The sequence below is a fragment of the Streptomyces sp. NPDC045287 genome, assembly GCF_056432325.1.
Map to the genome: position 1 here is coordinate 606,124 of NZ_JBWKJG010000001.1, position 57,127 is coordinate 663,250.

At 74.9% G+C, this 57,127-nt stretch carries 47 protein-coding genes and 2 pseudogenes (2 of these 49 running past the window's edge); 15 read left to right on the forward strand and 34 right to left on the reverse strand.

What is annotated here, in order from left to right:
• The 7 genes and pseudogenes from AC07D6_RS02660 to AC07D6_RS02690 all read right to left on the reverse strand — a co-directional run.
• Positions 1 to 1,875: pseudogene (locus tag AC07D6_RS02660) on the reverse strand (alpha-N-acetylglucosaminidase) (it extends 1,196 nt beyond the left edge of the window).
• A 176-nt stretch (positions 1,876 to 2,051) separates the two neighbouring features.
• Positions 2,052 to 2,702, reverse strand: coding sequence for a LuxR C-terminal-related transcriptional regulator (locus tag AC07D6_RS02665; protein WP_315878654.1), 651 nt, complete (start codon positions 2,700 to 2,702; stop codon positions 2,052 to 2,054).
• Complete coding sequence (locus tag AC07D6_RS02670; protein ID WP_479041579.1) at positions 2,687 to 3,937, reverse strand: sensor histidine kinase; 1,251 nt, start codon at positions 3,935 to 3,937, stop codon at positions 2,687 to 2,689. The genes AC07D6_RS02665 and AC07D6_RS02670 overlap by 16 nt, the downstream gene beginning before the upstream one ends.
• Positions 3,938 to 4,386: 449 nt before the next feature.
• Positions 4,387 to 5,382, reverse strand: coding sequence for an NAD-dependent epimerase/dehydratase family protein (locus AC07D6_RS02675; protein ID WP_315878653.1), 996 nt, complete (start codon positions 5,380 to 5,382; stop codon positions 4,387 to 4,389).
• 642 nt (positions 5,383 to 6,024) lie between these two features.
• Positions 6,025 to 7,056, reverse strand: a complete 1,032-nt coding sequence (glnII, locus tag AC07D6_RS02680) for a glutamine synthetase (protein WP_315878652.1) — start codon at positions 7,054 to 7,056, stop codon at positions 6,025 to 6,027.
• Positions 7,057 to 7,149: 93 nt separating this feature from the next.
• Positions 7,150 to 8,340 carry an ARPP-2 domain-containing protein gene (locus tag AC07D6_RS02685; protein WP_479041366.1) on the reverse strand — a complete coding sequence of 397 codons (1,191 nt, stop codon included), beginning with the start codon at positions 8,338 to 8,340 and terminating at the stop codon, positions 7,150 to 7,152.
• Positions 8,337 to 9,752 (reverse strand): hypothetical protein, encoded by a 1,416-nt coding sequence (locus AC07D6_RS02690; RefSeq protein ID WP_479041368.1) that lies wholly within the window; start codon positions 9,750 to 9,752, stop codon positions 8,337 to 8,339. Before AC07D6_RS02690 ends, AC07D6_RS02685 begins: the two co-directional genes overlap by 4 nt.
• A 199-nt stretch (positions 9,753 to 9,951) precedes the next feature.
• Here AC07D6_RS02690 and AC07D6_RS02695 point away from each other — a divergent pair, with 199 nt between their 5' ends.
• Complete coding sequence (locus tag AC07D6_RS02695; RefSeq protein WP_315878649.1) at positions 9,952 to 10,842, forward strand: Gfo/Idh/MocA family protein; 891 nt, start codon at positions 9,952 to 9,954, stop codon at positions 10,840 to 10,842.
• Between the two features lie 291 nt (positions 10,843 to 11,133).
• On the opposite strand, the gene AC07D6_RS02700 is transcribed toward AC07D6_RS02695, so the two are convergent.
• Positions 11,134 to 11,496, reverse strand: a complete 363-nt coding sequence (locus AC07D6_RS02700; protein ID WP_479041370.1) for an arsenate reductase family protein — start codon at positions 11,494 to 11,496, stop codon at positions 11,134 to 11,136.
• A 134-nt stretch (positions 11,497 to 11,630) separates the two neighbouring features.
• On the opposite strand from AC07D6_RS02700, the gene AC07D6_RS02705 reads away from it, so the two are divergent.
• Complete coding sequence (locus tag AC07D6_RS02705; protein ID WP_315878647.1) at positions 11,631 to 11,906, forward strand: hypothetical protein; 276 nt, start codon at positions 11,631 to 11,633, stop codon at positions 11,904 to 11,906.
• Positions 11,907 to 12,021: 115 nt separating this feature from the next.
• Here the strand turns inward: AC07D6_RS02705 and glnA are convergent, their stop codons facing one another.
• Complete coding sequence (glnA, locus tag AC07D6_RS02710; protein WP_315881714.1) at positions 12,022 to 13,431, reverse strand: type I glutamate--ammonia ligase; 1,410 nt, start codon at positions 13,429 to 13,431, stop codon at positions 12,022 to 12,024.
• Between the two features lie 230 nt (positions 13,432 to 13,661).
• Here glnA and AC07D6_RS02715 point away from each other — a divergent pair, with 230 nt between their 5' ends.
• Positions 13,662 to 14,132 carry an RDD family protein gene (locus AC07D6_RS02715; RefSeq protein WP_315881713.1) on the forward strand — a complete coding sequence of 157 codons (471 nt, stop codon included), beginning with the start codon at positions 13,662 to 13,664 and terminating at the stop codon, positions 14,130 to 14,132.
• Between the two features lie 109 nt (positions 14,133 to 14,241).
• Here AC07D6_RS02715 and AC07D6_RS02720 read toward each other — a convergent pair whose 3' ends face one another.
• From AC07D6_RS02720 to lipB, 4 genes are all read right to left on the reverse strand, one after another.
• Complete coding sequence (locus tag AC07D6_RS02720) at positions 14,242 to 14,949, reverse strand: DUF4191 domain-containing protein (RefSeq protein WP_315879566.1); 708 nt, start codon at positions 14,947 to 14,949, stop codon at positions 14,242 to 14,244.
• A gap of 10 nt (positions 14,950 to 14,959) precedes the next feature.
• Complete coding sequence (locus AC07D6_RS02725; RefSeq protein WP_315879567.1) at positions 14,960 to 15,175, reverse strand: SCO2195 family GlnR-regulated protein; 216 nt, start codon at positions 15,173 to 15,175, stop codon at positions 14,960 to 14,962.
• 262 nt (positions 15,176 to 15,437) lie between these two features.
• Positions 15,438 to 16,406, reverse strand: coding sequence for a lipoyl synthase (gene lipA, locus AC07D6_RS02730; protein WP_479041373.1), 969 nt, complete (start codon positions 16,404 to 16,406; stop codon positions 15,438 to 15,440).
• Positions 16,407 to 16,524: 118 nt separating this feature from the next.
• On the reverse strand, positions 16,525 to 17,355 hold the full coding sequence (gene lipB, locus AC07D6_RS02735; protein WP_315879569.1) for a lipoyl(octanoyl) transferase LipB: 831 nt from the start codon (positions 17,353 to 17,355) through the stop codon (positions 16,525 to 16,527).
• A gap of 353 nt (positions 17,356 to 17,708) precedes the next feature.
• Here lipB and AC07D6_RS02740 point away from each other — a divergent pair, with 353 nt between their 5' ends.
• The gene (locus AC07D6_RS02740; RefSeq protein WP_479041375.1) at positions 17,709 to 19,382 is read left to right on the forward strand and encodes a regulator; all 1,674 of its coding nucleotides are present in this window, start codon (positions 17,709 to 17,711) and stop codon (positions 19,380 to 19,382) included.
• A 97-nt stretch (positions 19,383 to 19,479) separates the two neighbouring features.
• Here AC07D6_RS02740 and AC07D6_RS02745 read toward each other — a convergent pair whose 3' ends face one another.
• The gene (locus AC07D6_RS02745; RefSeq protein ID WP_479041377.1) at positions 19,480 to 20,772 is read right to left on the reverse strand and encodes an NAD(P)/FAD-dependent oxidoreductase; all 1,293 of its coding nucleotides are present in this window, start codon (positions 20,770 to 20,772) and stop codon (positions 19,480 to 19,482) included.
• 704 nt (positions 20,773 to 21,476) lie between these two features.
• Entirely contained in the window at positions 21,477 to 22,424 is a 948-nt protein-coding gene (locus AC07D6_RS02750; RefSeq protein ID WP_479041379.1) for a TIGR01777 family oxidoreductase, read from the reverse strand.
• Positions 22,425 to 22,458: 34 nt separating this feature from the next.
• Between AC07D6_RS02750 and AC07D6_RS02755 the strand changes: the two genes are divergently transcribed.
• Positions 22,459 to 22,953 carry an N-acetyltransferase family protein gene (locus AC07D6_RS02755; RefSeq protein WP_479041381.1) on the forward strand — a complete coding sequence of 165 codons (495 nt, stop codon included), beginning with the start codon at positions 22,459 to 22,461 and terminating at the stop codon, positions 22,951 to 22,953.
• A gap of 21 nt (positions 22,954 to 22,974) precedes the next feature.
• Here AC07D6_RS02755 and AC07D6_RS02760 read toward each other — a convergent pair whose 3' ends face one another.
• Positions 22,975 to 23,493, reverse strand: a complete 519-nt coding sequence (locus AC07D6_RS02760) for a DUF4240 domain-containing protein (protein WP_315879644.1) — start codon at positions 23,491 to 23,493, stop codon at positions 22,975 to 22,977.
• A gap of 135 nt (positions 23,494 to 23,628) precedes the next feature.
• On the opposite strand from AC07D6_RS02760, the gene AC07D6_RS02765 reads away from it, so the two are divergent.
• Entirely contained in the window at positions 23,629 to 24,570 is a 942-nt protein-coding gene (locus AC07D6_RS02765; RefSeq protein ID WP_479041383.1) for an SDR family oxidoreductase, read from the forward strand.
• Here the strand turns inward: AC07D6_RS02765 and AC07D6_RS02770 are convergent.
• The 7 genes from AC07D6_RS02770 to AC07D6_RS02800 form a co-directional block, all read right to left on the reverse strand.
• Entirely contained in the window at positions 24,561 to 25,538 is a 978-nt protein-coding gene (locus AC07D6_RS02770) for a helix-turn-helix transcriptional regulator (RefSeq protein WP_479041385.1), read from the reverse strand. The genes AC07D6_RS02765 and AC07D6_RS02770 overlap by 10 nt on opposite strands.
• Positions 25,539 to 25,629: 91 nt before the next feature.
• Positions 25,630 to 28,323: a pyruvate dehydrogenase (acetyl-transferring), homodimeric type gene (aceE, locus tag AC07D6_RS02775; RefSeq protein ID WP_479041386.1), complete on the reverse strand. Its 2,694-nt coding sequence runs from the start codon at positions 28,321 to 28,323 to the stop codon at positions 25,630 to 25,632.
• Positions 28,324 to 28,864: 541 nt separating this feature from the next.
• Positions 28,865 to 29,494: a GntR family transcriptional regulator gene (locus tag AC07D6_RS02780; protein WP_315879577.1), complete on the reverse strand. Its 630-nt coding sequence runs from the start codon at positions 29,492 to 29,494 to the stop codon at positions 28,865 to 28,867.
• A gap of 144 nt (positions 29,495 to 29,638) precedes the next feature.
• Entirely contained in the window at positions 29,639 to 31,549 is a 1,911-nt protein-coding gene (gene sucB, locus AC07D6_RS02785; protein WP_479041387.1) for a 2-oxoglutarate dehydrogenase, E2 component, dihydrolipoamide succinyltransferase, read from the reverse strand.
• Positions 31,550 to 31,608: 59 nt separating this feature from the next.
• Complete coding sequence (lpdA, locus tag AC07D6_RS02790; RefSeq protein ID WP_315879579.1) at positions 31,609 to 32,997, reverse strand: dihydrolipoyl dehydrogenase; 1,389 nt, start codon at positions 32,995 to 32,997, stop codon at positions 31,609 to 31,611.
• 304 nt (positions 32,998 to 33,301) lie between these two features.
• The gene (locus AC07D6_RS02795) at positions 33,302 to 34,822 is read right to left on the reverse strand and encodes a leucyl aminopeptidase (protein ID WP_479041389.1); all 1,521 of its coding nucleotides are present in this window, start codon (positions 34,820 to 34,822) and stop codon (positions 33,302 to 33,304) included.
• A gap of 657 nt (positions 34,823 to 35,479) precedes the next feature.
• Positions 35,480 to 36,292, reverse strand: a complete 813-nt coding sequence (locus tag AC07D6_RS02800) for an adenosylcobinamide-GDP ribazoletransferase (RefSeq protein WP_479041391.1) — start codon at positions 36,290 to 36,292, stop codon at positions 35,480 to 35,482.
• Between the two features lie 68 nt (positions 36,293 to 36,360).
• Here AC07D6_RS02800 and AC07D6_RS02805 point away from each other — a divergent pair, with 68 nt between their 5' ends.
• Positions 36,361 to 37,146, forward strand: coding sequence for a hypothetical protein (locus tag AC07D6_RS02805; protein ID WP_479041393.1), 786 nt, complete (start codon positions 36,361 to 36,363; stop codon positions 37,144 to 37,146).
• Here the strand turns inward: AC07D6_RS02805 and AC07D6_RS02810 are convergent.
• The 3 genes and pseudogenes from AC07D6_RS02810 to AC07D6_RS02820 all read right to left on the reverse strand — a co-directional run.
• A pseudogene (locus AC07D6_RS02810) lies at positions 37,065 to 37,757 on the reverse strand (hypothetical protein); the annotation flags it as partial. The gene AC07D6_RS02805 and the pseudogene AC07D6_RS02810 sit on opposite strands and share 82 nt — an antisense overlap.
• A 217-nt stretch (positions 37,758 to 37,974) precedes the next feature.
• Positions 37,975 to 39,066, reverse strand: coding sequence for a nicotinate-nucleotide--dimethylbenzimidazole phosphoribosyltransferase (cobT, locus tag AC07D6_RS02815; RefSeq protein WP_479041395.1), 1,092 nt, complete (start codon positions 39,064 to 39,066; stop codon positions 37,975 to 37,977).
• Positions 39,067 to 39,096: 30 nt separating this feature from the next.
• Positions 39,097 to 40,296: a bifunctional adenosylcobinamide kinase/adenosylcobinamide-phosphate guanylyltransferase gene (locus AC07D6_RS02820; RefSeq protein WP_479041397.1), complete on the reverse strand. Its 1,200-nt coding sequence runs from the start codon at positions 40,294 to 40,296 to the stop codon at positions 39,097 to 39,099.
• Between the two features lie 91 nt (positions 40,297 to 40,387).
• Here AC07D6_RS02820 and AC07D6_RS02825 point away from each other — a divergent pair, with 91 nt between their 5' ends.
• Complete coding sequence (locus tag AC07D6_RS02825) at positions 40,388 to 40,594, forward strand: hypothetical protein (RefSeq protein WP_315879584.1); 207 nt, start codon at positions 40,388 to 40,390, stop codon at positions 40,592 to 40,594.
• Positions 40,595 to 40,637: 43 nt separating this feature from the next.
• On the opposite strand, the gene AC07D6_RS02830 is transcribed toward AC07D6_RS02825, so the two are convergent.
• The 4 genes from AC07D6_RS02830 to AC07D6_RS02845 form a co-directional block, all read right to left on the reverse strand.
• Positions 40,638 to 41,747 (reverse strand): S1C family serine protease, encoded by a 1,110-nt coding sequence (locus AC07D6_RS02830; RefSeq protein WP_479041399.1) that lies wholly within the window; start codon positions 41,745 to 41,747, stop codon positions 40,638 to 40,640.
• Positions 41,748 to 41,849: 102 nt separating this feature from the next.
• Complete coding sequence (locus tag AC07D6_RS02835) at positions 41,850 to 43,637, reverse strand: ABC transporter ATP-binding protein (protein ID WP_479041401.1); 1,788 nt, start codon at positions 43,635 to 43,637, stop codon at positions 41,850 to 41,852.
• Between the two features lie 96 nt (positions 43,638 to 43,733).
• Positions 43,734 to 44,468, reverse strand: coding sequence for a class I SAM-dependent methyltransferase (locus AC07D6_RS02840; RefSeq protein ID WP_315879646.1), 735 nt, complete (start codon positions 44,466 to 44,468; stop codon positions 43,734 to 43,736).
• 59 nt (positions 44,469 to 44,527) lie between these two features.
• Entirely contained in the window at positions 44,528 to 45,124 is a 597-nt protein-coding gene (locus tag AC07D6_RS02845) for a DUF3043 domain-containing protein (protein ID WP_315879587.1), read from the reverse strand.
• 264 nt (positions 45,125 to 45,388) lie between these two features.
• Between AC07D6_RS02845 and AC07D6_RS02850 the strand changes: the two genes are divergently transcribed.
• The 5 genes from AC07D6_RS02850 (at position 45,389) to AC07D6_RS02870 (ending at position 51,898) form a co-directional block, all read left to right on the forward strand.
• Entirely contained in the window at positions 45,389 to 46,189 is an 801-nt protein-coding gene (locus AC07D6_RS02850) for a PspA/IM30 family protein (protein WP_315879588.1), read from the forward strand.
• A 12-nt stretch (positions 46,190 to 46,201) separates the two neighbouring features.
• Positions 46,202 to 46,489, forward strand: coding sequence for a PspA-associated protein PspAA (gene pspAA / locus AC07D6_RS02855; protein WP_315879589.1), 288 nt, complete (start codon positions 46,202 to 46,204; stop codon positions 46,487 to 46,489).
• A gap of 191 nt (positions 46,490 to 46,680) precedes the next feature.
• The gene (locus tag AC07D6_RS02860) at positions 46,681 to 47,916 is read left to right on the forward strand and encodes a sensor histidine kinase (protein ID WP_479041404.1); all 1,236 of its coding nucleotides are present in this window, start codon (positions 46,681 to 46,683) and stop codon (positions 47,914 to 47,916) included.
• The gene (locus AC07D6_RS02865) at positions 47,913 to 48,620 is read left to right on the forward strand and encodes a response regulator (protein WP_315879591.1); all 708 of its coding nucleotides are present in this window, start codon (positions 47,913 to 47,915) and stop codon (positions 48,618 to 48,620) included. The genes AC07D6_RS02860 and AC07D6_RS02865 overlap by 4 nt, the downstream gene beginning before the upstream one ends.
• A 146-nt stretch (positions 48,621 to 48,766) precedes the next feature.
• Complete coding sequence (locus AC07D6_RS02870; protein WP_479041407.1) at positions 48,767 to 51,898, forward strand: efflux RND transporter permease subunit; 3,132 nt, start codon at positions 48,767 to 48,769, stop codon at positions 51,896 to 51,898.
• Between the two features lie 80 nt (positions 51,899 to 51,978).
• Here the strand turns inward: AC07D6_RS02870 and nadA are convergent, their stop codons facing one another.
• On the reverse strand, positions 51,979 to 53,157 hold the full coding sequence (gene nadA, locus AC07D6_RS02875) for a quinolinate synthase NadA (RefSeq protein WP_315879593.1): 1,179 nt from the start codon (positions 53,155 to 53,157) through the stop codon (positions 51,979 to 51,981).
• A gap of 244 nt (positions 53,158 to 53,401) precedes the next feature.
• Between nadA and AC07D6_RS02880 the strand changes: the two genes are divergently transcribed.
• A complete protein-coding gene (locus tag AC07D6_RS02880) occupies positions 53,402 to 53,758 on the forward strand; it encodes an iron-sulfur cluster assembly accessory protein (RefSeq protein ID WP_315879594.1) in 357 nt (118 codons plus the stop codon).
• A 126-nt stretch (positions 53,759 to 53,884) separates the two neighbouring features.
• Here the strand turns inward: AC07D6_RS02880 and AC07D6_RS02885 are convergent, their stop codons facing one another.
• Together AC07D6_RS02885 and AC07D6_RS02890 are read right to left on the reverse strand one after the other, a co-directional pair.
• On the reverse strand, positions 53,885 to 55,300 hold the full coding sequence (locus tag AC07D6_RS02885) for a hypothetical protein (RefSeq protein ID WP_479041410.1): 1,416 nt from the start codon (positions 55,298 to 55,300) through the stop codon (positions 53,885 to 53,887).
• Between the two features lie 106 nt (positions 55,301 to 55,406).
• A complete protein-coding gene (locus tag AC07D6_RS02890; RefSeq protein ID WP_315879596.1) occupies positions 55,407 to 55,613 on the reverse strand; it encodes a hypothetical protein in 207 nt (68 codons plus the stop codon).
• Between the two features lie 128 nt (positions 55,614 to 55,741).
• Here AC07D6_RS02890 and AC07D6_RS02895 point away from each other — a divergent pair, with 128 nt between their 5' ends.
• Positions 55,742 to 56,716 (forward strand): carbohydrate kinase family protein, encoded by a 975-nt coding sequence (locus AC07D6_RS02895; protein ID WP_315879597.1) that lies wholly within the window; start codon positions 55,742 to 55,744, stop codon positions 56,714 to 56,716.
• 9 nt (positions 56,717 to 56,725) lie between these two features.
• Here AC07D6_RS02895 and AC07D6_RS02900 read toward each other — a convergent pair whose 3' ends face one another.
• Positions 56,726 to 57,127, reverse strand: the 3' end of a protein-coding gene (locus tag AC07D6_RS02900; RefSeq protein WP_479041413.1) for an aminotransferase class V-fold PLP-dependent enzyme. The gene runs 984 nt beyond the window's last position; only the last 402 of its 1,386 coding nucleotides appear in the window; its start codon lies beyond the right edge, outside the window; its stop codon occupies positions 56,726 to 56,728.

The following is a 57,127-nucleotide window of genomic DNA, read 5'->3' on the forward strand; positions in this document are numbered from 1 at the left end:
GGCCCGCGCCGTGTGCTCCAGGCGCTCGCGCCGGGCGTCCGCCAGCCAGGGGCCCAGCAGGAACGCCCGATGGGCGCCCGCCACCTCGTCGGCCAGCCGCATCAGCCGCAGCCACAGTCCGGCCAGCGTCCGCAGCGCCGCCCGGTCCTCCGCCGCGTACGCCGCGTCCAGCTCCCCGATCAACTGCCGGGACCGGTTGGCGAGCGCCTGCCGGGTCACGTCCGTCAGGTCGTGGCGGTACGCGTCGGAGCGGCGCAGTTCCTCCCGCACGCCGAGCAGCGCGGTGAGCGCCCCGTCGAAGGCCGCCGGGTCGTAGGCGGGGGAGCGGGTCGCGTGGTGCGCCCCGGAGCGCGCCGACAGGGACGGCCGGGCGGCGAACACCGAGTCGTGCGGCCGTCCGTCGTCGCTGGTGAGCCGGTACGCCGTGGTGCTCAGGCGGGCGAACGCGGCGCGGGCCGCGGCGTCCGGGCCGCCGTAGCGCAGGTCGGCGTAGTTCGCGAACCACCGCGCGCGGTCCACGGGCCGCTCCCGCCAGGCCAGTTCGGAGAACAGCTCGAAGGCGGCCGGGTCCCGCCCGGCGGCCTCCGGCATGTACGCGGTGCCGACGAGCGCCGAGCCGGGCCGGTCGCGCCACGCGGTGAACCGCTCGGCCCACCGGTGCGTCGCGGCGCCGAGCGTGGTGCGACCGCCGAAGTTGGGGATCGTGCCGAACGCGTAGGGCGCGCCGCCCCAGTCGCGCTCCCGGTCGGTGACCGCCTCCAGGTCGGACAGCCCGTCGACGACGAGGAGCCGTGACCGGTCGAGCGCGTCGAGCAGTTCGCGGCGGGGGTTCGCCTGCCAGCCGAGGAGCACCCAGGTCGCCCGGGGGAGGGCCGTGCGCAGGGCCGCCTCGACGGCGCGGGCGGCGTCCGGGACGGGCACGTCGCCGGGGTCGCCGCCCTCGTGGAGCAGGTCCATCTTGACGTGCCGGACCTCCCCGAACAGCTCCCGCTGGTGGCGGTAGTAGGCGGCGGCGACCCGGCGGAACGCGCCGGTGCGCGGGTCCAGCCAGCCGGGGCGGGGCAGCCCGGCCCAGGTGCCCTGCGGGATCGTGCGGGCGCCCGGGACGCGGTCGGCGAAGCCGTCCGGGACGGTGCCGAAGTAGCCGGGCAGGACCGGGGACATGCCCAGCTCCCGCAGCCGGTCCGCGACGCGGCGGCCGAGCGCCGCCCGGCGGGCGAGGAGGTCCGGGGCGGGCGGCCCGCCGTACCCGCTCATGTTCTGCAACAGCCACCACGGCTGGTGCGAGGGCGCCGGGAGCCAGGCGCGCGCCTCGGCGTCGGTGTGCCCGAACTCCAGGAGCAGCCGGTGGTACACGGCCTCCGTGCCGGCGGTGACCAGCACCTCGTTGCAGCCGTGCAGGGCCAGCACGTCGATCAGCCGCTCCCAGTGCGACCAGTCCGCGTACGGGGCGGTGTAGCCGTCGTGGGTGTCGTTGAGGACGAACCGGTGCGGGACGGTGGCGCGGTGGGCGAGCGGCGCGGGCGGCGCGGGCAGGGTGCGGGGCAGGTCGGGCCGGCTGCCGCACCAGGAGACGTGCGCCCGGCACACGTACTTCAGGTACCAGTGGACGCCGGTGAGCAGCGCGACGGGGCCGGTCCCCGCGACCCGGACGCGCCCCCGCGCGCCGGTGACGCGGAACCGCTCGGGGCCCGGGGGCAGCCGCACGAGGTCGAACCGGTCGGCGTGTGCGGGCAGGAGGCGGTGCAGGGCGGCGCGCGCGGCGGCGACGGGGTCGGGGTGCGGCGGCGCGGGGGCCGCGGCCACGGCCGCGGGGGCGCGCCCGGTGAGCGCGGCGGTCGCTCCGGCCGCCCCGATCAGGGCACGGCGGGACATTCTGGAAGGTTCGGGCACCGTCGCAGGCTAGCCGGGTCCCGCCCCCGGAGCGGGGACGCGGAACGGCACCGCGGCGGACGCGTACGGGGCGAACCCGTGCGGCCGGGCCCCGCCCGCGGGGAGCGGGCCGTTCCGTGCGGATCCGTACGGATCAGTGCGGAGGGGGCGCGCGGGGCTCAGGTCCGGTCGAGGTACGCCAGCACGGCGAGGACCCGGCGGTTGTCGTCGTCGGACACCTTCAGGTCCAGCTTGGCGAAGATGTTCGAGGTGTGCTTCGCGACGGCCCGCTCGGTGACGCGGAGCTGCGCGGCGATGGCCGTGTTGGACCTGCCCTGAGCCATCAGCTCCAGCACCTCCAGCTCGCGCGGCGTGAGCCGGCCCAGCGGCTCGTCCCGCGCCCGGCCCCGGTCCAGGAGCTGCGAGATGACCTGCGGGTCCATCGCCGTACCACCGGCCGCCACCCGCCGCACCGCGTCGACGAACCCGTCCGCGTCGAACACCCGGTCCTTCAGCAGGTACCCGACGCCCCCGTCGCCGTCCGCCAGCAGCTCCCGCGCGTACAACTGCTCGACGTGCTGCGACAGCACCAGCACCGGCAGCCCCGGCCGGGTCCGGCGGGCGGCGAGGGCGCACTGCAGGCCCTCGTCGGTGTGCGACGGCGGGAGCCGGACGTCGACGACCGCGACGTCCGGCTCCAGCTCCGCGAGGGCCCGGGACAGTTCGGGGCCGGTCCCGACGGCGGCGAGCATCTCGCAGCCGTACGCCTCCAGCAGCCGTACCAGCCCGTCCCGCAGCAGGAACAGGTCTTCCGCTAGGACAACACGCACGGGATCTCCATCGTCACCACGGTCGGGCCGCCGGCGGGGCTGCTGACGGCCAGGATGCCGTCGAAGGTACCGAGCCGCCGCTCGATCCCGCTCAGCCCGGAGCCGCCCCCGGCCGCCCCCGCCCCGGCGCCGCCGATCCCGTCGTCGGTGACGGTGACGCTCAGCATGACGCCGGTGTACCGGACGTCGATCCACACGCGGTCCGCCCGCGCGTGCTTGATCACGTTGGTGAGGATCTCGCTCACCGCGAAGTACGCGGCGGACTCCACCGGCGGTTCCGCCCGGCCCGGCAGGTCCACCTCCACCTCGGCGGGGAGCGGCAGCCGCAGCGCGAGGGCCCGGACGGCGTCGCCCAGGCCCCGCTCGGCGAGGACGGGCGGGTGGATGCCCCGCACCAGGTCGCGCAGTTCGGCCAGGGCGGCGGCCGAGTCCTGCCGGGCCTTCGCCAGCAGTGCCTTCGCCCGCACCGGGTCCTTCTCGACGAGCGCCTCGATCGTGCCGAGGTCCATGCCCATGGCGACCAGCCGCGCCTGCGCCCCGTCGTGCAGGTCCCGCTCGATGCGGCGCAGCTCGGCGGCCGAGGCGTCGACGGCGTCGTGCCGGGTCTCGGTGAGCCGGTCGATCCGCTCGTGCAGCTCCGCCTCCGGCGGCCGACCCAGCAGCGCCCCCGTCAGCGCGAAGTGGCCCCGCAGCAGCGCCGGTCCGAAGCGCAGCCCCGCGGCGAGGACGACCAGCCCGAGCCCGCCCGCCGCCACCGCCGTGCCCGGACCGCCCACGGGCACGAAGGCGTACCAGTACGGGTCGGCGCCCGCGTCGAACGCCCGCCACAGGCCCGCCGCCAGCACCAGGCCCTCCACGCCGTAGGCGAGGACGAGCGCGGGGGCGAGCGCGGTGACGAACCCGGCGGACAGGTCCGTGACCAGCCACAGCACGTCCCGCCAGGTCGCCGGGTCCTTCAGCAGGTGCGCGCAGCGCTCCGCCCATCCGACGAGCCCGTCCCGCGCGTCGGCCGGCGGCGGACGGTACGCCTCCGGGATCCGCACCCCCGCCCAACGGGCCGCCAGCGCCCGCCGGGCCCGGGCGTGGGAGCGCACCAGCGCCAGTACCAGCGGGGTCGTCAGCACACCGACGCCCAGCGGGATCAGGGCCACCGACACCAGGGTGCACACGAGGAGGGCGACCGACGCGGGCAGCGCGACCAGCGCCACCGCGAACCCCCGTACCGCGGCGAGCAGGGCCGCCCGCGCCCGGCCGGCCGGGGCGCCGCCCCCGCCGCCGTACGCCGCACCCGCGTTCCCCGCCCCGGCCGTCCCCGTCCCCGCCACCGTCGTTCCCGCCACCGTCGTCCCCGCCACCGTCGTCCTCGCCACCGTCGCCTCCCGCGCCCGTGCCCGCGGCGCGCCCCGTGTCGCGCCGCAGCCCCAGTCTCCCGGTCGGGGCGGGGGCGGGTCACGGGGCCGGGCACCCGACCCGGGGTGTACCTGGCACCACCCCGGTCCGGAACCCCCGACCAGGAACCCCGGTCCGGGGCGTGCCCGGCGCCAGCCCGGCCCGGCTCAGGACCCGGCGCCCGGCCCGGCTCAGGACCCGGCGCCCGGCCCGGACCAGGAACCGGCGCCCGGCCCGGGACCCGGCGCCCGGCCCGGCTCAGGACCCGGCCCGTGATCAGGCCCCCGGCCCGCCCCTACAGCCCGAGGACCTTCGCCTCCAGCTCGGGATCGATCCCCACCGGGTCCCGGTCCGGCCGCCGCGGCGCCTCGCCGCCGAGGCCGCGCAGCCACGCCCACGTGTCGGCGACGGTCTCCTCGACGGGGCGGCACCGCAGGCCGGAGGCGAGCGCCTTGCTCACGTCGGCGCCGTGCATCGCGTCGTGCGCCTCGCCCGGCGGGACCCACACGGGCAGCCCCGTCCAGGGCTCGACGCCCGCGGCGAGGATCCGGTCGGGCGGCGTCCAGCGCAGTTCGGCGTCCGACCCGGTCGCCCGGACGCAGGCCTCCAGCAGTCCGCCCATCGTCGTGTGCCCCGGCCGGCTCACCAGGTCGTACGGGCCGGCCAGCCCGCCCTCGGCGGCGTCCAGCAGCCACCCGGCGAGGTCCCGCGCGTCGATGTACTGCAGCGGCAGGTCGCGCGGCCCCGGCGCGAGGACCGGGCCGCCGCGCGCGATCCGGTTCAGCCACCACGGCAGCCGGCCCACGTTCTCCCACGGGCCCAGGATCAGCCCCGCCCGCGCCAGCAGCGTTCGCTCGGGGCCGAACGCCCCGACGGCCGCCAGCTCCCCGCCCCGCTTGGCGCGCGCGTACGGCACGTCGTCCCCGTCGTCCGGCGACGCCTCCACGACCGGCTTGTCCTCGCGCAACTCGGCCACCATCGGCCACTCGTACACGGAGCAGCTCGACACGTACAGGTACCGCCCCGCCCGCCCCGCCAGCAGCCGGGCCGCGTCCCGCACCGCGAAGGGCGCGCCCGACCACGTGTCGACGACCGCGTCCCACGTGCCCCCGCGCAGCGCGGACAGACCCGCCCCGTCCGGCACCGACCGGTCGCCGCGCAGCACCGCCGCGCCGGGAGGCGGCTCGTGCCGCCCCCGGTGGAACACCGTCACCTCCCAGCCACGGGCGAGCGCGGCCTCGGCCACGGCCCGCCCCACGAACTCCGTACCACCCAGGATCAAAAGCCTCATGTCCCCGACTCTGCCCCGGTGCCCCCGCCCCGCCCACCGCTTCCGCTACCGGAGGAACAGCCGGAAGCGGAACCTCCCCCGGGTGGAGGCAGATTCCGGCCACGACCGCGTCCCGCTCGCCGGTGCGCGCCCTGCACGCCGCGCTGTTCGCCGCGGTGCTGTCCGCGACCGGGCACGCCCTCCAGGCCGCCCACCCCGTGCCGGTGCGCTCGCTGCCGGGTGCTTTCGCCCTGACCTGGGCACTCGCCCGGGCGGCGGTGGGCCGCCGACGGGGCGCCCCGGTGATCGGAACCGGACCGGTCGCCGTGCGGGCGGCCCCGCACCCGATGGTCCCGGCGGCTCGGGGACACCGCGGCCACGCGGCCCGTCCGGGCCGTTTCGGCCACGACGAGGCGCCCGCCCCACCGCCCCCGGACGGCACGCTCCTGGCGCGCCTCGGGGCCGCGGCCGTCCGCGGCGCCCGGCCCGCGCGGCGGGAGGGCCTTCCCCCGCCTCGCCCGCACGGCGTTCGCCCCGCCCCGGCGGCCGTCTCCCGCCGCCGCGCCGCTCACCCCCGTACGGCGTGCCCCCGTACCAGCACGGAGGGTGCCCCCGGCCGGACGGCTCCGGCCGGGGGCACCCCCTCGTCGCGTACGGGCGGGATCAGACCTGGCCGGCCTTCTCCAGCGCCTCGCAGCAGGTGTCCACCAGCAGGCGGGTCACCACGTACGGGTCGACGTTGGCGTTCGGGCGGCGGTCCTCGATGTAGCCCTTGCCGTCCTTCTCGACCTGCCAGGGGATGCGGACCGACGCGCCGCGGTCGGAGACGCCGTAGCTGTACTGGTCCCACGGGGCGGTCTCGTGCAGGCCGGTCAGGCGCTCGTCGACGCCCGCGCCGTAGTTCTTGACGTGGTCGAGCGGCTTGGAGCCCTCACCGAGCGCCTCGCACGCGGTGATGATCGCGTCGTAGCCCTCGCGCATCGCCTTCGTGGAGAAGTTGGTGTGCGCGCCCGCGCCGTTCCAGTCGCCCTTCACCGGCTTCGGGTGCAGCGTCGCGGAGACCTCGAAGTCCTCGGCCGTGCGGTAGAGCAGCCAGCGGGCGATCCACAGCTGGTCGGCGACGGTGACCGGGTCGAGCGGGCCGACCTGGAACTCCCACTGCCCCGGCATGACCTCGGCGTTGATGCCGGAGATGCCCAGGCCCGCGGCGAGGCAGTGGTCGAGGTGCGCCTCGACGATGTCGCGGCCGTGGATCTCGTCCGCGCCGACACCGCAGTAGTAGCCGCCCTGCGGGGCGGGGAAGCCGCCCTCGGGGAAGCCGAGCGGGCGGTGACCCTTGAAGAAGGTGTACTCCTGCTCGATGCCGAAGATCGGCTCCTGGGCGGCGTACTTCTCCGCGACCTCGGCCAGCTGCGCCCGGGTGTTCGTGGAGTGCGGCGTCATGTCCGTGTTCAGGACCTCGCACAGCACCAGGACGTGCTCGCCGCCCCGGATCGGGTCCGGGCAGGAGTAGACCGGCTTCAGCACGCAGTCGGAGGAGTGGCCCTCGGCCTGGTTGGTGCTGGACCCGTCGAAGCCCCAGATCGGCAGCTCGGCGACGTCCGCGACGGCGGCCGTCAGTATCCTCGTCTTCGAGCGCAGCTTGGCGGTCGGCTCGGTGCCGTCGATCCAGATGTACTCAGCCTTGATGGTCACGGGGCCTCATCCTTTTGCGGGTGCAGCGGTATGCCGCGCAGCTTGGCAACGGGGGATTTCCCGGCCATTGCCCGTGTGTGAACCCCGTGTTACTCAGCCTTCCCGCAGGGCACGCGCGCGCTGTGCGACCCCGTGCGCGTCGAGCAGCGCCCCGAAACCCGCGCGCCGGACCCGGGCGACCAGCTCCTCGTACCCCGTCCCGAGCGCCTCCGCCGTACGGGCCGGGTCCCAGTCGCAGTCCGCCAGCCGCCGCAGCACGTAACCGCGCCGGACCTGGTTCTCCGACAGCCGGAACGTCTTCAGGTACGCCGTCCGCCCCTTCCGGTCCGTGATCACCTCACCGATGTGCTGACCGCCCCGGCCGGCCTGGAACGGCGGCAGGAAGCGGTACAGCGTGAACGGCCCCGCCCCGCGCACCCGCTCCCACGCGTACGACGTCTCCAGCAGGTCGCGCGCCATCAGCCCGTCGTGCGCCGCCCGCCACGCGCGCTCCTCGGCGCGCGCCGCGGCCCGCAGGTCCGCGAGGGTCCGGACCCGGCCCGCGGCGTCGTCGATCCGTGCGGCGAACTCGGGCACCGGCCGCCCGTACAGCGCGTACTGGTGCACCAGCTCGCCGTACAGGTCCCGCACCAGCGACGGGTGCAGGGCCCGGTAGTCGTCCGGGTGCGGCACGACGAACGCCGCGGCGAGCGCGTCCGCCGCGTACACCATCACGCCGCACTGCCCCGGGTGGATCTCGAAGACCCGCAGCGCCTCGGCGAGCCCCCGCACCGACCGCCCCGCGTACGCGTCCTCCTCCCGTGGCGACAGCCCCCGGCGCACCGCCTGCCGGGACCACTCGTCCCACACGACGGACGGCCCGCCGAAGTGCAGCGCCAGGTACCCCTCCAGCGCCAGGTGCAGCGGCAGGAACCGCAGCCGCCCCCCGCCGCCGTCCCGGACCCGCTTGGCCAGCCGGTGGTGCGTCCGCACGGGCACGCACACCGGCGCGGCGACGCCCAGCCCCGTCCCGTACGCCGCGCCCCGCCGCCGGTCGCCCCCGCCCCCGCCGCCGTTCCCGTTCCCGTTCCCGCCGGCGGACCAGTCGGCGACGAAGCCGTGCGGGATGTACGACGTGTACGTGTGCCGCGGGCCGAGCGCGACCCGCCCGTACGCGTCGCCGTACAGCTCCTCGTGCAGCCGCAGCCCCTCGACCGGCCGCTCCCGCAGCAGCGGCACCAGCCGGACGCCGCCCCACACCTGCGCGGGCCCGGCCACCAGCCCGGCCAGGTCGATCCGGGTCACGCGTCCCCCAGGAAGAGCGCGACACGGCGGTCCAGGTACGCCCGCAGCTCGGCGAGCCCCGTGCGCCCCTCCGCGAACCGGGCGATCTCCACCAGCGACGGCAGGTCCTCCGCGTCCCGCACCCCGGCGGTCGGCACGCAGGGCGCCAGCCGCCGCACGTCGAAGCCGTCCGCGTCGTACACCGGATTCAGGTGCACCACGCTCGTCCGCCGCTCCGGGTCCAGCCGGGTCCGCCACACGCGCAGCACCTCGCCGGCGAGGCCGGGCGGCGCGTTGTCCCAGCCGTCCGACACGATCAGCAGCCGCTCCGGGTCGGTCTCCAGCGCGTCCAGGATCCGGGCGCCGAGCGGCGTCGGCCCCCAGGGCCGCGCCATCAGCGGGTCCGTGGAGCCCGACGTCCACAGCGGCGCGTACCCGCCCGGCCGGGCCAGCGCCTCCAGCAGGAAGTGGCAGCCCAGCGCCACCGCCAGGGGCCGGCGCCGCTTCACGTCCGACCCGTACGACGAGTAGCTGTCGTCCAGCACCGCCGCGACCCGCCCCCACGTCCCCGCGTACGGGCCCGCCGCCCGGTGCGCCGCCGCCCGCAGCGCGCCCGTCAGCTCCGCCCGCCGCGCCGCCCGCTCCCCGAACCCGAGCGACAGCGCGTACAGCGCGAGCCGGGTCAGCGGCATCGCCGCCAGGTCGGCCCCGGGCGCCCCCGCCCGGCCCTGTGCGCGCAGCCGCTCCAGGCGGGTCATGCGGGGCGCCATCCGCTCCAGGAACACCGCGCGCGGTACGCCGTGCCGGGCGGCGAACCCCTCGGCGACCGTGAACGGCAGCGCGTACAGCGCGGCCTGCTCGTGGCGGGCCCGGCGGTACGCGTCGAGGCGCGGGTCCTCGTAGCGGGCGCGGCGGCGCGGCGCGAACAGGAAGTCGCCCAGCTCCGCGCCGCCGGGGAGCAGGTGCGCGTGCCGGGCGGCGCGCTTCAGCCCGGCCCGGTACTTCACCGCGTCGTGCGCGGGGTCGGGGCGGGCCGCCAGCCAGTCGCGCATCAGCGCCCGCGTACGCCGGTTGTTGACCCGGGCGGCGCGCAGGGCGCCGAACAGCCGGTACACGCGCTGCGGGGGCAGCGTGGCGAGCCGGGCCGCGATGAGCCGCCCCTCCAGCCGCTTCTCCTGCGGACCGGCCTCGTCCGCGTGGCGCAGCAGCCGCTCGACGACGAGGGCGGCGTTGTGGTCGTTGATGTCGAGGGCGAGCGACGCGGCGTACAGGGGGCGGTAGTTGACGCGCACGTACGCGTGGAGGAAGTCGAGCGACAGCCGCTGCTCGTCCGCCGACGACCGGAACTCGCGCTGCCCGGTCGCGGTGACGGCGGCGTTGACGAAGAGGAGCACGTCCTCGGCGGCGACGAGGTCGGAGAAGGTCTCGGCCATGGTCCCCCCGGTCGGCCGGTCGGTCTCGGTGCGGCGTGGTGGTGCGCCGGCCGGGGAATGGGGGCGTGAACAGCGAAAGCGTTGCTTTACAGAGCAGGTCCCGGAAGTCACGCCGGAGTCCCGCGGCCGGCCCGAGAAACGTAGCACCGGACGCGGCCCGGCCCGGCATGGTTTTCGAGCAGCGGGCAGACTTGCGGACATGACGAAGGCGACACGCATCGGACTCCTCGGCACGGGCCCCTGGGCCACCCGCACGCACGCCCCCGCGCTGGCGGCGCACCCGGGCGTCGACTTCAGCGGCGTGTGGGGGAGACGCCCGGACGCCGCCGCCGGGCTCGCCGCGGAGTTCGGCACGCGCGCGTACGAGGACGTCGACGCCCTGTTCGCGGCGAGCGACGCCGTGGCGGTCGCGCTGCCGCCCGACGTGCAGGCGCCGTTCGCCGTGCGGGCCGCGGCGGCCGGGTGCCACCTGCTGCTGGACAAGCCGGTCGCGACGAGCGTGGCGGGCGCGCGGGAGGTGGCGCTGGCGGCGGAGAAGTCCGGGGTGGCGTCCGTGGTGTTCTGCACGCTGCGGTTCGCGGCGGGCACCGCGCCGTGGATCGAGGAGCAGGCGGCGGCGGGCGGCTGGTACCTGGCGCGGGCCCACTGGCTGGGCGCGCTGTTCTCGCCCGGTTCGACCAGCGCGTACGCCGCGTCGCCGTGGCGACGGGAGAAGGGCGCCCTGTGGGACGTGGGCCCGCACGTCCTGTCGGTGCTGCTGCCGGTGCTGGGCGACGTGACGCAGGTGGTGGCCGCGGCGGGCCCGGACGACACCCGGCAACTGGCGCTGCGGCACGCGGGCGGCGCGGCCAGCTCGGCGGCCCTCTCGCTCAGCGTCCCGGTCGCGGCGGCGGACGCGGGCATCACGCTGTACGGCGACCGGGGGCAGGTGGCCATGCCGCGCTGGGACGACGCGGTCGGGTCGTTCGCGGCGGCGGTGGACGCACTGCTGGCCGCGGCGCGGACGGGCGTGCCGCACGGGTGCGACGCACGGTTCGGCCTGCGGATGACGGAGATCCTGGCAGAGGCGGAGGGCCAGACGGGAGCCTGAGCGGCTTGGGGGGCCTGCGAGGCTTCAAGGGCCTGGGGGCCCGGTGGGGCCTGGGCGGTCTGGGGGGCTCGACTGACCCGGTCAGGGTTTGAGCGGCCTGGCGGAGCCCGGGGCCCGCCGCGGGAAGCGGTCGCACGGGGCCGGAAGGGCCCCCGCGCAGAAGAAGACGCCCCGGGCGCTTCCTGTCCACCACGCCCCAACCCCGCCGCGCCCCACCCACCGAGCCCTCCCCGCCCCGCCCCCGCCCTGCCGGCCCCGGCGCCATGGCGGACATGGCGGGCATGGCGTGGTTCAGGACCGGGAGAGCGCGTCCCGGACGGCCTCCTCCGACCGGCCGACGACCGCCGTGCCGTCGTCGGCGGTGATGATGGGCCGCTGGATGAGCTTCGGGTGCGCGGCCAGCGCCTCGATCCACCGCCCGCGGGACGCCTCGTCGCGGGGCCAGTCCGCCATCCCCAGCTCCTTCGCGGCGGCCTCCTGGAGGCGGGTGATGTCCCACGGCTCCAGACCGAGCCGGCCCAGGACGTCGCGGATCTCGTCGGCGGACGGCACGTCCTCCAGGTACCGGCGGACCGTGTACTCGGCGCCCTCCTCGTCGAGGAGGCTCAGCGCGCCACGGCACTTGGAACAGGCGGGGTTGATCCAGATCTCCATGCCGCCACCGTACCCGCCGGGAACCCCTCCGCACCCCGTCTGGCCAGGGCCGTTTGTCAGTGCCCCCCGGTAGAATCGAAGCAGTCAGTGAGGGTCCGGGGAGGGCCCCCGCACCCCGCACCAGGAGGTCGCCGATGGCCGTCGCCACCGTCACGCCGCTGCCGCTCGAACCCTGGAAGCCCCTGCGGAAGAAGCCGCTCCCGGCCGGCCGGCCGCGCGAGTGGTACGTGTCCCACAACCGCCACCTCAAGGCCATGCGCCTCGCGATAGCCCTGCTCGACTCGGGCGTGTACGCCGCCTCCAAGGCCGACGACGACACGATCCGCGCCACCGCCGAGAACCTCGGCATCCACCCGCCCTCCGACACCACGTGCCGCCTGGTCCGCACCCTGATCCGCGCCACCCACTGACCGACCGCCCGGCGGGCATCACCGCCGCCCGCCGGGGCCCTCCGAAGCGGCGAGGGCCGCCACCCCGGGGGTGGCGGCCCTCATCGGCTGTCCGGCGCGGGGCCGGGTCCGCGGCCTACAGGTCGAAGTACAGCTCGAACTCGTGCGGGTGCGGGCGGAGCTGGATCGGGGCGATCTCGTTGGTGCGCTTGTAGTCGATCCACGTCTCGATCAGGTCGGACGTGAAGACGCCGCCCGCCTGGAGGTACTCGTTGTCCGCCTCCAGGGCGTCGAGGACCGCGGGGAGGGAGGTCGGGACCTGGGCGACGCCCGCGTGCTCCTCGGGGGCCAGCTCGTACAGGTCCTTGTCGATCGGCTCCGCCGGCTCGATCTTGTTCTTGATGCCGTCCAGACCCGCGAGGAGGAGGGCCGAGAAGGCCAGGTACGGGTTGGAGGACGGGTCCGGGGCGCGGAACTCGACGCGCTTGGCCTTCGGGTTCGAGCCCGTGATCGGGATGCGCATCGCAGCCGAGCGGTTGCGCTGCGAGTACACCAGGTTCACCGGCGCCTCGAAGCCCGGCACCAGGCGGTGGTACGAGTTGACCGTCGGGTTGGTGAAGGCCAGCAGCGACGGGGCGTGCTTCAGGATGCCGCCGATGTAGTAGCGGGCGGTGTCCGACAGGCCGGCGTAGCCCTGCTCGTCGTAGAACAGCGGCTCGCCGCCGGACCACAGGGACTGGTGGACGTGCATGCCCGAGCCGTTGTCACCGAAGATCGGCTTCGGCATGAAGGTCGCGGTCTTGCCGTTGCGCCACGCGACGTTCTTCACGATGTACTTGAAGAGCATCAGGTCGTCGGCGGCGGCGAGCAGCGTGTTGAACTTGTAGTTGATCTCCGCCTGGCCGGCGGTGCCCACCTCGTGGTGCTGGCGCTCGACCTGGAGGCCGACCTTCTCCAGCTCCAGGGAGATCTCCGCGCGCAGGTCGGCGAAGTGGTCGACCGGCGGGGCGGGGAAGTAGCCGCCCTTGTAGCGGACCTTGTAGCCGCGGTTGTCCTCGACCGCACCGGTGTTCCAGGCGCCCGCCTCGGAGTCGATGTGGTAGAAGCCCTCGTTCGCGGAGGTGTTGAAGCGGACGGAGTCAAAGACGTAGAACTCCGCCTCCGGGCCGAAGAACGCCGTGTCGGCGATGCCGGTGGAGGCGAGGTACGCCTCCGCCTTCTTCGCGATGTTGCGCGGGTCGCGGCTGTACTGCTCACCCGTGATCGGGTCGTGGATGAAGAAGTTGATGTTCAGCGTCTTGTCCCGGCGGAACGGGTCGAGACGCGCCGTCGACAGGTCCGCGCGCAGGGCCATGTCCGACTCGTGGATGGCCTGGAAACCGCGGATCGACGAGCCGTCGAAGGCCAGCTCCTCGGACGGGTCGAACGCCGTCGCCGGGATCGTGAAGTGCTGCATCACTCCCGGAAGGTCGCAGAACCGGACGTCGACCATCTTGACGTCGTTGTCCTTGATGAACTTCTGGGCTTCGTCGGCGTTCTGGAACATCCAACTCCTCCTCCTCCCACCCGGGGGAGGGCGGGGTTGCGATTCGGTCGCGGGACCAGTGCGGTGGCCCACGCTGGACCCGACCATAGGTACGGGGGATTTCTCAAGCATGACCCATTTGTTTCGCCCAAGTTAACCGGTGCGGCTGCCGGGGCCCGGCGGACGGGTGTGCCGCGCGCCCCGGCGGCCCGGCTCGCGGTGATCAAAAGTGGGCGCAGTACCGTGTACGGGTGGACAACAGGCGAGTAATCGGATCGTGGCTCTCCGGGCCGCGTGCGGCGGCCGAGGAGATGGGCGCCGACTTCGGCTACCGGGGCGAACGGCTCGGTCTGCCGGAGACGGGACCCGGCTCCGTCGCCCCGCTCGGGCGGCGCTTCGGCGCACTCTTCATCGACTGGTCCCTCTGCATGGTCATCGCATACGGATTGATCACTCGAGGTGACTGGAACGCGGCGGGCAACTGGGCCCTCGGTGTGCTGTTCCTCCTCGGCGTCCTCACCGTCGGCACCATCGGCTGCACCCCCGGCAAGCGGTTCCTGGGCCTGCGCGTCATCGCCGAGGACGGCGAGCGGCTCCGCTTCGGCCGCGCCGTCGTCCGCACCGCGTTGCTCTGCCTCGCCGTCCCCGCCCTGATCTGGGACCGCGACGGCCGCGGCCTCCACGACCGGCTCGCCCGCGCCGTACAGGTGCGGATGCCGTAGCGGCGGCGAGGACGGGAAGGACGGGGAGACGGAAAGGGCAGAGAAGGCGGAGAAGACGGAGGAGGGCGGTCGCGTCGCGACCGCCCTCCTCCGTTTCCGTCCGTCCGTGTCAGCGGAGCCTTCCGCCGCGCGGCATGCGCATGCCCTTGGGCATGGGGCCCTTGGGCAGCGGCATGTTGCTCATCAGGTCGCCCATGGCCCGCAGCCGGTCGTTCGCCGCCGTGACCTGCGCCGCGGTCAGCACGCGCGGCAGCTTCAGCATCGTCGTGCGGACCTTCTTCAGCGGCACCTGGCCCTCGCCGTCGCCGACGATGATGTCGTGCACCGGCACGTCCACCACGATGCGGGCCATCCGCTTCTTCTCGGCCGCGAGCAGGCTCTTGAGGCGGTTCGGGTTGCCCTCGGCGACCAGGACGATGCCGGGACGGCCGACCGCGCGGTGGATCACGTCCTGGCTGCGGTTCATCGCCACCGCCGGTGTGGTCGTCCAGCCGCGGCCCACGTTCTGCAGGACGGCCGCTGCCGCGCCCGGCTGGCCCTCCATCTGCCCGAAGGCCGCCCGCTCGGCCCGTCGCCCGAAGACGATCGCCATCGCGAGGAAGGCCAGCAGGAAGCCCAGGATGCCCAGGTAGACCGGGTGCCCGATCAGGAAGCCGATCGCGAGGAGGGCGCCGAAGACGACGATCCCCACGCCCGCGATGACAAGCCCGACCTTCGGGTCGGTCCGCCGGGTCATCTTGTACGTCAGAGCGATCTGCTTCAGTCGCCCGGGGTTCGCAGCGGCGTCACCGCTGTCTGCATTCGACTTCCTCGCCATGCTCTGAAGTTTACGTGTCCGACGGCGCTCGGCTCGCCGCGGCCTCCAGTACGTGCTGCGCCTCCGCCCGGGCGAGGGCCCTGCGGCGGTCCTCCAGCACGGACGACCAGGCGTTGCGGCGGGCGGTCCGCTGGCCGCCGCGCAGCAACAGCGCTTCGACGGCGCGCAGGGCGCCGGTGACGGACGGGAGGGCGTGGACGCGTACCTGCTGACTCGGGGCCTGCATGTCGGTGTCCCCCTGGAGCGGGTGAGCGGATGTGGGTGACGCGGGGAGCCGGCGCGCCGGCGGGGGCACCGCGGGCGGCCCGGCCCGCGTGCCCGCCGGGCGGGCGCCCGCACGGTGCGTACGACCAGTGTTACCCAACGGTGTTACCAGCGCGTGTCCGACCGGTCAAACCACGGCGACGGCCCGGCGCCGTCCGTACACCGCCGCGCAGGCGTCCACCTGCGCGGGAGCGTACGGGCCGTGCGCCGGGCCGTGCCGGACGTCACACCGCGGGCGCGGTCTCCACCGTCGCGCCGCGGGCCTCCATCGCCTGCTGGAACAGCCGTCCCGCGCGGTACGAGGAGCGGACCAGCGGGCCCGACATGACACCGGAGAAGCCGATCTCGTCGGCCTCCTCCTTCAGCTCCACGAACTCCTGCGGCTTCACCCAGCGCTCCACCGGGTGGTGGCGCACGGAGGGCCGCAGGTACTGCGTGATGGTGATCAGCTCGCAGCCGGCCTCGTGCAGGTCGTGCAGCGCCTCGCTGACCTCCTCGCGGGTCTCGCCCATGCCGAGGATCAGGTTCGACTTGGTCACCAGGCCGGCCTCGCGGGCCCGCGTGATGACCTCCAGCGACCGCTCGTACCGGAAGGCGGGGCGGATCCGCTTGAAGATCCGGGGCACCGTCTCGACGTTGTGCGCCAGCACCTCGGGGCGGGACGAGAAGACCTCGGCCAGCTGCTCGGGGACCGCGTTGAAGTCGGGGATCAGCAGCTCGACCTTGGTGTGGCCGCCCTCGCGGCCGGCGGTCATCGCGTGGATCTGCCGGACCGTTTCCGCGTACAGCCAGGCGCCGCCGTCCTCCAGGTCGTCGCGGGCGACGCCGGTGATCGTGGCGTAGTTCAGGTCCATCGCCACGACGGACTCGCCGACGCGGCGCGGCTCGTCGAGGTCGAGGGCCTGCGGCTTGCCCGTGTCGATCTGGCAGAAGTCGCAGCGCCGCGTGCACTGGTCGCCGCCGATGAGGAACGTCGCCTCGCGGTCCTCCCAGCACTCGAAGATGTTCGGACAGCCCGCCTCCTGGCAGACCGTGTGCAGCCCTTCGCTCTTGACGAGCTTCTGCAGCTGGTTGTACTCGGGGCCCATCTTCGCCCGGGTCTTGATCCACTCGGGCTTGCGCTCGATGGGGGTCTGGCTGTTCCGGACCTCCAGGCGCAGCATCTTGCGTCCGTCGGGTGCGACTGCGGACACGGCTGGCTCCTACGGCTTCGATTCTTCGGCGAACACCAGGGTACGCCCGTCAAAAGTGCGGCCTTACGTCTGGCCAACCTCGAGCCAGAGGGTCGCATTCCCCCAGGTCTGAGGAGGGTCAGGCGGTCGCCGCCCCCTCCGGGGCCCCCACGGGCTCCGGCGTCCTGTCGATCACGCGCGGCCGGGGCTCGGCGCTCTCCAGCACGTCCCGCAGGTGGCGCTCCACCACCGGCAGGACCTCGGCGATCGTCACCTCGCGGCCCAGCTCGTTCGCCAGCGACGTCACCCCCGCGTCGCGGATGCCGCACGGGACGATGCGGTCGAACCAGGTGTTGTCCGGGTTCACGTTCAGCGAGAAGCCGTGCATCGTGACGCCCTTGGCGACGCGGATGCCGATCGCCGCGAGCTTGCGGTCCTCGCGGCGCTGGCCCGCGTTGGACGGGGCGTACTCGGGGCCGCTCAGGCGCGGGTCGAACTCCTCGTCGTTCAGCCGCGGGTCGAAGTCCAGCGACAGCCCGCCGAACGCGGGCCGCTCCTCGACCGGGTCGCCCAGCACCCACACGCCGCTGCGGCCCTCGACGCGGGTCGTCTCCAGCCCGAGCTCCGCCGTCGCGCGGATCAGCGCCTCCTCCAGGCGCCGCACGTGCGCCACGACGTCCACCGGGCGGGGCAGCTTCAGGATCGGGTAGCCGACCAGCTGGCCGGGGCCGTGCCAGGTGATCTTGCCGCCGCGGTCCACGTCCACGACCGGGGTGCCGTCCAACGGGCGCTCGCTGTCCTCGGTGCGCCGCCCCGCCGTGTACACGGGCGGGTGCTCCAACAGCAGACAGGTGTCCGGCACCTCGTCCGCGAAGCGGGCGGCATGGACCTCGCGCTGCTTCTCCCATGCCTCCAGGTAGTCCACGGCGTCCTCACCGAACCCCAGATGGACGAATCGCAGCTCGCTCACGGCACCGTCTCCCTAGAAATGCGCGTCACGCCCCTGCCACTGTACGGCGGCCGTCGCGGAGCGGACCGCGCGGGTTTCGATGCGGGCCGGCGGACGCGGTCCGGAGGGGCGCGGGGCGGGGCGGGAACGGGGCGCCGGGCCCCGCCTGACGCGCCGGGGGAACGGGGGGCCGGAGGGACGCCGGGGCGGCGTGGGGCACCGGAGGCGGCCCGCGGGCGTCAGTACCGAATCTGACCCTCACACGATCGGATGAATATGGGGCGAAGGTGGCGGTATCGGTGCCGGCGACAGTTAAATTCGCGCCGTTCCAAGGGGGCTGACCCCGGCCCGGAAGGCAGGAGACCGCACAGCTGATGACGGATCGACCCCCGCAGCGCAACCCCAACCGCCAGCTCGCCGCACTGATCGCGGAAGCCGGATTCTCCAACGCAGGCCTTGCCAGACGGGTGGATCAGCTCGGCCTCGAGCACGGACTCGACCTCCGCTACGACAAGACCTCCGTCACCCGCTGGCTGCGCGGCCAACAGCCGCGCGGCACCACCCCCGCGCTGATCGCCGAGGTGTTCACCCGGCGCCTCGGCCGGCGGCTGTCCGCCCAGGACCTCGGCCTCGACGCCTGCGCGCCCGTGTACGCGGGCCTGGAGTTCGCCGCCACGCCCGAGGAGGCCGTCGACATCGTCAGCGGGCTGTGGCGCAAGGACTCCGGCAGCCACACCGAGCTGCGGAAGATCGCCTTCACCCCGGCGGGCCTGGTCGTCCCCAGCCGCGACTGGCTGATCGGCCGCGCCGACGAGCACGTCGGCCGCGGCGAGCCCCCGCGCGGCGCGGGCGGCCCGGCCGCGGCGCCCCCGGCGAACGGGCGCGTCCCGGCGCAGGGGCGCCCGCCCGGCCGCGGCGTCCCCGGTACGGCGCCGGGGCCGGACGCCAGCGGCACGGCATCGTTCGGCGCGGCCGGGAGCCGGACCGGGCCGGGCGGCCCGCTCCGCGGCACCCCGGCCCGCCCGGCCGGCAGGCCGGTCCTCACCGGCCGGACCGGCCCGGCGAACGCCGCCGGGGCGCCCGCCCCGGCCGACGCCGCCCTTCCCCTGCCCCGCCAGCGGGGCACCGAGAGCGGGGCGGGGCAGCGCGTGACCGCCGGGGACATCGCGGCGCTCCGTTCGATCGGCGAGCTGTTCCGCACGCTGGACCACGCCTACGGCGGCGGCCACGCCCGGCAGGCCCTCGTCCGGTACCTGGAGCACGAGGCCGAACCGATGCTGCGCGGCAGCTACGGCGAGGCCACCGGGCGGCGGCTGTTCGGCGCGGCCGCCGACCTGACCCGGCTGGCCGGCTGGACGTCGTACGACATCGCCGCGCACGGGCTGGCGCAGCGGTACTTCGTGCAGGCCCTGCGGCTGTCCCAGGCGGCGGGGGACCGGGCGTACGGCTCGTACGTCCTGATCACGATGAGCCGCCAGGCCGTGTACCTGGGCCACGGGCGGGAGGCCGTGCAGCTCGCGCGCGTCGCCCAGCAGGGCGTCGGCTCGTCGGCGCCGCCCGTCGTCCAGTCGATGCTGCACGCGGTGGAGGCGCGGGGGCACGCCGTGCTGGGGGAGGTGCGGGCCTGCACGTCGTCGCTGGTCCGCGCCGAGCGGGCGCTGGAGGGCGCCCGCCCCGGCGAGGAGGTGCCGCACTGGGCGCGCTCCTTCGACGAGGCGCAGCTGGCGGACGAGTCCGCCCACTGCCACCTGGACCTCCGGCACTACCGGGCCGCCGCGCAGCACGCGGAGCGCGCGCTCCAGCTGTACGCGCCCGGGTACGCGCGCAGCCGCACGTTCTGCCGTGTGGTCCTGGCCGCGGCCCGGCTCGCCCTCGGTGAACTGGAGCAGGCGTGCGCCCTGGGCGCGGAGGCGGCGCGGCAGGCCGCCGACATGCGTTCGGCCCGCGCGGTGGAGTACGTCCGCGACTTCGAGCGCCGTCTGGACCCCCACCGTGACGCCCTGCCGGTCCGCGCCTACCGGGAGCGGGCGGCGGCGGCGCTGGACTGAACGCGGCGGCGGTGCGGCCCGGGCCCTGCCCCGGGCCCCGCCGCCCCTGGCGCCCGGGGCGGCCCCGGGGAGCGCCTCCGGGCGGGGCGGCCCCGGTCTACGCCGCCGCCTCCGTGCGCGCGGACGGGTTCGCCGGAGGGAGGCCCAGGTCCCGGAGGATCGCCTGGGCCGCGCGGCGGCCGGAGCGGAGCGCGCCCTGCGGGGAGCTCACGTCCCGGTGGTCGCCGCACACGTACAGGCCCGCCAGGAGCCGTACCGGGCGCCGCAGGTCGTGCGGGGCCGGCATCGCCGGTACGGCCTCCGGGTCGTGCCGTACTCCCAGGAGCTCCCAGTCCGCCGTTCCCGTGCCGTACAGCGCCGCCAGGTGCTGCCGCACCCGGGCGTCCAGGTCGTCCGGGGGCGTGCCGAGGACCGTGGAGGTGATCAGCGCCCGGCCGCGCGGCGCCCGCGTCGGGTCCACCTCGCTCATCACCGCCGTGTGCGACACCGGACCCGTCCGGTCCGCGTCCAGCACCAGCGCGGGGGCCGCCAGCGGCGCCTCGGGCGCGGTGTGGTGGAGGACGGTCACCGGGTGGAACCCCGGCACCCGCAGCCCCGGCAGCAGCTCCGCGGCGGCTCGCGCCCCCGTCGCCACGACCAGCGACCGGCACGTGAACTCCCCGTGCTCCGCCGTGACCACCCGGCTGATCGACGCGTCCTTGACCCGTACCCCGGTGCGGACCGTCCCGGCGGGCAGCGCCGCCGCCATCCGCTCCGGCAGCCGCGCCGCGCCGCCCTCCGGGACGCACAGCCGCCCCCGCGCGAACCCGCGCAGCGCCAGGTCGGCGCACCGGCTGGAGGTGGTCAGGTCCGGGTCGCTGAGCAGGGCGCTCAGCAGCGGCCGCAGGAACGTGGTGACCGTCCGCGGCGGCAGGCCGCGGGACGCCAGGGCCTCCGTCGCGGCGCGCTCCCGGCGGGCCAGCAGCCGCTCGGTGGGGGTGCCGGCGAGCCGGGCCAGCGACGCGCCGAGACGGGCCTGGTCCAGTGGGCGCGGGCCGCTCGCCAGCGCCCTCGCCCTGGTCAGCGCGGACCGCGGGCCGCCGCGCACCTCGCCGGTGCGGTGCAGCCGGCCCCCGCTGTGCACCAACACTCCCGGCTGGAACCGCCGCAGGGTCCCGACGTCCACGCCGGCGACGCGGTGCAGCTCCGGGTACGACGTGTTGAGCAGTTGCCCGGTCCGGTCGAGGCGGAACCCGTCGACGTGGTCGGTGGCCATCCGCCCGCCGACCCGCGGGGCGGCCTCCAGGACCCGTACGGCCAGCCCGGCACTGGACAGGTGGTGGGCCGCGGCCAGCCCCGCGAGCCCGGCTCCGACGACGACGACGTCCGCGTGATCTGCGGTACTGAGCACGTGATCCTCCCCGGGTGACGGTTCGGTGCGTGGGTGGCTCATGCCCTGGACGGGCCCCCGGAATGCCCGAATTCGGGGCTGGGACGCCCCGAGCGGGACCAGAGCGTAGGCCGACCCGCCGGTACGGGGGAGTCGCGCGCGTGGGGGGTCACCGAAGCACGGAGGTAGCACGCGCGTGCTGCCACGGCCCTCGGCACCGCATGTTCCGGTACGGCGCGCGGCGCCCGTGCTTCCTCCCCCCGGCCCCGGCTCCGCCCGGCGGGGAGACCCCGCACCGGGCGCCCCCGGCGGACACCGGGAGGGGGGAGCGCCTCCGACGGGCACCAGGGGGCTGGGGGCGCTCCCCGGGCCGGCCCGCGGGGTGGAGGCGGGTGCCGGGAAGGGGGAGGGCGCGTCCGTGGGCCGCGCAGGGGCGAGGGAGGAGGGCGTCCCCGTGGGCTGTGCGGGGAGTGGGAGGGGCGTACGGCTTGTGGGCCGGGCGAGGGAGGAGGGCATCCGCGTGGGCTGTGCGTGGAGTGGGAGGGGTGTGCGACTCGTAGGACCGAGGGGCCCTGTGGGCCGGGAGGGGGCGGGTGCGCCCGTGGGCCGCTCGTGGAGCCGAAGGGGCGCGCGGGTGTCGAGGCGGTGATCGCGCGGAGGCGCGAAGCGCTGAGCACGTTCGCCGTCTCGACACCCGCTGAAAGCGCCCCGGAGGCGGAGCGAGCCTAAAAAGGGGCAGCCCGGATCGCCGATTCCACCGTCGGGAACGCGAAGCGGAACCCCGAGTCGAGGAGGCGGCGCGGCAGGACCCGCTGGCTGCCCAGGACGTCGTGGGCGAAGTCGCCCAGGGCCAGGCGGAGGGCCGGGGCCGGGACGTGGAGGACCGCCGGGCGGTGCAGGACGCGGCTCATCGCGGCCGTCACCTCCCGGTTGGTGACCGGTTCCGGGGCCGTCAGGTTCACCGGCCCCGACAGGTCCGGGGTGTCGATCAGGTGTCGTAGCGCCGCCACTTCGTCGTGCAGGGCGATGAAGCTCCAGTACTGCCGCCCGTCGCCCAGCCGCCCGCCCAGTCCCGCGCGGAACAGGGGGAACAGCCGTCCCCACGCTCCGCCCCGCGCGGCCACGACCAGGCCCGTGCGGGCGTACGCGACGCGGATGCCGGCCTCCTCGGCCGCAGCGGCCGCCTCCTCCCACGCCACGCACACCGACGGCAGGAACCCGTCGCCCGCCGGGGCCGACTCGTCCACCGCGCGCGTGCCGGTGTCGCCGTAGTACCCGAGGGCCGTTCCGCACACCAGGACCCGCGGCGGCACGTCCAGGGCCGCCACTGCCTCCGCGATCGCGGCCGTGCCCAGCACGCGGCTGTCGCGGATCTCCCTCTTGTACGCCTCCGTCCAGCGCCGGTCGCCGACTCCGGCGCCCGCCAGGTGCACCACCGCGTCGCAGCCGGCGAGCCCCGCCACGTCCACGTACTGCCGTTTCGGGTCCCACTCCACCTCGTCCGCGCCGCGCGCCGGCCGCCGCACCAGCCGTACCACGTCGTGCCCGTCCGCCCGCAGCGAGCGCACCAGGGCGGAGCCGATCAGCCCGCCGGCACCGGTCACGGCGACCCGTCCGCGAGGGGACGGGGAGGGGGACGCGGGGGGCGAGGAGGAGCCCGGGGAAAGAGACATGACCCCATCCTGCCCCCGTGGCACAGTGACGGTCATGACCCCCTCTCCCATACGCGCCGCGCGCTCCGGCGACGCCGAGGCCCTCAGCCTGCTCGACCACGCCACCTGGTCGACGCTCCACGCCGTGATGCCGCGCCCGCAGCCGCCGTTCGTCCCGTTCTTCGACGTCGACCACCGTCCGGAGGACTACCTCGTCGCGGACCTCGGCGACGGCCCCGTGGGCTACGTCCGCCTCGGTCTCGCCACCCGCCTCGCCTGCAACCGCCACGTGCGCCAGATCCAGGGCCTCGTCGTCGCCGAGTCCGCCCGCGGCCGGGGCCTCGCCCGGGCCCTGTTGCGCGCCGCCTGCGAGGAGGCCCGCGGCCGGGGCGCCACGCGGATCACCCTCCGCGTCCTCGGCCACAACGTGCCCGCGCGCGCCCTGTACGCGTCGGAGGGCTTCGCCGTCGAGGGCGTCCTGCCGGGGGAGTTCCTGCTGGACGGGGTGTACGTCGACGACGTGTTCATGGGCCGGTCCCTCACCGGCTGACCGGCCCCGGGTGCGGGCCCGCTAGCCGCCGAAGCGGTCCCACAGCCGCGGCAGCCGCTCCGCCAGCGCCGTGTCGTCGTCCACGTCGAGCGGGGTGCCCGCCGGCTCGGGCGGCTGCGGGGCGATCCCCGGGTCGGGCGCCTCCACGCCGGTGAGCTGCTCGTACGCCTCGTCCGCCGCGTACCCCAGCTCCTCGCCGTCCCCGTCGACCGCCGGGTCGAAGTCCTCCAGCAGTTCCGCGAGCGTCTCCGGGTCGTGCACCGCGCCCTCGAACACCTCCCGCCCCTGGCCGATCAGCCAGCACCGGAAGGAGTCGAACGCGTCGTCCCCGGCCCCGCCCAGCAGCACCGCGGCGGCGGCCCGCAGGTCCCACGTGTACGCGCGGGCGTACCGCGCCTCGAAGTGGCGGGCGAAGTCGAGGACGGAGTCGGGGTCCAGCCGCACCAGCCGCTCCACGAGCAGGTCGGCGTGGTCCTCGGGGTCGCCCTCGGCGGCCTCGCGGGTCGAGTCGACGATCTCCCAGAACTCCGTCTCGTCCATCACGGGACCAGCATCCGGCGCGGGGGGCGGCACCGCACGGGGAACGGCGCACGCGGGGTGTCACGCCGGGTGTCCGGAGCGGTTCTGCCGGAAAACCCGACAGGAGGTGTCGTCTTTGCGTGGGACGGTCGTCCCATGACGATCCACAGCACCGAGCACCAGCAGCCCCTCGCCGGCAGGGTCGCCCTCGTCGCCGGCGCCACCCGGGGCGCGGGCCGCGCCGTCGCCGTCCAGCTCGGCGCCGCCGGCGCCACCGTCTACGCCACCGGGCGCACCACCCGCGACGAGGTCAGCGAGGTGGGCCGGGCCACCGAGACGATCGAGGAGACCGCCGAGCTCGTCACCGCGGCCGGCGGCCGGGGCGTCGCCGTCCCCACCGACCACCTCGTGCCCGACCAGGTCCGCGCCCTCGTCACCCGGATCGACGCGGAGCAGGGCCGCCTCGACGTCCTCGTCAACAGTTGCTGGGGCGGCGACCACCTGCTCCTGCCGACCTGGGACGCCAAGATGTGGGACATCGACCTCGACCAGGGCCTGCGCATGCTCGACCTCGGTGTCCGCACCCACGCCATCACCAGCAGCGTCGCCCTGCCGCTGCTGGTGCGCCGCCCCGGCGGCCTGGTCGTCGAGATGACCGACGGCAACGCCGAGTACAACAAGCGCTTCCGCGAGCAGTTCTACTTCGACCTCGCCAAGACCGCCCCGCTCCGCATGGCCTTCGCCCTCGCCCACGACCTGAAGGACGCGGGCGGCACCGCCGTCGCCCTCACTCCGGGGTTCCTGCGCTCCGAGGCGATGCTCGACCACTTCGGCGTGCGGGAGGAGAACTGGCGCGACGCCTGCGCCCGCGAACCGCACTTCGCGATCGCCGAGTCGCCCGTGTACGTCGGCCGGGCCGTCGCCGCCCTCGCCGCCGACCCGGACCGCGGCCGCTGGAACGGCCGGTCCCTCGACAGCGGGCAGCTCGCCAAGGAGTACGGCTTCACCGACGCCGACGGGTCACAGCCGGACGCCTGGGGGTACTTCCGGGACGTCGTCGACGGCGGCAAGGACGCGTCCGCGGACGACTACCGCTGATCCCGCCCGTACACTTCCGCCATCCGCGCCGCCGCCTCCGCCAGCCGTTCCCGGAGCGCGGGCGGCTCCAGCACCTCGGCCTCCGGGCCCAGCGCCAGCAACTGCCCGAACGCCACCTCCTCGGACTCCGCCGGCAGGGTGACCGTCACCCGGCCGGCGGGGTCCGGGGGCCCGGCCGCCTCCAGTGCCTCCCGCGCCGCGGCCCGGTCCGTCACGTACGGCAGGCCGCGCGCCCCGGCCTCCGACAGGCGCACCACGACCGCCGTGCGCAGCAGGGACCGCGCGAACTGGGCGGCCCGCTCCTCCCAGAACCCCGGCAGGTCGAACGACTCGTCCCGGTCGAACCGCTCCTCGCGCGGGGCGACCCGGCTGAACCGGTCCACGCGGTACACCCGCACCGCGTCGCCGGCCCGCGCGCACAGGTACCAGACCCCCGCCTTCAGCACGAGCCCGTACGGCGCGAGCTCCCGCTCCACCTCGCCGTCGCCCCGCCGGTAGCGGGCGTCGACGAGCCGGTCGTCCCACACCGCCTCCGCGATCACCGGCAGCAGCTCGGGCGTCTCCGGCTCCTGGTACCAGCCCGGCGCGTCCAGGTGGAACCGCTGCGCCGCCGTCCGGGAGGCGTCCCGCAGCGACGGCAGCAGCGCCGCCGACACCTTCAGCCGGGCCGCCGACGCCGCGTCGTCCAGCCCCATCTCGCGCAGCGCGCCCGGCACGCCCGACAGGAACAGCGCCTCCGCCTCGCTGCGGGCGAGGCCGGTCAGCCGGGTCCGGTAGCCGCCCACGAGCCGGTAGCCGCCGCCGCGCCCCCGGTCCGCGTAGACCGGGACGCCCGCCTCGGAGAGGGACAGGGCGTCACGGGCCACCGTCCGTTCGGACACCTCCAGTTCCCGGGCCAGCTCGGCGGCGGTCATGGACGGCCGGGACTGGAGCAACAACACCATCTTGATCAGGCGGGCGGCACGCATCCGGCCATCCTGCCCCGGCGGGGCCCCGGCACGCCCGTGCCCCCGGCCGCCGTCACGGCGGCCGGGGGCACGGGCGGGGGAGGGCCGGGCCTTACAGGCCGTACCGCTCCCGGGCGTCCTTCACCGCGGCGGCCGGGACCTCGCCGCGGCGGGCGAGCTGGGCCAGCGCGGCGACGACGATCGACGGGGCGTCCACGCCGAAGTGGCGGCGGGCCGCCTCGCGGGTGTCCGACAGGCCGAAGCCGTCGGCGCCCAGCGACGTGTAGTCCTGCTCGACCCACTGCGCGATCTGGTCCGGGACCTGGCGCATGTAGTCGCTGACGGCCAGGACGGGGCCCGGCGCGTCGGCCAGCGCCTGGCGCACGTACGGTACGCGCTCCTCGCCGCGCAGCAGCGCCGCGTCGGCCTCCAGCGCGTCGCGCCGCAGCTCGGTCCAGGAGGTCGCGGACCACACGTCGGCGGTCACGCCCCACTCCTCGGCCAGCGTCCGCTGGGCCTCCAGCGCCCAGTGGATCGCCGTGCCCGAGGCGAGCAGCTGGATGCGCGGCGCGCCCGCGGCGCCCGAGCCCTCCTTGAACCGGTACAGGCCCTTGACGATGCCCTCGTCGATGTTGTCGACGGCCGGCTTGGCGGGCTGCGGCATCGGCTCGTTGTAGACGGTCAGGTAGTAGAAGACGTTCGGGTCCTCGCCCGGGGCGCCCTCGCCGTACATCCGGCGCAGACCGTCCTTGACGATCACCGCGACCTCGTACGCGAACGCCGGGTCGTACGTCAGCGCCGCCGGGTTGGTCGCCGCGATGACGGGGGAGTGGCCGTCGGCGTGCTGGAGGCCCTCACCGGTCAGCGTCGTGCGGCCGGCGGTGGCGCCGACGAGGAAGCCGCGGCCGAGCTGGTCGCCGAGCTGCCACATCTGGTCGGCGGTCCGCTGCCAGCCGAACATCGAGTAGAAGATGTAGAACGGGATCATCGGCTCGCCGTGCGTGGCGTACGCGGTGGACGCGGCGATGAAGTCGGCCATCGAGCCGGCCTCGGTGATGCCCTCGTTCAGGATCTGGCCGTCGACGGCCTCCTTGTAGTACATGAGCTGGTCGCGGTCGACCGGCTCGTACGTCTGGCCCTTCGGCGAGTAGATGCCGAGCGACGGGAACAGCGACTCCATGCCGAACGTACGGGCCTCGTCCGGGACGATCGGCACCCAGCGCTTGCCGGTCTCCTTGTCGCGGACCAGGTCCTTGATGAGGCGGACGAACGCCATGGTCGTCGCGACGGCCTGCGAGCCGGAGCCCTTGTCGAACGCGGCGAACGCCTTCTCCGCCGGGGCCGGCAGGGGCGCGACCGGGTGGACGCGGCGGGCCGGGGCGGGGCCGCCGAGCGCCGCGCGGCGCTCCTGGAGGTAGCGGACCTCGGGGGAGTCGGCGCCCGGGTGGCCGTACGGCACCAGGCCGTCGGCGAAGGCGCTGTCCGGGATGGGCAGGCCGAGGCGGTCGCGCATGTCCTTGAACTCGTCCACCGACAGCTTCTTCATCTGGTGGTTGGCGTTCTTGGACGCGAAGCCCTTGCCGAGGGTGTGGCCCTTCACGGTCTGGGCGAGGATCACCGTCGGCGCGCCCTTGTGGCTCAGCGCGGCCTTGTACGCGGTGAAGACCTTGCGGGCCTCGTGGCCGCCGCGCGAGTAGCGGAAACACTCGATGATCTTGTCGTCGGACAGCAGCTTCGCCATCTCGGCGAGGACCGGGTCCTTGCCGAAGAAGTCCTCGCGGATGTAGGCGGCGTCGCGCGTCTGGTACGTCTGGACCTGCGCGTCCGGGACCTCGCGGAGGCGGCGGACGAGGGCCCCGGTGGTGTCGAGCTGGAACAGCTCGTCCCAGGCCGTGCCCCACAGGGTCTTCACCACGTTCCAGCCGGCGCCGCGGAACTGGGCCTCCAGCTCCTGCACGATCTTGAAGTTGGCGCGGACCGGGCCGTCGAGGCGCTGCAGGTTGCAGTTGATGACGAAGGTCAGGTTGTCGAGGCCCTCGCGCGCGGCGAGCGCGAGCGCGGCGGTCGACTCGGGCTCGTCCATCTCGCCGTCGCCGAGGAACGCCCACACGTGCGAGGCGGAGACGTCCTTGATGCCGCGGTTGGTGAGGTAGCGGTTGAACCGCGCCTGGTAGATGGCGGAGAGCGGGCCCAGACCCATGGAGACGGTCGGGAACTCCCACAGCCACGGCAGCCGGCGCGGGTGCGGGTAGGAGGGCAGGCCGTTGCCGCCGGCCTCCTGGCGGAAGTTGTCGAGGTGCGCCTCGGTGAGGCGGCCGTCGAGGAAGGCGCGGGCGTAGATGCCGGGGGAGGCGTGGCCCTGGATGAAGAGCTGGTCGCCCGAGCCGTCCCGCTCCTTGCCGTGGAAGAAGTGGTTGAAGCCGGTCTCGTAGAGCCAGGCGGCGGAGGCGAAGGTGGCGATGTGGCCGCCGACGCCGTACTTGGAGCCGCGGGTCACCATGGCGGCGGCGTTCCACCGGTTCCAGGCGGTGATGCGGGCTTCCAGCTCCTCGTCGCCGTCGAAGCCGTAGTCGGCCTCGGCGGCGGTCGGGATCGTGTTGACGTAGTCCGTCTCCAGCAGCTTCGGCAGCGCCAGACCGGCGTCCTGGGCCCGCTCCAGGGTGCGGCGCATCAGGTACGCGGCACGGTGCGGCCCCGCCGCGGCGGCCACGGCGTCCAGGGACGCCTGCCACTCGGCGGTCTCCTCGGGGTCGCGGTCCGGGAGCTGGTCGAGCTCGCTCGGCTGGATGCGGGTGGGGTCGGTCATAATCGCCGCCTTCCGGAGTCGAAGGGGTGGGGAGCCCTTGGTCTTGGCAGGACAGGGCGAGGGGACCTCTGTTGAAGTCCGTCGATGACTGTACGACCGTGATCGATGATCGATCAAAGGGCGAGCGGCAAAATCTTATGTCAACGGGCAAAGTCGGCATTGGGTGCCATGATTTTGGGCACCCGGTGCCGTGTTTTCTTAGGGAAGGGTGATCGTTTGAGCGCACCCGCCGCAGAATGAGCGCATCGCGCGCAGGGGTGCCGGTCCGGCTCGGGCGGACGCGGGCGGCGAGGGAGGGCGGGTTCGAGGTTGGCGCGCGGCGCGGGAGGGCCGCCGGGGCTGCGCGCGCGGCGCGGGAGGGCGGTCCGGGGGCACGCGGGCCGGGCGGGAGGGCCGCCGGGGGTGAGGAGGGTCGCCCGGGGCTGCGTGGGCGGCGCGGGAGGGCGGGTTCGGGGTGCGTGCGGCACGTGGGCCGCCGGGGCTGCGCGCGGGGTGGGAGGGCGGTCCGGGCCGCGCGCGCCCGGTGGGAGGACCGGCGGGGCTACGCGCGGGGGGCGCAGCCCAGGACGTGGGCCTTGACGAGCGTGCCGATCTCCGGGTCCCGGCGGCGGAACGCCGCCACCAGGTCCTGGTGCTCCTGGGCGTACTCCTTCTGGACCGTGCCGAGCCAGCGGATCGACAGGGCCGTGAAGACCTCGATGCCCAGGCCCTCCCAGGTGTGCAGGAGCACCGCGTTGCGCGCGGCGCGGACCAGCTCGCGGTGGAAGGCGACCGTGTGCCGCACCTGCGCCGTCCCGTCGCCGTGCGCGTCCGCCTCGTACAGAGCCGCCACGTGCGGCTCCAGCGCCGAGCAGTCCTCCGCCAGGCGCTCCGCCGCCAGCTCCGCGGCGATCTGCTCCAGGCCCGCCCGGACCGGGTACGACTCCTCCAGGTCCGCCGCGGACAGGTTCCGCACCCGGACGCCCTTGTTCGGCGCCGACTCGATCAGCCGCAGGCTCTCCAGCTCCCGCAGCGCCTCCCGCACGGGGGTCTGGCTGACCTGGAGCTCCGTCGCGATGCGGCGCTCCACGATCCGCTCGCCCGGCTTCCAGCGGCCGCTGACGATCCCCTCCACGATGTGCTCGCGGATCTGTTCCCGCAGCGAGTGCACGACGGGGGGCGGGGTGGTCATGGAGGGGGCTCCTTCGCTGCCGCGGCGGTCGACGCCATCGCCGCCATTATTCCGCCCGGAACGGGCCGGACGACGACGGCGCCCCCGCGCCGGGCAACTGCCGGGCGGGGGCGCCGCGTTGGACGTACTGGCCGCCGATGGGGCCTACAGGCCGAGGTCGACCTCGAACTCGCCGGCCTCCAGGATCGCCTTGACGGCGCCCAGGTAGCGGGCGGCGTCCGCGCCGTCGACCAGGCGGTGGTCGTACGACAGCGTCAGGTACGTCATGTGGCGCACGGCGATCGTCTCGCCGAGCTCCGGGTGGTCGACGACGACCGGGCGCTTCACCGTGGCGCCGATGCCCAGGATGGCGACCTGGTTCGGCGGGACGATGATCGTGTCGAACAGCGCGCCGCGCGAGCCGGTGTTGCTGATGGTGAACGTCGCGCCGGCCAGCTCGTCCGGGGTGATCTTGCTGGCCCGGACCTTGGCGGCCAGGTCGGCCGTCGCCTTGGCGATGCCGGCGAGGTTCAGGTCGCCCGCGCCCTTGATGACCGGCGTCATCAGACCCTTCTCGGAGTCCACGGCGATGCCGATGTTCTCCGAGTCGAAGTACGTGATGGTGCCCTCGTCGTCGTTGATCCGGGCGTTGATGACCGGGTGGGCCTTCAGCGCCTGGGCCGCCGCCTTGACGAAGAACGGCATCGGGGAGAGCTTGACGCCCTCGCGGGCGGCGAAGGCGTCCTTCGCCCGGGCGCGCAGCCGCATCAGCTTGGTGATGTCGACCTCGACGACCGAGGACAGCTGGGCCTGGCCGTGCAGCGCCTTCATCATGTTGTCGCCGATGACCTTGCGCATGCGGGTCATCTTGACCGTCTGGCCGCGCAGCGGGGACGCCTCCGGCGCCGGCGCCTTGGCGGCCGGAGCCGCGGCGGGGGCCGGAGCGGCCGGGGCCTTGGCGGCCTCGGCGGCGGCGAGGACGTCCTGCTTGCGGATGCGGCCGCCGACGCCGGTGCCCTTGACGGACGCCAGGTCGACGCCGTGCTCGGCGGCGAGCTTGCGCACCAGCGGGGTCACGTACGCGCCCTCGTCCGTCGCCTGGGCGGCGGCGGGAGCGGCCGGGGCGGGCTGCGCCGGGGCGGCCGGAGCCGGAGCCGGAGCCGGAGCGGGCTGCGCCGGGGCGGCCTGGGCGGGAGCCGGGGCCGGGGCGGGAGCCGCCTCAGCGGGAGCCGGAGCCGGGGCCTGGGCGGGAGCCGCCGGAGCGGGGGCCGGGGCCGGGGCCTCAGCGGGAGCCGGAGCCGGGGCCTGGGCGGGAGCCGCCGGAGCGGGGGCCGGGGCCGGGGCCTCAGCGGGAGCCGGAGCCGGGGCCTCGGCGGGGGCCGGGGCGGCCTGGGCCGGGGCGGGAGCCGGAGCGGCACCGGCGGCGCCGATGACTCCCAGCTTGGCGCCGACCTCGGCGGTCTCGTCCTCACCGACGGTGATCTCCAGCAGCGTGCCGGAGGCCGGGGCGGGGATCTCGGTGTCGACCTTGTCGGTGGAGACCTCGAGCAGCGGCTCGTCGGCCTCGACCGACTCGCCGACCTGCTTCAGCCAGCGCGTGACGGTGCCCTCGGTCACCGACTCGCCCAGCGCGGGCAGGACGACCTCGGTGCCCTCGGCCGAACCACCGCCGGCGGCGGCCTCGGCGGTCGGGGCGGGAGCCGGGGCCTCCGCCTCGGGCGACGGGACGGCCTGCGGGGCCTGCGGGGCTTCCTGGGCCGGGGCCTGCGGAGCCTGCGGGGCCTCCTGGGCAGGAGCCTCGGCGGCGGCCGGGGCCGGGGCGGCGGCGGGGGCGCCCGTACCGTCGTCGATGACGGCCAGCTCGGCGCCGACCTCGACGGTCTCGTCCTCGGCGACCTTGATGGAGGACAGGACGCCGGAGGCGGGAGCGGGGATCTCGGTGTCGACCTTGTCGGTGGAGACCTCGAGCAGCGGCTCGTCGGCCTCGACGCGCTCGCCCTCGGCCTTCAGCCAGCGGGTGACGGTGCCCTCGGTGACGCTCTCGCCGAGCGCCGGCAGGGTTACGGAAACCGGCATGGTTTCACTTGCTCCTAACGAACTTGTGCGGTAAGTGGTCGCGCCCGGTGACTGGTACGTCAGTCGTGGGAGTGGAGGGGCTTGCCCGCGAGGGCCAGGTGAGCCTCGCCGAGCGCCTCGTTCTGCGTCGGGTGGGCGTGGATGAGCTGGGCCACCTCGGCCGGCAGGGCCTCCCAGTTGTAGATCAGCTGGGCTTCGCCGACCTGCTCGCCCATGCGGTCACCGACCATGTGGACGCCGACCACGGCACCGTCCTTGACCTGGACGAGCTTGATCTCGCCCGCGGTCTTGAGGATCTTGCTCTTGCCGTTGCCCGCGAGGTTGTACTTCAGCGCGACGACCTTGTCCGCGCCGTAGACCTCCTTGGCCTTGGCCTCGGTGATGCCCACGGAGGCGACCTCGGGGTGGCAGTACGTCACCCGCGGCACGCCGTCGTAGTCGATCGGGACCGGCTTCAGGCCGGCCAGCCGCTCCGCGACCAGGATGCCCTCGGCGAAGCCGACGTGCGCGAGCTGGAGGGTGGGGACGAGGTCGCCCACGGCCGAGATCGTCGGCACGTTGGTCCGCATGTACTCGTCGACCAGGACGTAGCCGCGGTCCATGGCGACGCCCTGCTCCTCGTAGCCCAGGCCCTGGGAGACCGGGCCGCGGCCGATCGCGACCAGCAGCACCTCGGCCTCGAAGGTCTTGCCGTCCGCCAGGGTGACCTTGACGCCGTTCTCGGTGTACTCGGCGCTCTGGAAGAACGTGCCGAGGTTGAACTTGATGCCGCGCTTGCGGAAGGCGCGCTCCAGGAGCTTCGAGCTGTTCTCGTCCTCGACCGGGACCAGGTGCTTCAGGCCCTCGATGATCGTGACGTCCGTGCCGAAGGACTTCCACGCGGAGGCGAACTCGACGCCGATGACACCGCCGCCGAGGATGATCGCGGACTCCGGGACGCGGTCCAGGGTCAGCGCGTGGTCCGAGGACAGGATGCGGTTGCCGTCGATCTCCAGGCCGGGCAGCGACTTCGGCACGGAACCCGTGGCGAGCAGGACGTGGCGGCCCTCGACGCGCTGGCCGTTCACGTCGACGGAGGTCGGGGAGGAGAGGCGGCCCTCGCCCTCGATGTACGTCACCTTGCGGGAGGCGACCAGACCCTGCAGGCCCTTGTACAGGCCCGCGATCACGTCGTCCTTGTACTTGTGGACACCCTTGATGTCGATGCCCTCGAAGGAGGTCTTGACACCGAACTGGTCCGCCTCGCGGGCCTGGTCGGCGATCTCACCGGCGTGGAGCAGGGCCTTGGTGGGGATGCAGCCGTTGTGCAGGCAGGTGCCGCCGAGCTTGTTCTTCTCGATGAGTGCGACGTCCAGGCCCAGCTGCGCACCTCGCAGGGCCGCGGCGTAACCGCCACTACCACCGCCGAGGATCACTAGGTCGAAAACGGTGCTGGCGTCGTTCGCCACGTCACGTCCTCCATGCATGTGCGCCGGTCGCCGGTCCTCGGGGACTGGCGGCGGCTGGTGTTCGGCCGCTGTCTCTTCGGCCCTGTGGTGGGGGCCCTGTCCTGCCGGGAACCCATCTTCGCACTTGTCGCGGGAGTGCGGGACGCGGGGCCGGTTCCTGAGACGCGCCGACGGGACGCGAACGGCCCCGGACGGGTGACGTCCGGGGCCGTTCGCCGGAGGCCGCCCGGGGCGGCCGCGACGCGGGGTCCCTTCGCTGCCGGCCCACCCCTGGGCCGGCAGCCCTCCCCGGGACCGGCCGGCGTCAGCCCAGGTCGCCCTCCGCGGCGCGCTCCGCCAGCCGCACCAGGGTGCGCACCGCCGAACCGGTGCCGCCCTTCGGGGTGTAGCCGTACGGGGCGGCCTCGTTGAAGGCCGGACCGGCGATGTCCAGGTGCGCCCAGGTGATGCCCTCGCCGACGAACTCCTTCAGGAACAGGCCGGCCACCAGGCCGCCGCCCATGCGCTCGCCCATGTTGGCGATGTCGGCGGTGGGGGAGTCCATGCCCTTGCGCAGCTCCGCCGGGAGCGGCATCGGCCAGGACTGCTCGCCGACCTCCTCGGCGATCTCGTGGATCGCGGTGCGGAACGCGTCGTCGTTCGCCATGATGCCGAACGTGCGGTTGCCGAGCGCGAGGACCATCGCGCCGGTCAGGGTCGCCACGTCGACGATCGCGTCCGGGTTCTCCTCCGAGGCGCGGGTGAGCGCGTCGGCCAGCACCAGGCGGCCCTCGGCGTCGGTGTTCAGCACCTCGACGGTCTTGCCGCTGTACATGCGCAGCACGTCACCCGGGCGGACGGCCGAGCCGGACGGCATGTTCTCGGCGAGCGCCAGCCAGCCGGTGACGTTGACCGGCAGGCCGAGCCGGGCCACGGCCACGACCGCGGCGAACACGGCGGCGGCGCCGCTCATGTCGCACTTCATGGTCTCGTTGTGGCCGGCCGGCTTCAGGGAGATGCCGCCCGAGTCGTACGTGATGCCCTTGCCGACCAGGGCGAGGGTCTTCTCCGCGTCCGGGTGGGTGTAGGCGAGCCGCACCAGGCGCGGCGGGTTCTGCGAACCGGCGCCGACGCCGAGGATGCCGCCGTAACCGCCCTTGGCGAGCGCCTTCTCGTCGAGCACCTGGACCTTGACGCGGTTCTCCTTGCCCGCCGCGGCGACGACGGCGGCGAACGCCTCGGGGGTCAGGTCGTTCGGCGGGGTGTTGATCAGGTCGCGGGCGCGGTTGACCTCCTCGGCCACCGCGAGCGCGCGCTCCGCGGCGGCCTTGGCCGCCTTGTCGCGCGGCTTGGCACCGAGCAGGACGACCTCGGCGAGCGGGCCCTTGGCGTCCTTGCCCCGCTCCTGGTAGGCGGTGAAGGCGTACGCGCCGAGCAGCGCGCCCTCCGCGACGGCCGACACGTCCTCCGTCGCCTCGACGGGCAGGGCGAAGCCGGCCTTCTTGACACCGGTCAGGGCGCGGGCGGCCGAGCCGGCGGCGCGGCGCAGCGCCTCGGCGTCGTACGCCTCGTCCTTCTCGGGCGCCCGGCCGAGGCCGACGGCGAGGACGAGCGGCGCCTTCAGGCCGCCGGCGGACGGCACCTTGGTCACCTCGCCCTCGGCACCCGACGCGCCGAGGGTCTCCAGGACGGCGGCGAGCTTCCCGTCGAACGCCGAGTCCACGGCCTCGGCGCCCGGGGCGACGACGAGCCCCTTGCCGCCGTCCGCCGCCTTGGCGACACCGACCACGAGGGCGTCGGCGCGCAGCGTCGCGGCACCGGCGGTGCTGAGAGTGAGAGCAGTCACGGTGGTGAAATCTCGCTTCCGTTGAGTTCTTTGGCGGTCGAGGGGTGGGCCGACCGTGCCCGCCGCATGGTAGATCGGCCCGCGGGCGCGGCGGGCACGAGCCTACGCGCGCGTAGGGGCTTCGCTCACGAGGGCGGCCGTTCACCCGTGCGGGGGCCTCCCTGCCATGGTGCGCGGAGCGGCCCGCGGGAGCCGCGTCGGGCTCCCGCGTTCGGGCGAGCCGCCCGCGCACCCGTGCGCGCCGTCCCCGAGGGCCCTTGCGGCGCGGGCCCGCCGCGCGGGAGCACCCGCGGGGGGAGGGGTGGGGGAGCAACACCCGCGCGCCGCCGCGCAGTCGGGGCGCGGCGCACCCGTGACCCCCGCGCGGGAGCACCCCGCGGCAGCCGTTCACCGCGCTCGACAAGGTCTGCCGTGACCCCCGCGCGGGAGCACCCCGCGATGCCGGCCAGGACGTGCCGGACACGGACCTGCCCCTCGCCCGGGGCACCCCGCCGGGGTGAACCGGTCCGGGTGCGCGAGCGGCCCGGCCCCCGCGCCGATCCCGTCCGACCGACGGCCCGATCCCGTCCGACCGACGGCCCGATCCCGTCTGACCGACGGCCCGGCCCCCGGGCGCACGGGAAGGCGCGACAGAGGCTTCGCCCTGTTGAGCGTCCGTCAGCCCAGGGTCAGGGCCACCAGGGCGGCGGTCGCCGCCGTCTCCGCGACCGCACCGAACACGTCCCCCGTCACCCCGCCGAACCTGCGCACGCACCGGCGCAGCAGCAACTCCGCCGCGCCCAGCGCGACCAGCGCGCCCAGCGCGTGGCGCAGCGCTCCGTACGCCCCGGCGGGCGCCCCGGACAGCGCCCCGGCGCCCGCGCACGCGCCCACCACCAGCACGCCCGCCACCAGCGCGGCGCGCGCCGGCACGGTGCCCGCGACCACCGCGCCCAGCCCCTCGGGGCGGGCCGCCGGTACGCCGGTGCGGGAGGCGAGGGTGAGCGCGAGCCGGGCGACGGTACCGGCGAGGACCGCCGCGACGGCACCGCGCGCCCATCCCCCGTCGTACAGCCGGTGGAGCGCCGCCACCTGGGCGAGCAGCACGAGGAGCAGCGTGACGACGCCGAACGGCCCGATGTCCGACCGCTTCATGATCCGCAGCGCGTCCTCGGCCGGCTTGCCGCTGCCGAGTCCGTCGGCCGTGTCGGCGAGCCCGTCCAGGTGGAGCCCCCGGGTGAGCACGGCGGGCACGGCCGCCGAGGCGACGGCGGCGAGCAGCGGGCCCGCGCCGAGCAGCAGGAGCACCGTGCCGGCCGTTGCCGCGCAGAGGCCGACGACCAGCCCGGCGACGGGCGCGCACAGCATGCCGGAGCGGGCGGCGTCCCGGTCCCAGCGCGCGACCCGGGCGGGCAGGACGGTGAGCGTGCCGAAGGCGAAGCGCAGGCCGTGGAGGCGCGGGAGGGCGTCGGTGGTCGTCACCGCGCGCACACTAGTCGCCGCCGGACGCGCCCCCGCCCGGTAGATTACGCATAACGCCTGATTACGGACGAGGTGGCATGGGTCACTGGTTCACCCGCGACATCGTCGAGCCGGGCAAGCTGCCGCTGCTCCTGGCGCTGTCCTCCTTCGTGCTGACGTTCCTGGTCACCCGGACCGTCACCCGGCTCATCCGCGCCGGCCGGGGCCCCTTCCGGAACGTCACCACCGGCGGCGTCCACGTCCACCACGTGGTCCCCGGCGTCGTCCTCACCCTGATCGGCGGCTTCGGCTCGGTCGGCGCGCGGGGGGACGTGGCCGCCGCCGTCTGCGCGCTGGTCTTCGGGGTGGGCGCCGGGCTGGTCCTCGACGAGTTCGCCCTGATCCTCCACCTCGCCGACGTGTACTGGACCGAGCAGGGCCGCAAGAGCGTGGAGGCGGTCGTCCTCACCGCCGCGCTCGTCGCCCTCGTCCTGGGCGGCTCCTCGCCGTTCGGCGTGGACTCCCTGACGCCGGAGGAGCGGCGGGACCGGGCGCAGGTCTTCGTCACGGCCGGGACGAACCTGCTCTTCGTGGTCGTCGCCCTGCTGAAGGGCAAGTTCCGCATGGCCGTCATCGGGGCGCTCGTGCCGTTCGTCGCCGTCGTCGGCGCCCTGCGGCTGGCCCGCCCCGACTCGCCCTGGGCGCGGCGCGCCTACCGCAACCGGCCGCGCGCCCGGGCCAGGGCCGGACTGCGGGCCCACCGCTACGACCGGCGCTGGGCGCGGTTCACCCGCCGCTTCCACGAACTGGTCGGCGGCTTCCCCGCCCGCGTGCCGCCCCCGCCCGGCGGGGACGGCGACCCGCCCGCGGGCCCCGGCCCCTGACGCGAGCGCCGACGCCACGCCGACACCCCGTACGCGGCCACGGCCGCCGCGAGGGCCGCCAGGTGCTCCTTGCCGGCCAGGTTCGGCTTGACGACCACCTCGACGACCATGGCGACGATCACCAGCCACCCCGTCAGCCACGCCCGGTACCGCCAGCACACGAACACCGCCAGCCCCACCACGGCCGCCGACGGGCCCGTGTCCACCACCTCCGCGTCCGAGGCGGGCAGCCCCAGCAGCGGCGTCCCCGGGCCCAGCGCGACGCCGAGCCGCGCGTACGCCGTCCCGGCCAGCGTCGCCGCGTACGCGACGGTCAGCGTCCGCGCCCGGCCCAGGCAGGTCTCCGCGATCCCGAACACGACCAGGACCTGCGCCAGCGCCCCCCACACCGGCAGGTCGAGCGCCGGTACGAACAGCGACAGCGGCGTCCGCAGCAGCGCCGCCCACACCGGGTCCTCGGCCCGCACCGCCCCGATCGCCCGCACCGGCCCGTACCCCCACGGCTGGTTCTGCACCAGGTGGAACAGCGCCGTCAGGCACACCGCGCCCAGCGTCAGCGGGACGGCCCGCCACCCGCGCCCGGCCGGAGCCGCCCGGACGGCCCCGGCCAGCGGCCCCCACTCGCGGCGCGCGAACCGCCGTACGGCCGGACCCGCCCGGCGGCCCCCGGCCGCGGCGTCGGCGCGGGGCGCGCGGCGGCGCCGCGGCAGGGCTGTTCGTTCGGTGGTCAACCGGATCTCCCCAGGAAACGTGGTCGAAGGGGGTGCCGCGTGCCACGCCGGACGCCGGTGCGGCCCCGCCCGCGGGGGAGGGGCCGCACCGGAGACGTCAGTTCGAGCCGCCCTCCCCGCGCGCGTCCTTCGGCCCCGGCTGGTCGGGCCGCTCCGGCAGCTCCGCCGCGAGCGCCGCGGCGGCCTGGACGAGGGGCAGGGCGAGCAGCGCCCCGGTTCCTTCACCCACGGTGACGCCGTGGTCGAGCAGCGGGTTGAGCGCCATCCGGTCCAGCGCCTTCGCCTGCGCCGGCTCCCCGCTCGCCTGCCCCGCCAGCCACCAGTCGGGCGCCCGGAACGCGGCCCGCTGCCCGACCAGCGCGCACGCCGCCGACACGACGCCGTCCAGGATCACCGGCATCCGCCGCACGGCCGCCTGGAGCAGGAACCCGGTCGTCGCCGCGACGTCCGCGCCGCCCACCGTCGCCAGCAGCTCCAACTGGTCGCCCAGCACCGGCCGCGCCCGGCGCAGCGCGTCGCGGACCGCCGCGCACTTGCGCATCCACGCCAGGTCGTCGATGCCCGCGCCGCCGCGCCCGGTCACCACGGACGCGTCCGTCCCGCAGAGCGCGGCGATCAGCGTGGCCGCCACCGTGGTCCCGCCGACGCTCAGGTCGCCCAGCACCACCAGGTCGGTGCCCGAGTCGGCCTCCTCGTCGGCGATCGCCATGCCGAGCCGCACCGCCCGCTCGGCCTCCTCCGCCGTGAGGGCGTCCTCGACGTCGATGCGCCCGCTGCCGCGCCGCACCCGGTGCCGTACGACCTCCTCCGGCAGCAGTTCCGGGTCGCAGTCCAGACCCGCGTCGACGATCCGCACCGGCACCCCGGCGCGCCGCGCCAGCACGGCCACCGGGCCGGACCCGTCCAGCACCGCCCGTACCAGCGCGTACGCCGTCCCCGCGGCGCGCCCCGACACGTCGAGCGCGGCCACGCCGTGGTCCCCGGCGAACAGCACGGCCTTCGGCCGCTCCACCGGCCGCACGGGCACGGCGCCCTGCGCGGCGGCGAGCCACTCGCCGAGCTCGTCCAGACGGCCGAGCGCGCCGGGCGGGACGGCCAGCCGCTCCCGGCGTTCCTCGGCGTCCCTGCGGATTCCGCTGTCCGGGCGCTCGATCAGTTCGGAGAAGTCGTCGAGATTCAGCCTGCTCATTCGCGGAACAGTACCGGGCCCGGGAGACGGTCAGCCGCGCAGGACGAGAACCTGCCCCGACACCGCGAGCAACACCTGCTCGCACTCGTCCGCGACGGCCGCGTTCAGCCGCCCCAGCTCGTCCCGGAAGCGCCGCCCGGCCGCCGTCGCCGGCACGACGCCGGAGCCCACCTCGTTGGTGACGGCGACGACCGTGCGGGACGTGGCGCGGACGGCGGCGACCAGTTCGTCGACCCGCTCCCGCAGCGCCTTCTCGCCCGTACGGGCCCACGTCTCGTCGTCCCAGGCGCCGACCCGGTCCATGGCGTCGGTCAGCCACAGCGACAGGCAGTCGACCAGCAGGGGAGGCCCGTCCGCCGCCAGCAGTCCGGCCACCTCGCAGGTCTCCTCGGTGCGCCAGGAACCGGGCCGCCGCTCCCGGTGCGCGCCCACCCGGGCCGCCCACTCCGCGTCGCCGTCCCGGCCGCCGCCCGTCGCCACGTACACCACGTCCGGGTACGCCTCCAGGCGCCGCTCCGCCTCCAGGGACTTCCCCGACCGGGCGCCCCCGGTGACCAGCGTGCGGCGGGGCGGCGACGGGACCTCCCGGTACGCGCCGACCGTGAGCGTCGTCCCGTCCGGTACGGCCCGGGCGCCGGCCGCGGCGAGCCGCCGGTCCAGCTCCGGGCCGGGCGGCACGCCGTGGTCCAGGTGCACGGCCAGCACGTCGGTGTCCCGGCCCACCGCGCCGGCCGCCCGCAGCCGGGCCAGCGCGTCCGGCCGCCCGGTCACGTCGGCGGCGAGCAGGTCGTACGGGCGTCGCGGCGCGGCCGGCCCGGCGGGGGCGCAGCCCGGCGGCAGGTACAGCAGCCGCGCCCCCTCCGGGGACGTCACCTCGTACCCGGTGCCGGGCGCGTCCATCGGCACGGCCCGGACGCGGTGCCCGCTGATCAGCGCCAGCTCCCGCCCGTCCGGGACGCGGCCCGCGGGCGGCAGCCCGGCGGGCAGCTCCACGGGCGGGCCGTCGTGCGGGTGCGTCAGCAGCACCTGCCGCACGCCCGTGAGGGTGTGCCCCGCGCGGGCGGCGGCCAGGGCGGCGCCCGGGGTGAGGTCGAGCAGCAGCACGCCGTCCACGAGCAGCGAGGTCGCGGAGCGCGCGTACGGGCCGCGGGCGGTGGCGCACGCGGCGCAGGGGCAGCCGGGGCGGGGGAGGCCGGTCGGGGCCCCGGTGCCGAGCAGAGTCAGTTCCACGTACCCGATCCTCCCGCGGGCCCCGCGCGGCTGCGCGCCCGGCTACGCTGCGGGCAGGAACCAGCACAGGTGCAGGACGCGGGAGGCGCGCATGGCGTGGACGTGGCGGTTCGAGAAGTCCGACGGCACGGAGGTGGAGCCGGCGGTGACGCCGGAGGAGTTCACCACGCAGGGGGACGCGGAGTCCTGGATCGGCGAGACGTGGCGCGACCTGCTGGAGGGCGGCGCGGACCAGGTGACGCTCTTCGAGGACGGCACCAGGATCTACGGCCCCATGCCGTTGAACGCCGAGTCCTGACCCTGCCGGCGGGCCCGCGGCGTCCCGCGGCGGGCCCGCGGCGTCACATCTCGCCCAGGGTCACCCGCGCCGTCCGCGCGCGCCCCTCGCGCACGTACCGCACGGTCACCTTCTGCCCCGGCTTCAGCGAGGCCAGCGCCTCCAGCAGCGACGTGATCGTCGTGATCTCCTTGTCCTCCACCCGGGTGATGGTGTCCCCCACCCGCAGCCCCGCCCCCTGCGCCGCCCCGCCCTCCAGGACGCGCTCCACCGCGACCCCCGCCGGGCGGTACTCGTCGTCGAGGACCGTGCGCCCGGAGATCCCCAGCGCCGCCCGCCCGGAGTCCCGCACGCTCCCGAACTTCACGATCTGGTCCGCGACCGTCCGCACCATCGACACGGGGATGGCGAAGCCGATCCCGGGCGCCGAGCCCCCGCCGCCCTCGGGGTCGACCGCCGCGAGGGTCGGGATGCCGACGACCTCGCTGTTCAGGTTGACCAGCGCGCCCCCGCTGTTGCCGGGGTTGATCGGCGCGGAGGTCTGCACCATGTTGCCGATCGTCGCGCCCGTCCCCCCGCCGGACTGGCCCTCGCTGACGGTGCGGCCGATCGCGGAGACGATGCCCTGGGTGACGCTGCCGGACAGCCCCAGCGGCGACCCCATGGCGAGGACGATCTGCCCGACCTCCACCTTCGCCGAGTCGCCGAACCGGGCCGGGCGCACCCCCGCGGGCGGGGGGCCGTCCAGTTTGACGACGGCGAGGTCCTGGTCCGGGTAGCTGGAGATGAGCCGCGCCGCGAGGGGCTGCTCCTGCGTGGCGACCGTGACGCGGAAGCTGCGGGCGGAGCCGACGACGTGGGCGTTGGTCACGATGTGGCCCTCGTCGTCGTAGACGACCCCCGAGCCCAGGCTCTCGCCCGCCTCGATGGTGACGACCGACGGCAGCACGTTCTTGATCACGGCCTGGTACTCGCTCTGCAGGTCGCCCGCCTGCCGCTGTGCCGGCGCCGGCGCCTGCGTCCGCGCCTGCGCCGTGCCCGTCACGCGCGGCCCGGCCGCAGCGGGCCCGGCGGGCGGCAGGGCGGTGGTGCAGCCGCCCAGCAGGGCGACCGCGCTCACTCCGGCGACGAGGGGCAACGACAGCGCGCGCACACGCGGCAGCAGGAGGTCCATGTCCGGAGTATCCCTTTCATCCCTCCGTCCCTGCCCGTGCAGCGCATCCGATCAGGGGGCGGAACGGTGCCCCCGCTGCCCCCGGCCCCGTTTCGTTCCCCGCTACCCCCGCGTCGCCAGGAACTGCGTCGCCGCCAGCTCCGCGTACAGCGGATCGCCGGCCACCAGCTCCGCGTGCGTGCCCACCGCCCGGACCCGTCCCGCGTCCATCACCACGATCCGGTCCGCCAGCGTCACCGTCGACAGCCGGTGCGCCACCACCAGGACGGTCACCTCCCGCGCCACCTCCGCGACGACGTCCCGCAGCGCCATCTCGTTGACCGCGTCCAGCTGCGACGTCGCCTCGTCGAGCAGCAGCAGCCGGGGCCTGCGCAGCAGCGCCCGGGCGACGGCGACGCGCTGGCGCTCCCCGCCGGACAGCTTCGAGCCGCGGTGCCCGACGACGGTGTCCAGCCCGTCCGGCAGCCGCTCCACGAGCGCGTCCAGCCGCGTCCGCACGAGCACCTCCCGGACCTCCTCCTCCGTCGCGCCGGGCGCGGCGAACACGAGGTTCTCGCGGAGCGTCCCCGCCAGGACCGGCGCGTCCTGCTCGACGTACCCGATGGCGCCCCGCAGCGCGGCGACCGGCCAGTCCCGCACGTCCCGGCCGTCGACGAGGACCCGCCCGCCGGTCGCCTCGTAGAACCGCTCGACGAGCCCGAACACGGTCGTCTTGCCCGCGCCGGACGGCCCGACGAACGCGGTCATGCCGGGCCCGGGCACCTCGAACGACACCCCGTGGTGCACGTACGGCAGGTCGTCCCGGTACCGGAAGGCGACGTCCTCGAAGACGACCGACGCCGGCCCGTCCCCGCCCACCGCGACGGCCCCGGCCCCCTGCTCCGGGTCCTCGGCGGCCAGCCGCTCCGCCTCCTCGATCCGGGCGATCGCCGCCGACCCCACCTGGTACTGCGTCACCGCCTCGACCAACTGCGACACCGGCTCGATCAGGTAGAAGAGGTACAGCAGGAACGCGATCAGCTCGGCGACGGTGATCGCCCCCGACGCGACCCGCGCCCCGCCGATGCCCAGCACGGCCAGGAACGACACCTGCACCGCGAGCCCCACCGACGACCCGGCGAGCGCCTGCCACCCCGCGGCCCTCACCCCGTGCCGCCACGCGTCGTGCGCCGCCTCCTCCACGACCGCCGTCTCCCGCGCCTCGGCGCCCGACGCCTTCACCGTGCGGAACGCCCCGAACGCCCGCTCCAGGCGGCTGGATATCTCCCCGACCGCCGCCTGCGACCGGCGCGTCGCCTCCGCGATCCTCGGCATGGCCAACGCGAACGCCCCGCCGATCAGCACGATCACGCCGAGCGTCACGCCGAGCAGCACGGCGTCCATCATCAGCATCATCACGAGCGTGGCGAGGAACCCGAGCCCGCCGGTCGCCGCCGAGACGACCGACCGCGTCGTCACCGCCCGCAGCAGCGTCGTGTCCGAGGTGATCCGCGCCATCAGGTCGCCGGGCTGGGTCCGCTCCACCTCCACCAGCCGCAGCCGCAGCAGCCGCCCGATGAGGGAGTGGCGGGCGGCCAGCACCACCGACTCGGCGGTGCGCTCCAGGACGTACGAGCCGACCGCCGAGACCGCCGTCCCGGCGACCACCAGCGCGGTCAGGCCCAGCAGGACGCCCGTGATCGGCTCGTCCCGGCCGAGCCGGTCCACCAGGGTCTTCGCGGCGAGCGGCTGCGCCAGCCCGGTCACGGTGCCGACCAGCGCCAGCAGCGCGCCGAGGGCGACGGCCGCGCGGTGCGGCCGGAAGTGCCGGTACAGCGCCCGCCACGTCTCGCGGGCGGGCAGGCGGGGCGTCACGGCCCCGGGGTCGATTGCGCCTTCACCAGTACTCACACCGACGAGGACGCGGAAGTCCCGCGCGCACCTGCCTGCCGGGCGCGACGGATTCCGCCCGGCCGGGCGCGGGGCCGGCCACGGGTCCGGGCGGGGTCAGCCGCGGACGCCGCACAGGTGCAGCAGCGCCGCCACCGCGCGGTACGGGTCGGTGCGGCCCGCCCGGTCCTCGGCGGCCAGCAGCCGCTCCAGCTCCTGCGCCGCGGGCAGGCCCTCGTCCGTGGGCACCGCGTCGGTGAAGACCCGCACGCCGTACCACGCCTGCAGCGGCGCCGCGATCCCGGCGAGCGTGGCCGTCAGCGTCTCCAGGCGGTCGGCGCGCGTCGGCACCCCGAAGTCGCTCACGCAGGTGTCCGAGTCGAACGCGGCCAGGGCGGCCGACCAGTCCCCGGCCAGCCCCGGCCGCATGGCCAGCGCGTCCGCGTTCCGTACGACCAGGGACAGCAGACCGCCGGGCGCCAGCATCCGGGCCAGCCCGGCCAGCATGGCGTCGGGCTCGTCCACGTACATCAGGACGCCGTGGCACAGCACGACGTCGAAGCTGCCCGGCAGGAAGTGCACGCCGGTCTCCCGGCCGTCGCCCTGGATCAGCCGGAACCGCTCGCGGATGCCGGCCGGCTCGGTCGCCAGCGCCTCACGGGCGACCCTCAACATCTCGGGGTCGGACTCCAGGCCGGTCACCGTGTGCCCGGCCCGGGCCAGCCGCAGCGCCTGCGTGCCCTGGCCCATGCCGACGTCGAGTATGCGCAGCCGCTGACCCACCGGGTAGCGGGCGCCTATCTGCTCGTCCAGTTGGCGCGCGACGAGCTCCTGGCGGACGGTGTCGCGCAGTCCGCCGAGCCCGTCCAGCCATTCCGCCGCCGCGCCCCCGCTTCCGGAGACCGTGGTGCTCAGGGCCGCTCTCCCCGTTTGACCTGCGGCTTCGGCAGCCGCAGCCGGCGCATCTGGAGCGAGCGCATCAGGGCGTACGCGACGGCGCCGCGCTTCGGCTCGTTCGGGAAGCGCTGCTTGAGCTGCTTCTTCAGGCGGAACGCCAACCCGATCGAGTCGAGGATGATCAGCACGATCACGCCCAGCCACAGCAGCGTGGCGATCGTCTGCATCTGGCCGATCTGGATCACCGACAGGACCAGGATCACCAGCGCCAGCGGCAGGAACATCTCGGCGACGAAGAACCGCGAGTCGACGAAGTCCCGCACGAAGCGGCGGACCGGCCCGCGGTCGCGGGCGGGCAGGAAGCGCTCGTCGCCCGAGGCCAGCGCCTCGCGCTGGCGGGCCAGGTCTGCGCGGCGGGCCTCGCGCTGGCGGCGCATCGCCTCCTTGCGGTCGAGCGTCGGCGTCACCGCGCGGCGGCGCTGGGTCTGGGCCTCGCTCCGCTTCGGGGTGGGGCGGCCCTTGGGGGCCTGCGGGTCGCGGGGCTGCTTGGAGAGGTCCGCCGTCACCTTGCCGGTGGGGGCCTTCTCATCCTTCGAACGGCTACGGAACACAAATCCCAAGGGTACGGGGTGCCGCGCATGGACCCCACCCCGGTGGGGAACGATCCGGCAACGGCCCGCGTCCCGCGGCCGGCTCCCCGGGGCGGACGCCCCGGCGGCCATCTACTCCCTGGGCCGGAGACGGGCCGTCAGCAGTCGTCCTTGGGGAGGAGCGCATCGGCGCCCGAACAGTGCGGTAATGGAGACAGGGCCCGTACTGTGGGTTCTGTCGGAGTGCTGCAGCCGAAGTCGGTCAGAAGGGGGCGCGCGAAGCCCATGAGCGGTGTGATGAAGCGTATGGGGATGATCTTCCGCGCGAAGGCGAACAAGGCCCTGGACCGGGCCGAGGACCCGCGCGAGACCCTCGATTACTCGTACCAGAAGCAGCTGGAGCTGCTCCAGAAGGTCCGCCGCGGCGTGGCGGACGTGGCCACCTCCCGCAAGCGCCTCGAACTCCAGCTGAACCAGCTGCAGAACCAGTCCGCCAAGCTGGAGGACCAGGGCCGCAAGGCGCTGGCGCTCGGCCGCGAGGACCTCGCCCGCGAGGCGCTGTCCCGGCGCGCGGCGCTGCAGCAGCAGGTGACCGACCTGGAGACGCAGCACCAGACCCTCCAGGGCGAGGAGGAGAAGCTGACGCTCGCCGCGCAGCGGCTCCAGGCCAAGGTCGACGCCTTCCGCACGAAGAAGGAGACCATCAAGGCCACGTACACGGCGGCGCAGGCCCAGACCCGCATCGCCGAGTCCTTCTCCGGCATTTCGGAGGAGATGAGCGACGTGGGCGTCGCCATCCAGCGCGCCGAGGACAAGACCGCGCAGCTCCAGGCCCGCGCCGGCGCCATCGACGAGCTCCTCGCCTCCGGCGCCCTCGACGACCAGTCCGGCCTCGCGAAGGACGACATCCAGGCCGAGCTGGACCGCCTGTCGGGCGGAACGGACGTGGAGCTGGAGCTCCAGCGCATGAAGGCCGAGCTGGCGGGCGGCACGGCCGCGCAGCAGGCGATCGAGGGCGGCGACGCCACGCCGCAGGCCCAGGAACAGGACCGGCAGGCGTCGCGGCCGAGGTTCGACAAGCAGTAAGGACGGCGCGTCATGATCGTGAGGATCATGGGGGAGGGCCAGGTGAGGCTGGCCGAGGGCCACTTCGCCGAACTGGACGGGCTCGACGACGAGCTGCTCGCCGAGATGGAGACCGGTGACGGCGCCGGTTTCCGCCGGACCCTGCACGCCCTCCTGGAGCGCGTCCGCGAGCTGGGTGACCCGCTCCCGGACGACTCCCTGGAGCCCTCCGACCTCATCCTCCCGTCCCCGGACGCCACCCTGGAGGACGTGCGCTCCCTCCTCTCCGACTCCGACGAGGGCCTGATCCCCCCGCTGTAGCGCTGCTGTAGCGCTCCCCTCCGGCCGCGGCCCCGGTGGCGGCGGCCCCGGCCCGGCACCCGACCCGGTGCCCGCCCGGCACCCGACCTGGCACCCGCCCGGCGCCCGGCCCGGTGCCGGGCGCCGGGCGGGCCGTCCGGGCGCCGCTCCGCCGGGCCGGCCGGGCAGCCGGGCGGGGCTACCCTCTCGGTATGCCGGCACAAGGAAACGCCTTCACCCGCTGCCGCGACCGGCTGCGCGCGCACCCCCTCGCCTTCGACGCCCTCCTGGCCGCGGCCGTCCTCGGGGCCATGGTCCTGGGGTCCTTCGTCGACCCGCACGGCGACGGCACGGGCCCCACCTTCGGCACCCGCGCCCCCCGCCCCACCGGCGTCCTGCTGATGGCCGTCGGCGCCGCCGCCCTCGTGGCGAGGCGCCGCGCGCCCCTGCGGGCCCTCGCGGCCACCGGCGCGGCCACGGTCGTGGAGTTCGTCGCCGGAGACCCGCCCGCACCGGTCTCGATGAGCGCCGTCGTCGCCCTGTACACCGTCGCCTCCCGCACCGACCGCCCCACCACCTGGCGCGTGGGCCTGGCGACGATGACGGTCCTGACGGCCGCCGCCATGTTCTTCGGCTCCTCCCCCTGGTACGCCCAGCAGAACCTGGGCGTCTTCGCCTGGACGGGCATGGCCGCCGCCGCGGGCGACGCGGTCCGCAGCCGCCGCGCGTTCGTCGACGCCATCCGGGAGCGCGCCGAGCGCGCCGAGCGCACCCGGGAGGAGGAGGCCCGCCGCCGCGTCGCCGAGGAGCGCCTGCGCATCGCCCGCGACCTCCACGACGTGGTCGCCCACCACATCGCCCTCGTCAACGTCCAGGCCGGTGTCGCCGCGCACGTCATGGACCGCCGCCCCGACCAGGCCAAGGAGGCCCTGGCGCACGTGCGGGAGGCCAGCCGTTCCGCGCTGGACGAGCTGCGCGCCACGGTCGGCCTGCTCCGCCAGTCCGGCGACCCGGAGGCCCCCACCGAGCCCGCGCCGGGCCTGGCCGTCCTCGACGACCTGCTGGACACGTTCCGCCACGCCGGCCTCCCCGTGCGGCTGGCCCGCACCGACCACGGCACGCACCTGCCCGCGGCCGTCGACCTCGCCGCGTACCGGATCATCCAGGAGGCGCTCACCAACGTCCGCAAGCACGCCGGCGCGTCCGCCACCGCGGAGGTGAGCGTCCTGCGCGTCGGCCGGACCATCGAGGTCACCGTCCTCGACGACGGCGGCGGCCCCGCCCCCGCGCCGGCGGGCACGGCCGGCGGGCACGGCCTGGTCGGCATGCGCGAGCGGGCCGCCGCCCTCGGCGGCGCCCTCACCACGGGCCCCCGCTACGGGGGCGGCTTCCGCGTGCAGGCGATACTGCCCCTCACCACTCGCTCTGGGGAGGACCGGGCCACATGACGACGACCGAACCGATCAAGGTGCTGCTCGCCGACGACCAGGCCCTGCTCCGCAGCGCGTTCCGGGTGCTGGTCGAGTCGGAGCCGGACATGCGGGTCGTCGGGGAGGCGTCGGACGGCGCCGAGGCGGTCGCCCTGACCCGCTCGGCCTCGCCGGACGTGGTCCTGATGGACATCCGCATGCCCGGTACGGACGGCCTCGCCGCCACCCGCGAGATCACCGCCGATCCGGCCCTCGGCCACGTCCACGTGGTGATGCTGACGACGTTCGAGGTCGACGAGTACGTCGTGCAGTCGCTGCGCGCCGGCGCCTGCGGCTTCCTCGGCAAGGGCGCCGAACCGGACGAGCTGCTGAGCGCCATCCGGGTCGCCGCCGCCGGGGACGCCCTGCTGTCGCCCGCCGCCACCAAGGGCCTGATCGCCACGTTCCTCGCCCAGAGCGGGAACGGCGGCTCCGGGCCGCGCCCCGGCGGCCCCGGCGCGCACGCCGAGCGGCTCGCCGGGCTGACGGGCCGTGAGCGGGAGGTCCTCGTCCACGTCGCCGCCGGGCTCTCCAACGACGAGATCGCCGAGCGCCTGCGGGTCAGCCCGCTCACCGTCAAGACCCATGTGAACCGGGCCATGGCGAAGCTCGGCGCCCGCGACCGCGCCCAGCTCGTCGTCATCGCGTACGAGTCGGGGCTGGTACGCCCGAGGGTGGACTGAGGCACCGCCCCGCGTACTCCGTACGCGGTACGCGCCGCGCCAGGAATGGACCTGGGGGCGAGAAAACGCCCGCCTCCGATGGCGGAAGGTGTGGAGGACCGGACCACCACGCCGAGCCACACCGCGGAAGAGAGACTCAAGACGCCATGTCCTGGCTGTCCAGATTCAGCCTCGCCCAACGGGCCCTGATAGGCCTGATGTCGATCATCGCGATCGTCTTCGGCACGATCGCGATACCCCAGCTCAAGCAGCAGCTCCTGCCGTCCATCGAACTCCCCATGGTCTCGGTCATCGCGCCGTACCAGGGGGCCTCGCCCGACGTGGTCGAGAAGCAGGTCGTCGAGCCCGTCGAGAACGCCCTCGACGCCGTCGACGGCATCAAGGGCGTCACCTCCACGGCCAGCGAGGGCAACGCCCTGATCATGGCCACCTTCGACTACGGCGACGAGTCCACCAAGCAGCTCGTCGCCGACGTCCAGCAGGCCGTCAACCGCGCCCGCCCCCTGCTGCCGGAGGGGGTCGACCCGCAGGTGGTCGCCGGTTCGACGGACGACATCCCGACCGTCGTCCTCGCCGCCTCGTCCACCGGCAAGGACCAGCAGGCCCTCGCCGACCTGCTGGAGCGGACCGTCGTCCCCGCCCTGGAGGACATCGACGGGGTCGGCCAGGTCTCCGTCAGCGGCGTCCAGGACGTCCAGGTCTCCGTCACGCCCGACGACCGGAAGCTCGCCGCGGCCGGCCTGGCGGTCCCGCAGCTCGCGGACGCGCTCAGGGCGGGCGGCGCGACCGTCCCCGCGGGCTCGTTCGCGGAAGGGGGCAAGAGCCGCACCGTGCAGGTCGGCGGCGGCTTCACCTCGCTGGAGCAGATCGAGGAGCTCCGCATCCCGCCGGCCGCCCCGGGCAAGGGCAAGGCGGTCCGCCTCGGCGACGTCGCCACCGTCGAGCAGGAGGAGTCCGCCCGGACCTCCCTGACCCGGACCAACGGCAGGCCGAGCCTCGCCGTGATGGCGACCATGGACCAGGACGGCAGCGCCGTCGCCATCTCCGAGGCCGTCGAGGAGAAGCTGCCGGAGCTGCGGCGCGACCTGGGCGCGGGCGCCGAGCTGACCGTCGTCTCCGACCAGGGCCCGGCCGTCGCCAAGTCGATCTCAGGCCTCACCACGGAGGGCGCGCTCGGCCTGGTCTTCGCGGTCCTCGTCATCCTGGTGTTCCTGGCGTCGATCCGGTCGACGCTGGTGACGGCGGTGTCCATCCCGCTGTCCGTCGTCCTCGCGCTGCTCGTGCTGTGGAGCCGCGACCTGTCGCTGAACATGCTGACGCTGGGCGCGCTGACCATCGCCATCGGCCGGGTCGTCGACGACTCGATCGTCGTCCTGGAGAACATCAAGCGGCACCTGGGGTACGGCGAGGAGCGGCAGGCGGCGATCCTCACGGCCGTGCGCGAGGTGGCGGGCGCCGTCACGTCGTCGACGCTCACCACCGTCGCCGTGTTCCTGCCGATCGGCCTGGTCGGCGGCATGGTGGGCGAGCTGTTCGGATCGTTCTCGCTGACCGTCACGGCGGCCCTGTTGGCGTCGCTGCTCGTGTCGCTGACCGTGGTGCCGGTCCTGTCGTACTGGTTCCTGCGCGCCCCCAAGGGCACGTCGGAGGACCCGGAGGAGGCGCGCCGCGCCGCCGAGGAGAAGGAGGCCCGCAGCCGCCTCCAGCGGATGTACGTGCCGGTGCTGCGGTTCGCGACGCGCCGCCGCCTCACCAGCGTGGCCATCGCGGTCGTCGTCCTGCTCGGCACGTTCGGCATGGCGCCGCTGCTGAAGACGAACTTCTTTGACCAGGGCGAGCAGGCCGTGCTGTCGGTGAAGCAGAAGCTGCCGCCGGGCACCAGCCTGGACGCGATGGACGCGGCGGCGAAGAAGGTCGAGAAGGTCCTGGCGTCGGCCGACGGGGTCGAGGACTACCAGGTGACGGTCGGCTCGTCCGGCTTCATGGCCGCGTTCGGCGGCGGCACGGGCGCCAACCAGGCGTCGTACCAGGTGAAGCTGGCGGAGTCGGCGTCGTCCGAGGAGGTCCACGACCGGATCGACGAGGAGTTGGGCCGGCTCGACGGCATCGGCGACACGACCATCGCCGCCGGCGACGGCTTCGCCAACCAGGACCTGAGCGTCGTCGTCAAGGCGTCCGACGCGAAGACCCTGCGCGAGGCGTCCGAGGCGGTACGGGCGGAGGTGGCGGAGCTGGACGACGTCACCGACGTCCAGAGCGACCTGGCGCAGTCGGTGCCGCGGATCTCGGTCCGGGCCACCGCGAAGGCGGCGGACGCCGGGTTCGGCGACGCGGCGCTCGGCATGGCCGTCGCCCAGGCGGTCCGCGGCACCCCGGCCGGCAAGGCGGTCCTGAACGACACCGAGCGGGACGTGGTGATCACGTCGGCCGACCCGGCCCGTACGCTCGCCGAGCTGCGGCAGCTTCCGCTCGGCCCGGTCAAGCTGGGTGACATCGCCGACGTACGGCTGGTTCCCGGGCCGGTCTCGATGACCCGGATCGACGGCTCGCGGGCCGCGACGATCACGGCGAAGCCGACCGGCGACAACACGGGCGCGGTGAGCGCCGAACTCCAGACGAAGATCAACGCCCTGGACCTGCCGGACGGCGCGACCGCGTCCATCGGCGGCGTCTCGGAGGACCAGGAGGAGGCGTTCGCCAACCTGGGCCTGGCCATGCTCGCGGCCATCGCGATCGTCTTCCTGCTGCTGGTGGCGACGTTCCGCAGCCTGGTCCAGCCGCTGATCCTGCTGGTCTCCGTCCCGTTCGCGGCGACGGGCGCGATCGGCCTGCTGATCGTCACGGGCACGGCGATGGGCGTCCCGGCGATGATCGGCCTGCTGATGCTGATCGGCATCGTGGTGACGAACGCGATCGTGCTGATCGACCTGATCAACCAGTACCGGGCGCAGGGCCTCGGCGTGGTCGAGGCGGTCGTCGAGGGCGGTCGCCACCGCCTCCGCCCGATCCTGATGACGGCGCTGGCCACGATCTGCGCCCTGGTCCCGATGGCCCTCGGCATCACGGGCGAGGGCGGCTTCATCGCCCAGCCCCTGGCGGTCGTGGTGATCGGCGGCCTGATCACCTCGACGCTCCTGACGCTGCTCCTGGTGCCCACGCTGTACGCGATGGTGGAGCTCCGCAAGGAGCGCCGGGCCGCCAGGCGCGCGGCGAAGAAGGCGGACGGGGCCGGGGCCCCGCCCGGGACCGCCGAACCGGAGACGGCCGGCACCAGGTAGGGCCCCCGCGCGAGCGGCACGTACGAGAGGGGCGCCCCCCGCACCGGGGGGCGCCCCTCAGACGTGTGCGCGCCGCGCGGTCACGGGAGCGCCAGCATCCGCTCCAGCGCCAGTTTGGCGAAGCTCTCCGTCTCGCGGTCGACCTGGATCCGGTTGACCAGGTTGCCCTCGGCGAGCGACTCCAGCGCCCACACCAGGTGCGGCAGGTCGATCCGGTTCATGGTGGAGCAGAAGCAGACGGTCCGGTCGAGGAAGACGATCTCCTTGCCCTCGTCCGCGAACCGGTTCGCGAGCCGCCGCACCAGGTTCAGCTCCGTGCCGATGGCCCACTTCGACCCGGCGGGCGCCGCCTCCAGGGTCTTGATGATGTACTCGGTCGACCCCACGTGGTCGGCGGCGGCGACGACCTCGTGCCGGCACTCCGGGTGCACCAGCACGTTGACACCGGGGATGCGCTCGCGGACCTCGTTGACCGAGTCCAGCGAGAACCGGCCGTGCACGGAGCAGTGGCCGCGCCACAGGATCATCTTCGCGTCGCGCAGCTCCTCGGCGGTCAGCCCGCCGTTCGGCTTGTGCGGGTTGTAGACGACGCAGTCGTCGAGGGACATGCCCAGGTCGCGGACGGCGGTGTTGCGGCCCAGGTGCTGGTCGGGCAGGAAGAGGACCTTCTCGCCCTGCTCGAAGGCCCAGTTCAGGGCACGCTCGGCGTTGGACGAGGTGCAGATCGTGCCGCCGTGCTTGCCGGTGAACGCCTTGATGTCGGCGGAGGAGTTCATGTACGAGACCGGCACGGTCACGTCCGCGACGCCCGCCTCCGTCAGCACGTCCCAGCACTCGGCGACCTGCTCGGCGGTGGCCATGTCGGCCATGGAGCAGCCCGCGGCCAGGTCCGGCAGGACGACCTTCTGGTCGTCGCCGGTCAGGATGTCCGCCGACTCGGCCATGAAGTGCACGCCGCAGAAGACGATGTACTCCGCCTCGGGCCGGGCGGCCGCGTCACGGGCGAGCTTGAAGGAGTCGCCCGTGACGTCCGCGAACTGGATGACCTCGTCACGCTGGTAGTGGTGGCCGAGGACGAAGACCTTGTCCCCGAGCTTCGCCTTGGCGGCGCGGGCGCGTTCCACCAGGTCCGGGTCGGACGGCGAGGGGAGGTCGCCGGGGCACTCGACGCCCCGCTCGCTCTTGGGGTCGGCCTCGCGGCCGAGCAGCAGCAGGGCGAGCGGCGTCGGCTGGACATCCAGGGGCTGGGCGGTGGTCACGTCACGCACCCTTTCTACTGAGCCTTTTCGTCTAATTGACGCTATCTATCATAACCGGTTCACGTCACGTTGACGATGTCCATAGTGTCGATGTGACGAATTCGCTCTCCACGGCTCGGTGCTTGCGCGCGCGGCGGTGTGCGAGCATGAAGGAGAAGGACCGGGCGCGGCCCGGAATGAATCGGCGACCCCGCCGGTTGGAACCGTCGGCAAGCAGTCTCCGAACAACCCGGGAGAGAAGCAGATGTCCGTATCGGACGAGAAGACCACTGTCAGTGACGGCATCATCCTCACGGACGCCGCCGCGGCCAAGGTCAAGGCCCTGCTCGACCAGGAAGGCCGCGACGACCTGGCGCTCCGCGTCGCCGTTCAGCCGGGTGGCTGCTCCGGCCTGCGCTACCAGCTCTTCTTCGACGAGCGCTCGCTCGACGGTGACGTCGTCAAGGACTTCGGCGGCGTCAAGGTCGTCACCGACCGCATGAGCGCCCCGTACCTCGGTGGCGCCTCCATCGACTTCGTCGACACGATCGAGAAGCAGGGCTTCACGATCGACAACCCGAACGCCACGGGCTCCTGCGCCTGCGGCGACTCCTTCAGCTGACCCGCCGGCGAGTTCCTCGCCCGTGACGCGGGCGGCGGCCCCCGGACCTCCCGGTCCGGGGGCCGCCGCGTCACCGCGTCACCGCGTCACCGCGTCACCGCGTCACCGCGTCACCGCGTCACCGCGTCACCATGTCGCGCCCTTCTGTCGGGGCAGCGGCTTGCCGGTCACGGCGCTCACCACGGCACGGTCACCGACCGGTTCCTCCAGGACGACCGTCGCGCTCACCGACAGCGCGATCGAAGGGCACGCCCCCGCCCCGTCCGGGATCTCGAACAGCCGCAGCCGCACCTGCGTGGTGGTCTCCTCCGCCCGTACCAGGTACGAACTGCACGCCCCGCCGCCGAACGACAGCCGCAGCCGCCGGTCCTGCGGCGCGTACGGCTTGACGTACGGCTCCGACCACATCGCCTCCGGCTTCTCCGGCTTCGGGAACAGCCGCTCCAGCGGCACCGCCGGGTAGTCGAACCGGTGGGGCTTTCCGTCCCGCTCCCCCTCGAACAGCCAGGACGGGGCCAGCGTCTCCCCGGTCTTCCCCGTCACCCCCGACAGCCCGAGCGTGACCGTGCGGATGGTGGTCACGGACTCCTTCTCGGCCTTCGGGAGGTCCGTCCTCGGCTCGCACGGCCCGCTCGGGTCCGCCCCGGCCCGCTCCTTCGCCGCCCCGGTCCCGTCCAGCGGGGCGGGCGTCGCGCAGTCGCCCGTGCCGCCCCTCGGCCACATCGCCCGGACGGTCTCGTTCAGCTCCCGAAGCGCCTGCCCGGCGCTGATCACCGGGTACGTCCCCCCTCGTACGAACGCGGCCAGCCGCCCCTCCGCGTAGGTCACGCCCTCGCCGTCGTCCACGGTGAAGACCGTCTCCCAGTCCCGGGTCGGCAGCCCGTCGACCCGGGGAGCGGCGGTCACCAGGCGGTCCGCCCCGCTGGTGGCCAAGGTCACGTCGGCGTCCGCGAGGCCGAGCGCCTTCATCAGGGGTGCGGCGGCCCGCCGCGCCTCCTCGTCGCTCACCGGCCTGTCGGTCGGGTCGGCCTTGCACCGCTTGCCGCGGGGGCAGTTGTCGGTGAGCGGTCCCTGCGCCTCGTACCGCCACTCGCCCCTCTCGTACACGTCGAGCGAGTGCCCCAGCCCCTCGCTGTGCCGGGGGCCGACGCGCCATCCGACGGGGCCCTTCACCGGCGTGCCGGGGACGTTCAGTGCCTTCGCCAGCCGGGCCACGTCCGCCTCCGTGACCTTCACCCGCATCCGGTAGGCGTGCGCCGTCTCCGGCGCCTTCGGCAGCGTGCCCACCAGGCGGTACGGGTCGTCGCCGCCCGGGTCCGGCTCGCCCGGCGCGACGCCCGGGGACGTGCCGCCGGGGGAGGGCGACAGGGCGGGCCCTGTGCCGCGTCCCTCCGCCGGGGCCGCGGCCGTGCCGCCGCCCGACCGGTCCACCGCCAGGTACGTTCCGCCCCCCGCCGCCAGCACCGCCGCCACCAGGGCGACGGCGAACGGCCGCCGCCTGCGGCCGGGGCCCGTGTCCGTGCTGTTCTCCGTCTCGCTCACCGCAACGCTCCTTCGTCGGTCCACGTCATCACTCGCACCCCCGCCTGACGGGAGACACGGGTGGGACGGAGCGGACGGGCGAGCGGTTCCGTACGCCGTGCGGGCGTCAGGCGCCGTACTCGGCGGTGGCGGCGACCAGCCGGACGGACGCGGGCTCCACCACCACCCCGTGGATCAGCGACGGCGGTACGGGCGCGGGCGCGGCGTCCGCCGGGGCCGGCCAGTGCGGCGCCATCCGCGCGCAGTCCCCGCGCAACTCCGCCAGGGTGAACTCGGGCTCCGGCCGCTCACGCGACGTGATGTGGTTCGCCATACCGGCACCGTACGCACGCCGGCCCCGACCGAGAAGACCTACTATCGGGTAGTTTCTCCTCTTCGCGGTCGCCCCGTGACCCGGTAGCGTGAACTGTCCATGCTGTCTCCCCGCAGGAGCATCCCGCCGTGCGCATCGCAGTCACCGGCTCCATCGCCACCGACCACCTCATGACCTTCCCCGGCCGATTCGCCGACCAGTTCGTCGCCGATCAGCTGCACACGGTCTCCCTCTCCTTCCTCGTCGACAACCTCGACGTCCGCAGGGGAGGCGTCGGCGCGAACATCTGCTTCGGCATGGGGCAGCTGGGCACCCGCCCGATCCTCGTCGGCGCCGCCGGCTCCGACTTCGACGAGTACCGCGCCTGGCTCGACCGGCACGGCGTGGACACCGAATCCGTGCGGATCTCCGAGGTCCTCCACACGGCCCGCTTCGTCTGCACCACCGACGCCGACCACAACCAGATCGGCTCGTTCTACACGGGCGCCATGAGCGAGGCCCGGCTCATCGAGCTCAAGGCCGTCGCCGACCGCGTCGGCGGCCTCGACCTGGTCCTCGTCGGCGCCGACGACCCCGAGGCGATGCTCCGCCACACCGAGGAGTGCCGGACGCGCGGCATCCCCTTCGCCGCCGACTTCTCCCAGCAGATCGCCCGCATGGACGGCGAGGAGATCCGCACCCTCCTCGACGGCGCCACCTACCTCTTCTCCAACGAGTACGAGAAGGGCCTGATCGAGGCCAAAACCGGCTGGAGCGACGAGGAGATCCTCGGCCGCGTCGGCCACCGCGTCACCACCCTCGGCGCCCGCGGCGTGCGCGTCGAGCGCGCCGGCGAGCCCGCCTTCGAGGTCGGCTGCCCCGAGGAGGAGGCCAAGGTCGACCCGACCGGCGTCGGCGACGCCTTCCGCGCCGGTTTCCTCTCCGGCCTGTCCTGGGGCGTCGGCCTGGAGCGCGCCGCCCAGGTCGGCTGCATGCTGGCCACCCTGGTCATCGAGACCCTCGGCACGCAGGAGTACACCCTGCGCCGCGCCCACTTCATGGAGCGCTTCACCAAGGCGTACGGCGACGAGGCCGCCGCCGAGGTCCAGGCCCACCTCGGGTAGCCGGGCGCCTCACGCGAGCCGGCGGACCACGTGGGCCGAACCCCCGTCCGCCGGCTCCTCGCCCACGTACTCCTGGCCCCGCATCCCGCACCACGCCGGGATGTCCAGCCGCGCCGCCGCGTCGTCCGCGAGCACCCGCACCGTCCCGCCGACCGGCACGCGGCCGATCGCCTTCGCCAGCTCGATGACCGGCAGCGGACACCGCTTCCCCAGCGCGTCCACGACCAGTTCGCCGCCCCCGCCGGCCGTCCCCGCGGCCCCGGCCGCCGGCGCCCCGAGCCGCTCCCGCACCCCCGCCACCACCCCCGGCAGCACCTCCAGGAACCGCTCCACGTCCGCCTCCGCCACCCCCGTCGGCAGCGAGACGCGGACGTTCCCCTCCGACAGCACCCCCATCGCGCGCAGGACGTG

Bases quoted from the DNA above. Each gene is read 5' to 3' on its own strand.
- AC07D6_RS02675 (WP_315878653.1), bottom strand. From the start codon at position 5,382: ATGAGGCTTTTGATCCTGGGTGGTACGGAGTTCGTGGGGCGGGCCGTG.
- AC07D6_RS02690 (WP_479041368.1), bottom strand. From the start codon at position 9,752: ATGGCCGAGACCTTCTCCGACCTCGTCGCCGCCGAGGACGTGCTCCTC.
- AC07D6_RS02695 (WP_315878649.1), top strand. From the start codon at position 9,952: ATGACGAAGGCGACACGCATCGGACTCCTCGGCACGGGCCCCTGGGCC.
- AC07D6_RS02700 (WP_479041370.1), bottom strand. From the start codon at position 11,496: ATGGAGATCTGGATCAACCCCGCCTGTTCCAAGTGCCGTGGCGCGCTG.
- AC07D6_RS02705 (WP_315878647.1), top strand. From the start codon at position 11,631: ATGGCCGTCGCCACCGTCACGCCGCTGCCGCTCGAACCCTGGAAGCCC.
- glnA (WP_315881714.1), bottom strand. From the start codon at position 13,431: ATGTTCCAGAACGCCGACGAAGCCCAGAAGTTCATCAAGGACAACGAC.
- AC07D6_RS02720 (WP_315879566.1), bottom strand. From the start codon at position 14,949: ATGGCGAGGAAGTCGAATGCAGACAGCGGTGACGCCGCTGCGAACCCC.
- AC07D6_RS02725 (WP_315879567.1), bottom strand. From the start codon at position 15,175: ATGCAGGCCCCGAGTCAGCAGGTACGCGTCCACGCCCTCCCGTCCGTC.
- AC07D6_RS02740 (WP_479041375.1), top strand. From the start codon at position 17,709: ATGACGGATCGACCCCCGCAGCGCAACCCCAACCGCCAGCTCGCCGCA.
- AC07D6_RS02750 (WP_479041379.1), bottom strand. From the start codon at position 22,424: ATGTCTCTTTCCCCGGGCTCCTCCTCGCCCCCCGCGTCCCCCTCCCCG.
- AC07D6_RS02755 (WP_479041381.1), top strand. From the start codon at position 22,459: ATGACCCCCTCTCCCATACGCGCCGCGCGCTCCGGCGACGCCGAGGCC.
- AC07D6_RS02760 (WP_315879644.1), bottom strand. From the start codon at position 23,493: ATGGACGAGACGGAGTTCTGGGAGATCGTCGACTCGACCCGCGAGGCC.
- AC07D6_RS02765 (WP_479041383.1), top strand. From the start codon at position 23,629: ATGACGATCCACAGCACCGAGCACCAGCAGCCCCTCGCCGGCAGGGTC.
- AC07D6_RS02770 (WP_479041385.1), bottom strand. From the start codon at position 25,538: ATGCGTGCCGCCCGCCTGATCAAGATGGTGTTGTTGCTCCAGTCCCGG.
- aceE (WP_479041386.1), bottom strand. From the start codon at position 28,323: ATGACCGACCCCACCCGCATCCAGCCGAGCGAGCTCGACCAGCTCCCG.
- AC07D6_RS02780 (WP_315879577.1), bottom strand. From the start codon at position 29,494: ATGACCACCCCGCCCCCCGTCGTGCACTCGCTGCGGGAACAGATCCGC.
- sucB (WP_479041387.1), bottom strand. From the start codon at position 31,549: ATGCCGGTTTCCGTAACCCTGCCGGCGCTCGGCGAGAGCGTCACCGAG.
- AC07D6_RS02805 (WP_479041393.1), top strand. From the start codon at position 36,361: ATGGGTCACTGGTTCACCCGCGACATCGTCGAGCCGGGCAAGCTGCCG.
- cobT (WP_479041395.1), bottom strand. From the start codon at position 39,066: ATGAGCAGGCTGAATCTCGACGACTTCTCCGAACTGATCGAGCGCCCG.
- AC07D6_RS02825 (WP_315879584.1), top strand. From the start codon at position 40,388: ATGGCGTGGACGTGGCGGTTCGAGAAGTCCGACGGCACGGAGGTGGAG.
- AC07D6_RS02830 (WP_479041399.1), bottom strand. From the start codon at position 41,747: ATGGACCTCCTGCTGCCGCGTGTGCGCGCGCTGTCGTTGCCCCTCGTC.
- AC07D6_RS02850 (WP_315879588.1), top strand. From the start codon at position 45,389: ATGAGCGGTGTGATGAAGCGTATGGGGATGATCTTCCGCGCGAAGGCG.
- pspAA (WP_315879589.1), top strand. From the start codon at position 46,202: ATGATCGTGAGGATCATGGGGGAGGGCCAGGTGAGGCTGGCCGAGGGC.
- AC07D6_RS02860 (WP_479041404.1), top strand. From the start codon at position 46,681: ATGCCGGCACAAGGAAACGCCTTCACCCGCTGCCGCGACCGGCTGCGC.
- AC07D6_RS02865 (WP_315879591.1), top strand. From the start codon at position 47,913: ATGACGACGACCGAACCGATCAAGGTGCTGCTCGCCGACGACCAGGCC.
- AC07D6_RS02870 (WP_479041407.1), top strand. From the start codon at position 48,767: ATGTCCTGGCTGTCCAGATTCAGCCTCGCCCAACGGGCCCTGATAGGC.
- AC07D6_RS02880 (WP_315879594.1), top strand. From the start codon at position 53,402: ATGTCCGTATCGGACGAGAAGACCACTGTCAGTGACGGCATCATCCTC.
- AC07D6_RS02890 (WP_315879596.1), bottom strand. From the start codon at position 55,613: ATGGCGAACCACATCACGTCGCGTGAGCGGCCGGAGCCCGAGTTCACC.